Source organism: Halorubrum sp. SD41 (assembly GCF_058630335.1).
In genome coordinates this window covers 1-57,671 of the sequence record NZ_JBZVGZ010000013.1, presented here as the reverse complement: position 1 = coordinate 57,671, position 57,671 = coordinate 1, and the positions used below count along the sequence as shown (strand labels likewise).

Genomic DNA, 57,671 nt, shown 5'->3' with positions numbered 1-57,671 from the left:
TCTCAGCGATATCGTTGAGTTGCCGTATCGGGAACCCGTTCTCGATAGGAGCGGTCGTGCGCTCTTCTGTTGATTTACTGGGTAGCTCTTCAGACATCGAGTATATCTGGACAACAAAACAGAGCGGGTTATAGTTTCCCACATTTCTGAAAGGACTCCATCCGATATTCGGATATGTTACTACGTCGGTATCGCAGCTGATCCCTAGTATTTATTCACCTAACAAGCATCAACCAGAATATATGGCTCAGAGTTCCCTCTCACGGACGATTGCGGACACCATTACCCTCAGTCGTGAGCTTCGGGAGGAAGGCGAGATCGACGGCCAGGTCAAGCTCTATAACGTCGACGACGACGACGAGTTCGAGGCCGACGCTTCGACGTTTTTCGAGCGGACCCTGATGACACAAGGTCTTCATGAGGCGTTCGTCGACCTTCGCAACACGCTCCGCGGTGACGACAATCGCGGGACGCACATTCTCTACGGCTCGTACGGGAGCGGGAAATCACACCAGATGGTGGCGATGCATCACTGCTTCGCGTCGCCCGCGGAGGCTGGCCGGTTCGGCGACCAGCACGTCGACGGGTTCTCCGACGCCCTCCCGGCAGCTGATCGCACGGCGACAGTCACCGTCTCTCTCCAAGACCGGCAGCCCGATTACCTCTGGGAACCGTTCTTCGAGGCGCTTGGCGAGGATCCCGGCACGTTCGAGAGCGGAGGGTACCCCGACCGGCAGATGATTCTCGACGCTATCGGCGACAGCGCGGTCGCGTTTCTGCTCGACGAACTCGAAGACTGGTGGGTCACACTCTCGGACGATCGGAAGGCCGCGAACCGTGGATTCCTCCAAGCGTATCTCGAGGCGACCGAGGACCCCGATTCCGATGTCTTCGCGTTCGTCTCGGTACTCCGTGAAGGCTCAGAGGTCCACAATATCCTCGACCGGCAGACGGACAATGCTTCTGACCACAACATGAACAGCAAGGTCAGCAAGCAGGACGTCCTCCGTCATCGGCTCATCGACGACGTCGACGAGGCCGCGGTCGACGACATCGTTGACGGCTACGTCGAGGCGTATGCGGAAAATGATCACGTCCCAGACGACGATATCCCCCGAGATATGGGTGGGAAGATGCGGGACGCCTATCCGTTCCATCCGGTTCTGCTAAACGCGCTGGAGACCCGGTACTACGCCGACGAAGGAAACCAGAACACCCGGGGGATGATCTACCTCTTCTCGAAAATTCTCACTACCGCTGCCGACCCTGCCGCAGACCCGGACGACGATGACGCCGAACGGCTGATCGACCAGACCGACCTGGTTACCCATGGCGACATCGACGCAGTGCTCTTCGAGGACGAGCTGTCGCGGATCAACGTCGCTCGCCCGAACGTCTGCATTGACGACATCGAGAACCGGGTCGACACAGAGAGTATTCCATACGGCCGCCGCATTCTCAACACCGTCCTGTTGTACAGCCTAAAACCCGACGAGGGCGAGGGTGCCGATAAAGCCGAGATCGTGATGGGTACCTACCAGACCGGAGATCTGGTCTCCGATATCGTCCTCAACATCGAGCAGCTCTACGGCGTCGCGTGGTACTTTCACAAGCTCAACGGGAAGTACGCAGTTAGGGACCGTCAAAACGAGATCGCGCTCATCCAGAACGAGGCGAGCTCAGTCGACGAGACGGTCGCCCTGTCACAGATCGCTGAGACCGTGGAAACAGTTTTCGGCAAGAATGCGCACGCGGTCGGTTTCGAAGACGATGATCTGAAGAACGTACCGGACACGCGGGATCTGAAAGTTGTCGTCAACGCAGACGACTGGAACCCTGATACGGTTAAGACGGTGATTAAGAACGCTGAGGGTAGTCCCGGTCGAGAGTGGCGCAACACGCTCGTCTTCGTTCAGCCGAGCGGCGATACATCGATTAACTCTGGGACAGGGTACGTTGAGAAGGCACGCTACATTGAGGGGGCCACCCGAGTTCTCCGAGATGACTCGCTCGATGACGGGATCAAACAAGCTGTAGAGCGCGAGAGAGAAAACGAGGAACGCGAACTCAAAGATCGGGTTGAACTCGCGTACGGCGAGATCCTCGATGGTAACGACCTGCTGAACGATTTCGAGTTCGCAGCACAGATGGATCTTGACGTCTTTGTCGACGGCGACGCGCTGAACGGTGAGGACATTGTCGACTCTGTGGCAGCAGGAAAGTTCGATCTTCAGGCGGTCATCTGGGACATCGTCTCTGATCTTCTTGACCGCCGGGGCAAGGCAACCGTTGAAGAGATCTACGAGCAGTTCCTCCGACAGCCGACGTATCCAATCCCCGGGAGTCCGGGTACAGTTGTCGACGCAGTCGCCGAAGCACTCGATGATAAGCCGGTTATCACACACGGTTCGAACGGGTTCTCTCGGGATCTGACCGGAATCTCGCTCGACACAACTATTCTGCCTGAAGACGCAGTGGAGCGGTGGGATACTGACGACGTCCTTCAAGAACTCAAGCGACGGTTCGGCAGCGGAGCAGTATCAGTCGATATCGGTGACTTCGAACTGGATCTGCTCGAGGACACCGAGGTGTGGCTAGAAGGAGACGGTCACGACACGGTGATGACCGCGGTCGGTCGCCTTGCTCGTGACGACAGATACGTCATCTACAGCGGGACGGACGTCGTCACCAAGGCACAGTCAGACGCGGTTATCCGCGATATCTCCGGAGCCGAGGAAATTGACGGCACCGACGTTTCGGCCCGGATCGAAGAGGCACTCTCTACCAGCGGCCGTGCGAACACGCGTCGTATCCTCGAAGAGATCCGTCGCGATGAAGGCGTCTACCTGCCCGCCGACGAGACCGAGCGAGCGTTCCGAGAACCGGTTGCTGACCTCCTCGTCGACGAGTACGTAATCGACGAGGACCGCGAGTACCACGACTCGCTCGGCGACCGAGACCCGACAGACGTTACGCTCGTCCCGACCGTGTCCGATGACGTCGCCGAACAGATACACGAACACCTCGCCGGGCTAGACGGCGGGTCGGAGTTCACGGTTGGAAGTATCGCCGGGCGGTTCGACGGGAGCGTGACCGAGGACGCCGTCAAGACGTTCCTATTACAGAATCTCGGCCGGGATGCGGAGCCGGAGTACGTGATCGCGACCGACGAGTCCACCGACCCGACGCGGTGGTCACCGGGCTACGAGTTCCACACACCGAGCGGTGGGTGGTACTTCAAGTTCAACGGCGACGACGTCGCCGACCTCCGGCTCAAGTGGCGCGAGGAGGAACAGCCGGGGACGGTGGCGTACGGCGAAGTCGCGTTCACCTCGACCGATCGGACGGCGATTCCGGGGCCGCTGATGGGTACCGCGCAGGTCGAAAAAACGCGGACGAAGCTTACGCTGGCGAGCGGCGACGACGTGACCGACGTTCGGGACATGCTTGAGCAGATGCCCGAGAGTGCGACGAACTTCGCGGTCGAGATCAACTTCGAGTAGGACTTGATGACACCTCAAATACCAACTCCTCAAGATTAGCACTCTCACTTTCACGCTCAGCGTGATTTGAAAATAGCTCTATGATGTCTTCTTCAGGTATATCTGTGCCTTTAATAAGAAGCTCTGTGATTTTTGATTCAGACTCCATTTCAGTCAAGACTACTATTTGATGAATCAGTCGATCAACCTGGAGAGCCACAAATTCAGGGCTATTTTCATATCGATTTCTCTCGGCGGCCAGTTCTATACAGTCAATAGCTGTTTCCAACCGAAGTTCTCTCTCACTAACAAGAGATGATTCGATAAACATCCCTCTATAAAAATCATGGCATCTATATGCCGGTGTTACAGGGTATGTTGGTTTTTCTTTTGACAACTTTCCTTGCTCGGATAACGATCGACAAATTTGTCTTATTCGTAGCGGGGGAAGCCCGGTTCGCTTGCTTGCGATATGTTCAGTTATTATGAATACTGAGCTGGTTTTTTGTAGCAAAGTTCGCTCTTCGTCAGACAAACCATCCAAAAATTGTTGCTGTACGGTATTACGAACCTGTTTATATCCCGTCGGTAGTTCTTCTAGTACCTCTCGGAGCGAGAAATCCTCCGCTTCATTACAAATTGTCGCTATAAGCAGGGGAATCCCCTTAGTGCGTGTATGTAATTCGACAACATCACCTGACTCATAGCTCAGGCCAGACTGCTCTACGAGCTGTCGTGTAGCAGCGAAGCCACGATCATCCTCAAGCTCATCTCCGTTTGCGGTTGTCCTATCAGTAATGTAGGACGCTCCTGGGTTCGGTCGCGTTATGTGATCAAATGGTTCTAAGTCGAAACAAGAAATACCTCTGCCAGCAACCTCTACGTCGGCAGCAATATACCATGCTCCAGACTGATTGAGTTGGTTTGCTATATCTCTAAACGTAGTTTCCAGCTCCATGTCGCGGCTCTGTATCTGAGCATCATACTGATCAATGATTACCACGGCCGGCGATCCAGGTTCTCCTTCTTCCATCATCACATCAGCTACGACATTAACCAAGTCAGGGAACTCTACGTCTGATTCTGTAGAACTACGGATCGCATTCCTAACCCCTTGGATGCCAAGTTCCGTCGTCGGTTCTGGGACGGCTGTTTGTACTATACCCAGTAAGTCATCCACCGCATCGGGAGAAAGGAGATACTCGCGGAATTGTGAAATAGTTGATCGAGGGTAATTGTCAAACCAAGCCGCAAGAAGTCTCTGTAGGAATCTCTGCCTATCGGGTGGGTCCCCAAGCTGATAATATATCGCCGGGTATCCTTCCTGCCTACACCAATCTCTGAACTCTTTTACCAGCTCGGATTTTCCAATCCCGGTTTGACCGCAAATAACATTAACACGAGTATCTTCTGCTGACAAACTCTCTTGGAGCTTTTTCATCTCCGCTGTTCGATTCACAAACGGTACGTCAGGATACATTCAATAAGAATCATACACTCAACAAATATATAAGTACAGTATGATAGCTAAAGACATAAACTCACCCAGTAGAAGATAGATGACATCTAAGAATGACTGATAAAAACCTCCAACAGAAGCGGTCACAACTACCGATCGAGCGCAGCTTCCCCATCGAACGGGTGAACGAGATCGCAGCAAAAGAAGGGCGGGCGAAGATGCACTACCGGCCCATCTACACGATGCACAAATGGTGGGCGCGTCGACTGGGGTGTGTTTTCCGGTCGATCTGTCTCTACACACTGCTCGATGATCCCAAGAAAGTAGAGGTGCTCGAGCCCGGAGAATCAAACACAAGTCTCAGCGACTTTGGTGAGGGACTCGATGTTGCGACACTTCTCGAGAACGTCGACCTCGAGGACCCAGAGTCGCTCTGGGAGCTCTACCCGAAGGACGTTCGCGTCTCGGACAAGAAGATCCTCGACCCGTTCATGGGTGGCGGTACCTCGCTCGTCGAGGCGTCGCGGTTCGGAGTCGAATCCGTTGGCTACGATCTGAATCCGGTCGCCTGGTTCGTCACGAAGAAACAGCTTGAGGCAGGCCAAACCGACGTCGAGGACCTCGAGGCTGCGTTCGAACAAGTCGAGGCCGACGTCGCAGACGAAATTACGCGGTACTACCGCACCCCGTGTCCGAACGCACAGACTCACGACGACGAAACACTGGACGACGACGACCCGCTCGGGCTGGCCGTAGACGGGGACCTCGATTTCGACTATGAGGTACCCACCGACCTGCGTGACGAGCTGTCGGCCCACGACCACTACGCAGACGTAATGTACAATTTCTGGGTGAAGGAATTGGACTGCGTGGATTGCGGAAGGGACGTCCCGCTGTTCAAAGACTACCGCGTCGCCAAGGGACGCTATGAAAACGACGACCAGTACAACGTCCTCTGTCCGGCCTGCGAGTCGGTCGTCCTTGTTGATGACTGGCAGTCAGAGTCTACCTGTTCCGAGTGTCGCCACGAGTGGACGCCGAAGGAAGGAACGGTGTCCGGATCGCAGTACGCCTGTCCTGACTGTGGCGCACAGTATGGTATTACCGACGCTATCGACGAACAGGATGGATTCAACCTGCGACTCTACGCAGTAGAGTACTACTGTCCGACCTGTGATGACCGCGAATTAGAGCGGAGCGCAGTGAAGGGGTATAAAACTGCGGAAGCGTTCGATCAGGCGTTATCCGACACAGCAGAGCAGGAATGGGAAAAGCGTGAGGAGCTGCGAGCGTATGTTCCAAGTGAGGAGGTTCCGGAGGGCGCAATCACAGCAGCTTCCTCAATAAGTGGTAACGACGTGTTCCAGCACGGCTACACAGAGTGGCAGGAGTTTTTCAATAGCAGACAGCTCCTGAACCTTTCAAAGACGCTCCAGTCAATTGACGGGGTCGGTTCAAAAAATACTGAAGAGTACCTCCTGTTGATGCTCTCTGAGACACTCAATTATAATACAATGATGACATCATATAATCCAGGTAAAAATCTTATCGCAAATATCTTCAATACTAACTCGTTCGATCCGCCGCAACGTCCGGTTGAGAGTAACTTATGGGGGACAAAGTATGGAACGGGATCAATCACTTCGATGTGGAGGATGGTGAAGTCTGGGGTTGAGTATGCCTCTGCTCCGGCGGAACAATACTTTGAACAGGGCAAAAAAGTCAAGACCGAACCTTTCACCCAGCCCATCGGTGAGAACGCTACTGTCCACCAGGGCGATATGCGGACGATCGACGCCGAAGACGAGTATGATGCAGTAATCACCGACCCACCGTACTACGACAATATTATCTATTCTGAGGTGGCTGACTACTTCTACGTCTGGCAGAAAATCCTCCTCGAGGACGAATATGACAGCTTCCAATACAACCAGACACCACGAGCGGAGTCTATCGTCACGAATCCATTCTACGACAAGACAGAGAAAGACTTCGAAAGCGAACTTCACGAGGCATTCAGTGTCGTCCACAGAGCACTGAAAGACGACGGTGTCCTGACGTTCACATACCATCACAGCGACTCAGAGTCGTGGGGAGAACTCCTCGCGGCTCTTTGCGATGTCGGCTTCGAGGTAACTGCGACATATCCAATCTCTGCAGACATGCAGAAGTTCATCGGGGGCGATGCTGTCTCGTTCGACATCATTATCGTCGCCCGACCGGCAGAGGCTCGCGACCCGATTTCGTGGCGACAACTCCGCCAACGGATCTACAAGACTGCGAGACGGACTCGTCAGCGTCTGGAGGAGAGTCGCGACCTCGCCCGTGGCGATGTCGGCGTCGTTGAGATGGGACGGTGTTTCCACGAGTACTCCAAACACCACGGCAAAGTTCAGAGGAACGGCGAGGTGATGACTGCGAAGGAGGTCGTCGACGAGATTTACGGTATCATCCAGGACGCAAGTCAGGTCGGCGTGGTGGACGTGTTTGTGGACCTATTAGAGACAGACGACCCGGACCCCAGCGAGGTGAACAAGCTCTGTCGGAGCGCAAACACGACTCCCGACGAGTTAGAAGACGCACGGCTCTACGGACTCGACAGCGGCGAGTTCTGGCTCGGAACGTGGGACAACGAGCGCCGACAGGCGTACATCAAGACTCGTGTCGAGAACGACGAGGAACTCAGCGCACTCGATAAGGTCCAGTTCCTCCGGTACCGCTACGAACACGGGCAGACGGTGAGCGACTACGTCGAGCGCTGGGACGGTATCGACGACGTTCGCGAGTTGGCTGAGCGACTCGCGGACGCGACCGGCGACGACGTCTACCGCCGGGTGTTAGGTGACCGCGACGTAACGAGCTACTGACAATGGTGGAACCTGGACGCCTGGCCGGCGTGTACAACCTCGTCGTCGCCGACGCGTACGACCTGTTCGACCACCGAGTACCCGTCGAGACGTTCGCGTCGATGCTCGAGGACGGTGAAGTTCCTGAGGAGGTGTGCGTCGTCGGTCTCGCCGATGCATACGAGGCAGACGACGTCCGCGAACTCCGCCGTCTGATGGACGAGGCAGCTGACAGGCTCGAGGGCCGAAGCCCCCTCCCGACGATTCAGTTTGCGGTCGACGGGTCCTTCCAGCGTCTCAGTCGCGATTTCGAACTCCAGACCGAAGACGATCTGTATCGACTCAGTCGCGTTTTCGGTCCGCAGATCAAGCGACGGAACGTCGATTGGCTAACGGCGCCGTTCTAACCCTCAGAGCAGTTTGAATCCGTCTTCGACGGTGATCGTTTTCGGTTCGCCGTCTGCCCCCTGTTCGACGAAGTAGAGGTCGATTCGCTCTTCACCGCGTTCGCGACGGAAGACGGGGACGCACGTCGTCGTTTCGGGCGAGTGCTCTCGGCACCGCGAGTGAATCTGTTTGCGCGTCCAGCCGCCCTCCTGCTCCAGGTCCGACGTCGTCTGGTGAACGACCGACAGAGAGTCGACGGCGGCGTTGATTACCCGAAGCGAGAACTCCTTGAGTTCGACGAAGCTGAACGGACCGTCGGTGTCAGTCAGCCGATCAAGCGCCGACGCCTCGGGGTGGTCGAGACAGAGCGCACCTTCGTTGACCGCGCGGTACACCTCCAACTCCGGATAGCGCTCTGCTAGTGCGTCGTGAAGGTATGTCTGGATGGCACTATGGTATCCCTCAAGAGTGAACTCGTCGGTTTCGGGCGCGACGACCTGAAGCTTCGCCTCGGTTTGTGCGACCGTCCGCGACCGTGGCTCACCCAGCGGCGTCAGAAATCCCATGTGTGGCGTCTCGAGTAGGTACGCGTAGCTGAACAGTCGTGAGCGCGACCCACCGGTTTTGACCGGGTCTTTCCCCTCAGCGTAGTATTTCGAGTCGAGGACGGCCAGTGTCTCGTCACCTTCTTCGATGGCATGGTCCGGTTGATGGTAGACCTGTGGCTCGCTGTCGAACGGCTGGAGCGTCGGCGACCGAACAGCCGAAACGTTCTCGACTCTATCGCGGTAGTCATACGATTGGATAGCCGAGAGCTCCTGCTCCACCGCGATCTGCGTATACTGCTCGAACAGCGACTCCATATTCAACACGTAGTCGACCATCAGCTCGCGGTCACCTCCCATCGACGGCGTGCCGAGGGAGGAGGCGACGACCGCTTTCGCGATGTCGATAGCGTCCTCGTAGTAGTGACGTTGACTTGGTAGGTCGTACAGCGAGAAGCGCTGATACTGTGGGAGCCGACGCCAGTCACTGTCGACTCCGAGATCCTCTAGATGCTGTACCTCTTCGTGGACCCGCGAGAAGACGTGATAGTACGCTTGGTGGTCGTAATCGGTCTCGTGTTGACGAAACAGTCGGAGCAGGTGCGTCCCAGCGTAGTGTAGCAGCGAGTTCACCGCGTTGTCGTACTCAACCTCTTTCAGCAGGCAATGCGTCTCCAAACGCCCTTCGGCCTGATTGACTAGAGTCCGCTCAACATCAATGATACCGCGTGGGTCGTCGAGGTCGACTCGTCGCGTCTCGAGTTGGCGAACGAAGCCGTTCCGGTGAATCGCTTCTAACCCATTCAAGAAGTTGATTGCGAGGATGAGAAAGACGTCCTCCAAGTCCACGTCGTCGCGCTGGAACCGCGACAGCGGGACGCCGTGATACTCGACCGATCGCTTGCGTCCGTGAACGGCCAACAGCATATCGAAGATGTGGTCCCAATCGATCTTGGGTTCGATCTGGAGCTTCGATTGAGGGGTGAGACTAACGATCCCGACGTTGTCTCCGACATCGACTCGGATCGTCGGCTGATCGACCTGTACTTCGACGACGCGGTACTCTTTGTCGCTGTCGTCCAGTGACTCTTGCGTCTTTACGAAAACGCCGGACGATTCTTCCTCGAACGACGCGCGTCGGAGCTGCTCGTCGATTGTTGACGGGCAACCGTCGATACGGATAGACCCCCGCTCCGGGACGCTGAACGTCCGCGCACCGTACGTGTACGCGTCGTCGATCTGGCCTGTGCTCATTTGTAGATCCGTCTTAGCTCTCGTACGATCCCATCCGCCGCCGTTCCGCTTCGAGTTCGCGCCCGGCGAGATCTGCTGCCGGCCCGAGGTCAAAGTCCTCGAACCGGTCGTTTAGCGCGCGATAGTGCTCTTCGATCTGTTCGAGCTGGGGAAACGCCGCCGAGTTCAGGAGCCGTGGCACGATGAACGTCCGGAACGCTTGCCCGACCGCCTGCTCCACCTCGTCCATATACAACTCCTCGTCCTGTAGCGCCTCCCGGAGAAAGAGTGTCACGTCCCGGTAGTGCATCGGACCAAACCGCATTATCGGGCCACGAGCGGCCCGATCAGAGCCGTTATTGATACCATCGTAGTCCGCCTCGAAGAGCTCGAACAGGTCGTCGTGGTCGACGAGAGGGATACTGCCGAGGTTGTCGTCGATCCAGCCTTCAAACAACGTCCGTCGGTCCTCATCGGTGTACTCGTCGAGTTCGACCATCGCGAACCGCCGGGTGATGGCATTATCGAGTTCGTTGACGGTTCGATCGGACATATTCATCGTACAGATGATGCTCAGCCGCTCGTCGAGTTCGATAGTCTCGCCGTTGTCGGTCTCGATGAGCGTCTGGTTCCGGTTTTCGATTGCGGTGTAGAGCGGACCGAAGATCTGTGAGATATCCGCTCGGGTGATTTCGTCGAGGATCACACCGTATGGAATGTCGAACTCTCTCGCTCGCTGAACCCCTTGGGTCACAGCACCAAGCTCAGTCTGGTAGTTAATCGAACCCATTCCTGACCGGGAAAGATTCGGGCCGATCCCGCCGATAATGTCTTTTGCTGTCCATGATGGCGTTGCGGTGTGAAGTGAGTACCCAACGCAGTGCCGGAGCGCGAGCTGCTTAGCGAATGTCGTCTTCCCGGTCCCGGTTGGACCATAGAGTACCACCGGCTTACCCGTCTTGAGTGCCACTCGGGCGTTGCGCTCAACCTCATCGGGGACGAGGACAGTGTCTGGTGTGTCATCTCCCCGAGTAATGACTGTGCGCTTGAGCTCCGGCGTCGCATATGAGGAGGTTAGTACGGCCCGTCGGATCGGCCCGACCCCCTGGTTGCCCTCGTGATACACATCGAGCTGCTGCTCGTCAATCAAATACTCCAACAAGTCTGTGCTCGTCGCATTCTCTATAACCTCAACGACCTTCCCATTGACACTGCGGAGAACATTCAAGTTCTCCCTCGCATCGTCGATGGTGGAAATGTCAACCGAAGATCCGCTCATTAGACTTAGGAACTCGGGCACTGGTTAAAAACATACGTGGTGACACTCACGCAGATCACTGTTTCGACGAGATCACTGAGCAGTTCGGAGACGTGATCGTCGCGGACTTCGCTGGGCCGACGTCTTCGAGAAGTATGACAGCGAGAACACAGTGTTCTACTGCGACCCGCCGTACATCGGCTACGAGTACTACTAACTCGTGAACAAGATCGACCACGAGGCGCTCGTCGACGGGCTCGTAGAGTTGGAGGGTGACTGGATCTGCTCGTACGAGGACTTGCTGGCGACGTTCGAAGACTTGTGCGTGCTCGACCGCGAATATAAGCGGTTCATCAACAGCGGGAAGCGTGGGTCAGCGAAGGACGCGAAAGAGCGGTTGGTGGTGAACTTCGATCCGGTGGGAGTTTGAGGTGCTAATCGAGGTAAAACGGCGTCAATATCTGTCTGTGAAAGCAGATGGAATTTCAAATGTTTGCCGATTGATTTATTTTTCCGTATATCTGACTGACAGTATGGTTAGCCCCTCTCTAGGTATTCTGCTCGGACCAGTTACCCTGCTATGGGCAATCCTCGCTACGACTACTAGCATGGATCCGGGTACACAGACACTTTTTACAATGGCATTAACTGGCGGTTTCGGCACCGTGATGTACACCTTCGTGGTGCTGCTGTCGCTGGCCTCGCTAGATAACCATGTCTCGATTCAGTAAACACTTCATCGGGTCACTGTTCAGCCGACAGGTAATCTACGCATACGGTAGCGGCAGCGCACTCACAACAACATTGTGGCTCATTTGGTTCGCACTGAATAACTCATGGCCGGAGCCAAAGGTGTTTACCGCAGACATCGCGGGTCTGGAGGTTTTACTCGATATGTACATCCGAGTCATGCTTCCAATCTGGGTTCCACCCATCAACTGGGTTGAGATCGGAACCGTGGGGCTGAATTGTTTCTTTGGTCTCTGTTACCTAGCAATGTGGTCTGAAAAGTACGCCAGTGCGACTACAGGTCGCTCCCGAAGATTCTGAGACTTAGTATTTGATTTGGCCGGAGGCCAACCGGTTCAAGAATACTTATCAGAGCCAGGGTCAGGTCTCTTCAGTAAATATCTCTAGCTCGGCTGTATCGTATCCATACTTCTCCATTACCTGTCTGATCCGCCGAACACAGTCTTTTGCCGATAAATTAGTTTCGAGGTAAAGGTCGGTGTCCGGTATCTTTTGAGGTCGAACGAGATCAGATTGATCGCCTGTTTTGGCGAAGTATGTCCGTGTCCGCCCTTGGATTTCCATGATCCGCTCGTGGTCGTCGACATCGTGGAGTATCTGTGTAACTGCGGTCGTGAGCGTTTCCCCCCAAGTGCCGACGTCGTGCGTCTCGCCGAGTATCTTGATCACCGAGGGCGTTGTGCCGGTGTAATCGTCGACGTCGTCGGACTCACTCGACGTTGATTTCGCGGCGAGGTCGTCACGACTGACGTTCTGGAGGAGCATGTTGACCGTCTCGGCGAACTTCTGGTACGCGCCCTGAAGGAAGACGAACTTCTCGCTCTGTTTGTCGTAGGCGTACTTCTCGGCGACCGCGTGGACGCCGCGCTCGGCGGTGGAAAGGGTCTTGTCGGGGTTCGGCGTCCACATGTCGAGCAGTTCGATGTCGCGGTTGCCCCGGCTGTACTGGCGGAGAGTGTTGTCGATGTCGGTAGACTTGCCGATCTTGATGTCCATGATTTTGAGCCCGGAGTATTCGAGGTGAGAAATCCGAATCGCGTAGACCACTTCGCTCATAGACAGGTCTTGAGGGAGTGATCTCTTGAGCTTAAGCATTGCGAGAACCTAGCCCTTTTCGAATTATTCGCAAACCTCCGCTATTTATATACTGCCTCGAGTGGGCCAGAACCCGGTCGCATTAGCCCAATCAACGGATCTCAAAGAGGTCAAATTGTCAGCGGTCACTACCAGTTCGAGGAGCGATCGCGATGCGAGAACCCGAGGAAATCGTAGATACTCAGAGTGGATAACATCCTAACAAAGATTTAACCGATACCGCCGACTCCACGTGATGTGCCATTTCCCCGCGCAAAATCATCCCGTCAACTCTACGACGAAGTCAAATCGTACGACCGGGTGATTACTCCAGACGGACCGCTCGCGAGTGCCCTCAACCGCCAGCTTGATCGGTCACACCTCGGTCCCTTTGCTATTCCACCACGTCGCCTTGCGGTCGGTCGCCGGCAAGAATCTGAGGACCGACTTGCGTTCCTCGGCATGATCGCAAATGAAGATATTTCGTGGAAACGGTGCGCCTACGCAGTCGGGAATATCCTCCAGTGTTGGGAACACCAAGGATCCCACGAGGCTATCTTCGAGTACGACGCCTACATCGACGAGGCGACCGAACGAGCTGTTGAGCGAATCGGTGATCTTGAGACGGCCTCGATGAAGCTCACAACCGACACTATCGATTCAGATCTCGATGTGGTTGTCGTCGAGCCAGAGATGCTCACGCAGCTCGAACGAGCGTATCTGCCTACCGAGTACGATACGGTCAGTCTCTTTGCCGACACAGAGTTTGAGCTGCCGCCGTTTCGCATCCATGAGTCACCGACAGCGATCATCGAAACAGTGGTGAATACGGTCACCGAGACAAACGCCGAAAACATCGGGATCGTCCTCGATCAGGAAAGCGAGTACTCGCCGCTCATTGAGTCCGCACTCGAGGCAGCCGACATCCCATTCTTCGGCGGACCGAGCTTTACTGATCGCAGCGAACACCGCTTGTTCCTTCATCTCCTCCGGACTGCCCACCGAGGAACTGACACTCGAATCAGCGAAATTCGGTCGCTACTGACAGCTTTTGACTGTGATGTGGCCGACCGTGAGACAGACAAGCGCCTCCACGAACTCGATGATAAAAATCTGTCGTGGCTGAAAAACTTCTGTCACGAAATCCAAGAGTACACGTTTTTGGACGCGCTTTCGGCGTTCGAACACCGTACCGACGACACGCTTGATGCCTTTCGAACGGAGCTAGAAGAGCTTGGCATCGCCGACGAGCTCGTTACGGAAGCGCGTCTCGACGGGTTGTCGTTCTATCTTCAGACGTATGAGGTACCTGTTGACCGAGACAATGAAGGCGTCCTGCTCGCCGACGCGAAGTCGGCATCATACGTCGGCCGTGAGGTCGTCTTCTATCTAGGCCTTGATGATCGATGGACACACTCGGCACCACGTCGTCCGTGGGTTGATCAGGATGCTCAGTTCACGCGGAATCTCAAGAGCTTCCAGTTGCTGTTACAAAGCGGCAGCCAGCAACACTATCTCGTTCAGGATGCGACCGGCGGATCGCCGGTTACCCCGTGTCTGTACTTCGAAGAACTCCTCGAGCAAGAGTACGATCGGTTCTCAGAACTCCCGTCTACCACCCATCAACTCCGATCTGAACCACATGATGGGGCTGTATTCAACACCGAGTCAGTTGACGTGTCTCCTGAACCAGTCGAGACGATCAGTAAGTCGAGTCTCAACACCTACGTGAACTCACCCCGAGACTACTACTTCAGCCGGATCGTCGACGGCCCAGAGAAAGAGTATCTCACTGAGGGTAACCTACTCCATGACTTTGCGGAGTTCTATGTCACCCATCCTGCGGTCGTCGACGACGCGGCGCTAACAGAAGTCGTTGATCTCATGATTGATGAAGTCCGTCCGCTGATCCGCTCCGTTGATGAACAGACTCGCCGGACTGAGTACCGTCTAAGCCTCGAAACAATCGTCTCCTACCTCGACGACAACCCCCCGAAAGACGGAGCGTTCCTCACGCCCTCCAGCAGTACTGAGAACGCTATTGCCGACTACTTCGGGTACGATATCGAGTCGCCGGTAACTGAACGCCGGTTTGTTGATGAGGATCTTGGTATCAACGGAATGATCGACCTTGTCCAGTCGCAAACCGAGCTGCTGGATTACAAAAGCGGGAGTGAGAACGACGCCAATTCAATTGTCCAAGACGCCGCGATCGACAACCCATCCGACGAACCGGATTTCCAAGCATTGCTATATCTCACCTACTGGCGCTCACAAACGCCCGCTCAACAGCTCTCGTTTACGTTCTTCTACGTCACTGAACTCGTCGACGACGCTATCGCCGGTGACGTCGATATCGACGACGCGCTGACGACAGTGACATACTATCCCGGATCTCTCACAGATCACGTCCGAACAGAGGAGTTCTTCGAGTACCTTCGTGAGGAGGGGGCGAACAAGTGCCAGAAGATTCTCTCGAAGATCGACTATCAGACGTACGCTGCTCTCTTTGATGCCGCACCACTCGTTGAGACAACTGACAGCGACGAACTCATCGAGTCAGAGTTCGGCCGGACGATGATTGAACGACTCGAAGCAGAGATTGGAGAGTACAAGTACGTAAAGACGGGGAGCAAACAGGTCATGCGGGAAATCGCCCGCCAACAGAAAGGTGCGTTCTTTAAACCTGACCTGGATGCCTTTGAGTCGTTTGTTGAGGAGCGACTGACAGAGCTCAACCGACGTCGTACAGGTGACGAGCCGTTTCCCATTGAGGGACTTGCCGGCGAGCCGAATTACCGGCGGGTGGATAATCGTGATTTGCTCTTGGAGGGTGACCAATGAGCGACGTTACGCCAAACCCGGAGCAACGCGACCTCATTGAGTCAACCGACGGCCTGTACCTCGTCGACGCTGGTGCTGGCACCGGGAAGACCTTCACTGTCACCCGGCGGTATGCGAACATCGTGGATCAGGACGGGATCGATCCGTCTGATGTCCTGTTGGTAACGTTCACGAACAACGCAGCTGAGGAGATGCGAGAACGGATCGTGCGGAACAGCGAGTACGGAATGCGGGAGCTCTCGAACGCCCCGATCCAGACGTTCCACTCGTTGGCACACGATATCCTCGATGAGCACGGCCATGATGCTCCGACATATCTCGGCGTGGAGGAGACGATCACCGGCTCGACGCGGATCATCGAAGACGATATCATCGAACAGGCGCTGTTCCGAGAGTTCATCGGCCAGTTCATCGACTCGCACCCTGAGTATAACGAGTTCTTCACAGCGATCTCAGAAACGAAAGAACTGCTCGATCTCATCAAAGAGCTTTCTGCGAAGGGTGTCTTTCCCACCGAAACCGGCTGGTACCGCGACGGTGAGTCACACCTCGACGGTGACTTTGCGGCGTTTGAGACGCTGTTCGCCGATATAAATCAACCTCGAAACGGTGGCAGCAAGCAGTCGAAGCTCCGGTCGAAGCTCAGCAAATATGGGAAAGAGAAGACCTACCTCCCAGAGGCACCTGAGAGATGGGAGCTTCGCGGGAACGGCAAACAGATTCCAGCGGATGTCGCTGGACGCGTTTTCGAGGACGATCGAACAGCACTCAAGCAGTTCGTCCACGATGTGTATCACGCCTACCTTGGGTTTGCGCTTCGACGGAACTACCTGAACTTCGGGTTCCTTCAGCTGTTTGCGTTCGTCCTTCTGTGTGAAGACCACGATCTTCGAGAGCGACTGGGCTACGAGTATGTGATGGTCGACGAGTTCCAGGACTCCAGTGAGATCCAGTTCAAACTCATGCTTCTTCTGGCCGGCACAGAGAATATCTGTGTGGTCGGTGACTGGAAGCAAAGCATCTACAGCTTCCAATACGCCGACGTCGACAACATCCGAGAGTTCGACGAGCGACTCGACCGGTTCGCCGAAGAGCTGAATCGGGACGCAGATCGCGTCACATTCCCGACGACGACGGCTGCCAGCAAACAACTGACACGGAACTACCGGTCGACTCAATCTATCCTACGGTTCTCGACACAGGCGCTGACGGCTCGTGCGACGAACAGTGAGTTACTCGATGTTGAGGCAATCTCCGAGGCGGTCACACGGTTGAAGGCGGACACAGACCATGACGAGAGCCGTATCGAGGCGCTCACGAGTGAGGATGAACACGAGGCGATTCTCGCGAAAATCGACGACATCGTCGACAATGATGACTACGCCGTTGAGGGTGATGACGGCGAGTACCGCGCGCCGAAATACGGCGATATCGCCGTTTTGACCCGGACTCGCGATTTCGGCCAGGACCTACTCGACACGGCGAACGCGTACGACCTCCCGATGGCGTATGAAGGTGGCATTGAGGTGTTCCGAACGGACGCCGCAAAGCTACTGTTAGCGTGGCTTCGGATCCTCGAACGTAACGCCGATCGCGGCTGGGCGCTCGTCTTAGAGGAGGCCGGGTACACAATCGACGAGGTGAAAGCGATCATCGACCGCGACGCATACCCTGACGCGATGGTTGCCTTCCGCGAAGAGCTCCGAGAGATGGAGACATTCGGCGGTGTCGCCCGTCGCGTGTTCGATCGATACGACCGGAGTGGCCCAACTGCGGATGTCGTCCTTGACACGGTCCAGTCCGTCTATGGGACGACAACATTCACCCGTGGAGAACTGATTCAGTTCATCGAAGCGGCGATCGAAGATGGTAGTACCCACGAGGTAGACGCTGGTGCGGGGACGAATGCGGTGACTGTTCAGACCATCCACGCAACGAAAGGGCTCGAATATCCGATTGTCATCCTCGCGAATATGAACACGAACAAGTTCCCATCAACCAGTGGCAGCGGGAGCGATATCGCGTACACAGACCCAATCGGACTCCGACAGAGAAAGGTGTACTCTGAGGAGGCTCACGATGTCCCACACGTCTACGACAACTGGCAGACAGACGTTCTCAATAAGTGTCTCTCCCAGAACTACGATGAGGAACGCCGACTGCTCTACGTGGCTATTACGCGTGCTGAGAGCCACGTCATTCTAACCGGCGGTGAGAATACAAATGTGTTCCTCGACGAACTCCCCGTTAATATCGAAACAGTCGATCCAGATCTGTCGTCCTTCAGCGCAGTAGACAACGAGTCTTCACCGTTTACCGTTGACATTCCGGATCCTGATGGGCCAGCAAGCTACTCCCCGCATACGTTCATCGACGATGCCGTGTTCGAAGGAGACACCGGTGGTCGAGGGATGGAATTCGGATCGGAGGTCCACGAGTTCGCAGAGCGGTATGTGCTCGGTGAGGCTGTTGACACCGGGGACAACCCTGATAAGGAGAATGTGAAGGAATTCTTAGACTCACTTGACGGCGAGAAGAAAGCTGAGATCGACGCGTTCCTTTCACTGACTGTTGATGACAAGGAGGTGACGATCGGTGGGATCATCGACTTACTCCATATCACGCCTGACCAGATCGATATCATCGACTACAAAACTGACCTCACAACCCACGCCAAAGACGAGTACGAGAAACAGCTCAGTATTTACTACCACGTCGTTGCCGACCAATATCCAGATCGGTCGGTCACTGCTTCGATTTTCTACACCAATGATGGTAATCGGCGCAGGATCACCCATCTCAGCAAATCAGAACTCAGAGAGATGGTCCGAACACATCGAACGTGACCCCGGCTCCTCTTTATCGATGACAACTCATACCTGACTTTCCAGTAGCTAATTACCGGCAACGCCACTTCGTAGAAGGCGCGTAGCTTTACACCTCACTAGCGACGACTGTGACCATGGAATCGCCACGGAAACTCACTACTCTTCTCATCATCGCCGGGATGGTTGTCCTCGCCGGATGTGCTGGTGGGATATCTGGTGACCTAGCCCCAGCTGATCCGGAAGCGGCCAACGGGTCGTCAACCGTCACCACAAACGGGAGTGTTGAGATCCACTATATCAACGTCGGCCAATCGGTCAGTACGCTCATTACGAGTCCAACCGGTGAGACGATGCTCGTCGATACGGGCCACTACAACGACGACGGCGAACACGTACTCGCATATCTCCAACGTCACGATATTTCACGGATCGACCACCTCGTAACATCGCACAGTGACGCGGATCACATCGGTGGAAACGCCGCGATCATCGAGTACTACGAAACAGAAGCCGACGGGATCGGCGCGGTGTACGACCCCGGTATCGCGTCAAGCACCCAAACTTACGCCGAGTATCTCGACGCGATCGAAGCACACGACGTGACACTGTACGAAACGCGCGAAGGCGACACGATCGACTTTGGTGATGTCGACGTCAATGTTCTCGGCCCACCGGACCCGTACCTCGAAAACGAAGATCGCAACGAGAACAGCATTGTCCTCAAACTCACCCACGGCGAAACGAGCGTCCTGCTCTCAGGCGATGCCGAAGACGATCAGGAAGCATACCTCGTCGACGAATACGGGTCAGAGCTGGAGTCGACAATTCTGAAAGCCGGCCACCACGGCTCTGCGAGCTCGTCAAGTGGAGCGTTTCTTGATGCGGTCGATCCGCAAGCAGTCGTTATTTCCAGCGCGTATGATTCCCAATACGGACATCCCCACGAGGAGGTCCTCCAGCGACTTGCTGAGCGTTCACTCCCAGCGTACTGGACCGCCACGCACGGCAACATCGTCTTGACTAGCGACGGACAGACCGTTACTGTCCAAACCCAGCGAGACGCCCCGACTGATCCGAGTACGCTCCGTGAGGGCGATCCGATCGACGTTGGAGTGCCTGACGCTGTTAGTGACCGTGCCCGCATTGAGAGCGATGGGACAACCAGTATCGACACTGGTAGCAACGACACTCCCGATGACACGGACAGCGAGACAGATGAGACGACAGCTGAAGCCGGCCTGACAGTCGCTGAAATCCACGCGGACGCGGCTGGTGATGACCGAGACAACCTCAATGACGAATACGTTGTCTTCGAGAACACCGGTAACGAGACGCTGGATCTGTCTGGCTGGACAATCGAAGACGAAGCAGGCCAGAGGTATACAGTTCCCGAGGGGTTCGAGCTTGCCCCCGGCCAAACCGTGACACTTCATACAGGGAGTGGAACGAGTACAACTACTGAGTTGTACTGGGATTCTGGGTCGCCGATTTGGAACAACGACGGGGACACCGTGATCGTCAGTAATGCTAACGGGGAGCGTGTCCTAGAGGAGACATATTCATGACTGATCTAGTTGATCTGGACAACGGCGAATACACAGCCGTGGTGGACTCAATCGAAGATGGGTTCGCTACCGTGTTTTTCGAACGAGACGGCGAGGAGGTGGGGAATGCTATCTTGGAAGCTGATCGGCTCCCTGAGGACGGGAACCACGCCGATGCGATTCTCACAGTCACCGTCGTCGACGGCGATCTGGATACAGCGCAGTATGAACCCGAGCGAACCACAAAGCGATCAGAGGCAGCACAGAACCGATTTGATCAGCTCTCGAAACGGCCGCCGTCGGAAGACGATTCGTAGATCACTCAGGTGATGTCCCGAGGTGGTTGCCCGGTTTCTCAGTCAATCGCTGGTCAACTTCCTCCGCCATGAACACGATCACAGTGACGACCATGCCGGTCGTAAATCCCGTCCCGTGAGCGATTACACTAACGAAGCGCCCCGTCTCATCTAGTTGAACTTGGAACAGCTGCGAAAGGAGTACGACCACTACTACACAGCCAACTACGATAGGCAGGAGTCCATCACGCTGTGACCAGGCCCATGCCCGCCACGTCGGGATTTTTGGCCTGTTTCTGACAATCCAGATTCCGATCGCGAAGGCTGCAATCGTACAAAGGACGACAGCTACAGACGGAGACAGCACAGCAGACGTTATTGCGAGCGCGGAGAGCGCTCCGAGGACAATTGTTCCCGTCGTCGCGACGCCGGCGGTATAGCCATACCTCGCGGTCACTGTACGTGCGAGTGAGACGTACAGCAATCCACCGAACGCACTCACGACCCCGGAAAATCCACGTGCCGTCGTCGCGTCCGCAACGAGATTCCACTGAAGCCTCAACAGCCAGTAATCCACGAGCTTTGTCATCGGCGGTGCGAGCACAAGACACCCGACTACAGCGAACCAGAACGGACGTCGACGCTCCCACGTTGTAGTAAGTGCGTACGCCGATCCCATCACGATCGCGTACCACGTTACGCTAGACGCTAGATGTGAAACGCTATCGTGGAGGATCGCCGCAGTCCAGGCCGAGACAATAGTGGGCTCGCCGTACGTGAACAGGAACTGCGAGCGGAGTGGTTCGGGGAGGAAGAAATGAACAACGATGAGAACACCAGCAACCCCAGAGAGTAGGGCAATCTCCACTGTTTGGGTTGAGGTTAGAGCTCTCTGTCGTCGAGACATTCACGCTGGGTTGTCTTGGAGTGATTAAAAAGGTCCAGATCGGTCGCGAGCGTACGATTTTCGGAGGGGGTCTCAGCAATGGGCCACTATCGACGGGAGCTGGTCGAGATGCTGGAGATTATTGTTGAGGCAGAATCTTGTCTACGGGAAGACAATTCCCCGTTCATCCGACTGTTCCAAATGCTGTGAAATACCCTCTCCTCACGGAGCGAACGGTACAAGCCATGAGCAAGTAGGCTGGGGTAGTTCACACCTGGAGTTCGAATCTTCGGAAGTTAGGTGGCGATCAGGCACAATCTTAACCAACAAAGTTGAGGTCAAAATCGTATGTTGGTTAATCGTACTGATGGTCTTCATCCACCGGAAACCTGGTGCGTGCGGCCCGCCAAACCGCCAAAGGCTTAGGTTCAAGCCGGGTGATATCGATTTGGAGGGAACACTGTCACACGCTCCTTCCACCCCTTCGCATGAACGCTGACGAATCGTCCCTCGGTCGGTGCCCGGAATGTGGTGAGGACATCTCGGAAGCGTGGATTCTTGTTGAGTACGAGAAAGAAGACGGCACCGAGGGGGTGTGGGCCGAATGTCCGGTATGCGAAGACGTTGTAGCGCCGGAGTAGTCCACAGACAGCAGAATAAAGTGCTCGTCGTCGCGTATCCGGTGTAAGGTCTACAAATGGAGATTTCAGAGCAACTACATTGTTTGTTCTCAGGCAGTGTCGAAGAGCGCAACGGGTCGTATGTCATTGAGGTACCAGAACAAGAGCTTCGACTGGGCGATCTTGAGGCGGACGAAACGTACCGTGTCGCTGTGTTGCCGTCACCCACCACCAGCGAGCCCACCACTACTGACGCCGATCCACAACCCGAGCAACCGTCACAGACGCCCCCTGTCGAGGAAGGAGAACAACGCACTGTCGAAATCGAAGACATTGGTGACCAGGGCGACGGCATCACCCGTGTTGAGCGCGGTTTCGTCGTTATTGTTCCCGACACCAAACAGAGTGAGCGTGTCACTATCGAGATCACTGATGTCCGCGAGAATGTCGCCTTCGCGGAAGTTGTCGATCGCGTCAGTTACTACGAGTAATCTGAAGCGTTCATTCCCCTCATTCGGTCTTTTTATCGGCAAATTCTCTGAGGAGATCCCCTTCGTCCTCATCGAAATCATCCGGTGTGTACGCCGTCGGGGGTGACTCGTCGTCACCGAGCTCAAGAATCGAATAGAGAGCTTCAACGAGATCATACGCGGCTCCAGGCGAAAGGCCTGTGAGGCTCGCGATCTGCCGGATTGTGACATTTCCCTCACTGTGTGCTTTCACGAGATCGTATGCGAGTACGAACGTGACGATGCCGTAGTCTTCGAGAACCCGCTCGATCGCTGGATACTCGTTCTTGTGTGCGGTCACTTCGATAAGTTCGGGTGTGATCGAGACTTCCGTCTCGCAGACCGTCAGTGTCAGTTCGAACTCTTCAGCGGTGTATGCGGTGGTCCCGCCATCGTCGTCAACCTTGCTGATCAGGCCCGCCTGTTCCAGTTTATGGAGATAGTCGTACACCGTCTTCTTTGAGACGGTCGTTGTTTCAACGAGTTCAGGGCCCGTGGCAGTCGCAGACCGTCGAATCGATGTATAGAGACTCGCGAGGGACGGGTTCTCGAGTAATTCTGCGAACGTGGAAATCCCGGTAATCATCCTCGGTGTGTCCCCCGCGTTTCGCACGTGTTCTGTACCGTTGTTCATCTTGTATAGAGTTACGAAACTAGAAGCCATGAACGTTTGCCACGGCAATGGGATCGACTTAACGACGAGGGTGGACTCGCCAGACGGGTCGTCTGAAACGACGCAGGGGAGCATGATCACGCTAGTGTATAGCGCCGGTGTCGCCGGAGCGCATAGCGGTAGGAGCTATACGAAACGCCGACCGTCAACAGTAGATACGTACCGAAGAGCACGCCGAATACAGGCGTCAACACGACGTTTCCGGTGATCGCGAACCACGTCACGAACAGCCCGAGAACCGTTCCGCCACCCACGACGAACAGGTACACCATCATGACGAGCGTCGACGGGACGACCGTTTCCGTCCCCCAGAACTCGCGCTCCTCGTAGATCGGATACGCCGAGCCGATGCCGACCGCGAACATCGCCGCAGCGAGACACATCACAACTCCGACGGCGGCGGTCGCTGCCGCCTGGAGCAACGTTATCCCGAAACGGAGCGAGACGAGCGAACTGAGAACGGCGACCGGCACCCCAATCGCAACGCCGGCGAGGAGCCGTCCACGGACGAGAGCCGCGGATGATGTCTCGGTGAGAAGGAGGAGCGGTAGTTGCGGCCGCTCGTCACCGAGCGGGTTCAACCCGAAGGTAGCGCCTGAGAGGTATGTCGCGAGAACGACGCCGCCCCCAGCGATGAGGGGTCCGAGGGCATCGCCCGAAAACTCGAGAAACATCGTCCCGAACGGTGCGATAAAAAAGACGGCAATCAGGAGATGACTCAACTCCGCCGGATCACGGCGACCGCGCACGAGGACCCCCCACGAGATACGACCGGGTTTGGTCCATGCGAACGGTCGCGGGGCGGAGAATCCGCCGCTCGATCGCCGCACCTGCGTCGACGCGTCATTGTCGACCGGATCGGTAAACCAGAGCGTGGAAACCTGCCTGGTCGAGACGGCGAGGCCTATCGGCGTGAGCGCGATTAACGCCACGAGCACCCCCACCGCTTCCACAGAGGTTGGTCTGGAGATCGGCGTTCCGACGAACGCGAGCGCAACGTATTCGACGAGGGGATCGAACGCCACCGTCGAGAACATCCGCCGTGCTGAGAGGTCGGATTCGACGATGAACTGCCCGGCGAACTGCGACGCGATGACGAGTCCGACCATCGCGAGAATACCGACCACTTTCAAGAGACGGCGAAGGCTGGGAAGCTGTCGCAGGAGTCGCAACACGGCAATCCCCCCGGCGTATCCCCAGACGGCGGCACAGCAGACGAGCGGCAACGCGACCGCCCCGCCCGAAGCGACGAGCAACGGTGAGCCCATTCCGAGCGCGAACGTGACGACCACTGCTCCGACCGGGATCCCGAACCACAGGGAGAGCCGTCCCATCTCCGCCGTGATGAGCCCGATAACGACCGCTCGCGGGTGAACCGCCAGCAGGACGAAATCCTCACCGTCGATGTGTCCGAGCCGTTCGAGCGTCCGGAACACCGATATCGACAGGAGACCGAGGGGAACGAGCGTCGCAGCGGGCGCGAAGAACGGGACCGCCGTGACGGAACGCGCGGTTTGCCCGAGCACATACGCCGTCGGCAGCGCGAACAGGAGCGTGCCGCCGAAGAACAGCGCCGTGATCAGGAGTCCGAGGACTCGACGGGGGTTTCCGAGGTACCCCCGGAGGCTTCGTACGAATTCCGCCCGCCCGATTCGGAGCCCGTGGCGAACGTCCTGTCGGAGGCTCATTTTCTCTGAGAGGCCGCGCCCGATTCGGGTTCGCTCGTGACGGCGAGGAACGCGTCTTCGAGGGATCCGCTCTCGCCAGTCTCCGCACGGGCCTGTACTTCGGCGGGCGTCCCCTCGGCGACGAGTCTCCCGTCAAACAACACCCCGACCTCGTCAGCGACGGCTTCGACGACCGGGAGAATGTGTGTTGAGAGGAACACCGTGGTCCCTGCGTCGGCAAATGCGGTGATCGATTCCCGGATAGTGCGCGCTGCTCGGGGATCAAGTCCCGATGTCGGTTCGTCTAAATACAGGACGTCCGGTTCGTGTAGGACGCTCTGTATGAACGCGGTCTTCTGTTTCATTCCCTTCGAATAGCCGTCGATCCGCCTGTCCGCGTCACCGGCTAACCCGAATTGGTCGAGGTACTCGCCGATGCGCTCGCGGGCAACGGACCGCGAAATGTCGCGAAGATCAGCGACGTATTCGAGCTGCTCGCGGGCGCTGAACTCGTCGTACAGCGGCGGCGTCTCAGGGAGATAGCCGACCCGACCGGCGATCGCACGTCGGTCGCTCGCGTCGATGCCACAGACGCGTACCGATCCGCTGTCCGGATCGCTGAGACCGGTAAGGAGCCGCATCGTCGTCGTCTTCCCCGCGCCGTTCGGGCCGAGAAAGCCGTAAACGGTTCCGTGCGGGATATCGAGCGTGAGACTGTCGAGAGCGACTTCCGAGCCGTAGCTCTTCCGGAGATCGGTCGCTAGAATGGCGGATTCGTTCTGGGTGGAGGGCATACGTAATGGATGTCAATTCTCGGACCGATCGTCTATGCGTTTCGGAATTATCTTTCCGCGCGAATGAACCTCTGTTCGGCTATCTCGTCGTCGACGTCGACGGCACGGTACATCCCGTCAAGACCGGTCGCGACGACGACCGATGGGGACTCCCGGGAGTCGAGACGACCAGCGAGCCGACCAAGAAGTGACGTGTGCTGGTGAACTGTGAACCAGCAGGCTACTCACCTGGTCAAGAATCCGGTCGGCCGGGGCCAGTTCACGGAGGCGCGTCGTGTTAGCTCGGTTCGCGCCGACGACCCAGAACGCGGGGCCGTCACCGCCGAGGATGTGATCGAGGAGCAGCGCCTGGACCGGCGTTACCCCGAGGTCGTCGTCAACGTCGACGAGTGTGACACCGGGGGCGAGTTCTGGAAGATCGGCGGTCGGTCGTCGAGAGGTTCGCATGGTCACGTAGATGGAAAGTCGTATAAAAGGGGTGAGCCATAGACTGACGGTGAAAGTGGAAGTGGTTCGGGTCGGTGACTCTGTTTAGTCGTCAGGAGGCACGTTCTACCTCAAGACGGCCCTGATTCTCTCGGTTTGGCCCCGTGTAGTACGTCCCTTCGAGTGTTTCAGATTCAGGGTCATACTCAATCGTGGTCGTCCCCGCGTGCTGGTCAACCTCGTCATGGAAGTCATCACCCCCATTGTCGTAGTTGTAGGTTAGCGTGGGTGGCTCGTGGTCGAATAGGATGGTCGCACCCGTGCTCTTTGAAGTCGAGTTCGGGCCGTCAAACTCAACGAGAATCCGGTCCCACGACTGCCTGATTCGCAGAGTCGCCTCCATCTTCACGAGATCGTATCCGAGGTCGTTGACGGCAACCACGTCTTCGTCGTCGTACTCGTCCGTGTCTGTGTAGAGATGGCCGGTCCACTCGCCGCTAAGATCTGGTGGTGAACCGATTGCCTTCGAAATAGGCCAAACGTTCCACAGTCCCCTCGAAACGACGAGATACACGGCTGTCGACGCTAGTACGAACGAAATCGTCACGTTGGCGAAGATACCGTATCCCGTGAGTGAAGCAACTGATGAACCGAGATTGTCGGCTATTAGGACACCCGCTGCACCGAACGCAAAGAGGGTGATACGGCGGCGTCGTGGTTGATCGGTCGAGAATCCGTGGGTCCCGCGCATTAGAGGTCGTCGAACATCGTCCGCATCTTCTCGATGTACTTCTCAGCGTCGTCAGTGTTCCACTGCGTGTTCTCGTCCCCGAACAGATCCTCCATCTCTGACACCTGATCGAAGCCAGTGAGGTCCGTACTGTCCTGTTCAAACCACGAGAGCACGTCATCGAACCGGTCGGTGAGATCGGACGTTTTCAGCACGTGGTCGGGTACATTGTAGATCAGGCACTCGATGTAGTAGGAGGGCGTGTCGAGGGTGAACCAATGGTTATCGTTGTAGTGGCCCCGCGCGTTTTTGAACATCCGCACAGTCTCGCGGAAGTTGTCGTGTTTCGCGTTCCCGTTCTCGTAGTGTACTTTCGGGAAGTTGACCCACCACTCGTCACTCATGAGGGGCTTGAACATCATTCCCTCTGTGTATTCGGGGTCTCCATCCTCGGGATAGGTGTGATAGATGCGGTACTCCTGAGCGGCGACCACGTCTACGTCGATGGGAAGCGGATTATGAGGACCCGAGATTTCGATCGCCTTCCCGGAGTTATCGATGGGGTCCTTCAGCAGGTTTTCGCGATAGAATTGTCGCAGGGCCTGTACAACACTATCACGAAAGCCATCGTCGTAGCCGTAATCTGCCGGGGAGTTATCATCGTGGTACCGCTCCTGCTCCTCATCAGTGAGATCGCTGAGGTCCCGCCTCCACGGAGATCTGAGTTGTACGATCAGATCGAGATCGCTCGACCCTCTCGTGTTGGTGTAGTTCTTGTACGACCCTTGGGTGTAGATTGTGAACGCGTTGATGTTGGTGTGTTGAACGAGAGCTGACCGATCACGATTCAGGTCTCGTTCGATCCTCTCTCGGGCAGTCTTCGAGTTCTGGTTTGCGGCTGTCTCTCGCTTGGCCCATGTATCGGGAATCTTGGACTTCCGAACTGCCATTATTCGCCCGCCTCCGCTGCGTTTCGGGATGTGGTGTGTTCAATGGACATCCGAATGAAACAACTGATTCCGGAGACATAAGCGTAGCCAGACCGGTGTGTAAGTAAAAATAAACCTTGGAATCCGCCAGAAGGCGGGCTGGTCCCACGGGAACAAAAGGGGGGTTGAGCGGCCGTTTGAAACGCGGCGGGCTGACGATCAGCAATTTCACGAGACAGAGAGAAAAACGTCCAATACAGCAGTTTTCTAACACCAACTATTGGGGGAAATTATGTCTGATAGAATCTCGCCACTGCCAGTCGGTAGTTCAGAGAAGAAAACCCGTAAAACAGGGACTACACAGCAGTGTCGCCACTCACGAGGGGGCAACCCCGGAACGAAAACGTCAGTCAGGGGGATCTAACCCGACGTAATCCTTCGCAATCGTCAGGAACAGATCTGCCGTCACGAGTGGTTCATATCGGAACTCGGACTCAGCCCGTAGCTCCAACTTCACCAGTAGATCGGTGAGTCGCCACACATTGTACAGCGTACACGCGTACAGGAAGTTGAAGAACCGGTACTCGTGGTCCATCGACGTGGTACGGACACGGAAGCTCTTGATCTGCTTGAATCCGTTCTCAATCCCCCACCGATGCTTGTACTTCCTGATCACCCGCGCCACCATGTGTACCTTCTCCATCTCGGACATCTCGTCACTGTCCTCACCAGCACCACCCGGGAGTTCGAGATCAGGGTGATTCGTCTCAAACAACATATACAGCTCCTTGTCTTCCTCACTTCCCGGCAGTTCTTGTTCGTCTTCCTCTTCACGAACCTCATCAATCACGTCACCGAACATCTGCCCCACATCTTCCGTATCCGCATCAGTCGCTTCTGCGAAATCACGAAGTAACTCCTGACGAAGCACATCTTCTTCATCTGACTCCGTATCCGCTTCATCGCTCCCGTCATCCTCTATGCCGTCATTCGTCCGCTCAGCATTCATTGCTGGCACATACACACGCTTCCGTTCAACCTCATAATCGTCTTCTTCGTCAGTTGTCTCGTCAGCTGTGAAGTCACCAAGAGTTGTTCCCACGTCAGCGTCATCGGTACTGGCCTCATCACTCTCGATATGGACGAGCTTCCCTTGACGGCGAAGACGCGTACACGTCGCCCGCTCACTCGTCCGCATAATGCCCGGATTCAAATACCACACACCGTGATCCTCACAAACCTCTTTCACCGGATCGTGGGCAAACTCCCGATCCATCATCAGCAACTCGACATCCACCATGTCTGTCGCAGTCTCCAAGAGCTGGTCAACGATAGCGACACGTGAGAGCCCGCGATGTACGGGAATCGCATCCAATACGAGTGGAATATCTAATCCGACAATTTGGATGCTCGCCCACTGAAAGTAGAACTCCGCAGATTCGTCTTCATCATCGTTCTTGTACCCGAGCAACCACGTGTTCGTCACGTTCCCGTCCTCGTCAGACTTGATTTTCCGCTTCGTTCGGTACGGATTCGACTTCGTGATGTCAATGCTCACGAGGACGCCGTCAACGAGTTCTGAGTCACGGCGAGCCCGCTCGATCAACTCTCGTGTCGTGTCACGATGCATTTTCCGAGCGGCATCCGGCCCGATTTTCTGTAAATGGTGGCGATGAGTACTACCCGTCTGAACCCGGTCACGCGTTGTCTCTGCCGCGAAATTCCACGTACCGTTCTCCGCGTACATCTCTTCACGTGAACCGATGAACGCGTGAGCTTCGAGGAACGCGTTGTCGTGAACCTCTGTGTTCTTGCCACGCGGGAGCTCATAGTTCTCCGTCACCATCGGCTTGGCTTGCTGCCAGATTTCCCGTGTTTTCGCAATCGTCCGGTCTCGAACTGTTGAATCATCCTGTTCGATGCCGTCAGGTGTGTCAACGCTCGGATCAGGATGGAAGACCTCGTCCGGCGCGGGCACGTCGTGTTCGCGTGCGACATCAACCAGCACTTGCCCGATAGTCCGCACAACCTGTTTGTGTTCGTCTGAGAGACGATCTTCATTCCATACTCGCCAGAGCGTGGTTTTCGATGCGAGCCCATCCTCGAACCCGAGTTCAGCAACCAGTTCTGGGTTATCGGCAAGATAGTCGTGAAGGGCAGTCTCGCCGCCCCATCCTTTGACGATACGGAGTAGATGTGCTTTCAGTAGCGGTGCTGGTGGCTGTTTGAAATGCCAGTCAGCCACGTCATACCCGAATTTCGACGGGGTGAGTTCGACGTAACATATCGCTTCTTCTACGTCGTTGTGTTCTGGGTGCGCGAACCATTCTTCGATGAACGCGGCGGCATCCCACGCGAGCGGCCATGGATCTCCGTTGACCGTGTCGTGGGCTTCCGAGTATGGCCACTCCCGGTGAGACTCGCGTAAGGAGTCAAGGACCGTTTGTTTCGTGTTGGGAATGGCCGTCATAGATTGGTAGGTAGTTTTACTTCGAATCGAAGTGTAAGGTTCGGGGTGTTGTTTCCGGAAACCTGTCTTATCCTACGCTACGGGTGGTTAAACGCGATGTGCGTACAGGATAATTCGATTTCCGAATAGTTCCAAATCAAACCGTATTTTGGAACGAAGCGGAATTCAGAGGAGAAGGCTCTGTTGAAACCCTATTCTTCAGACATATCATCGTCTAAAACAGCCGGTCGCTGAAGAGTGCTTATTTTGGTTACTTGCTTCGATTGGTGAATAAGATAACCCCACTTCCGAGAAGAAACACGCCCAGTAGAAAGTGGAACCAACCATTGGGGAAGACCTCTGATACGTCAAGAAATGCATCTAGAAAGAGCAATACAGTAACCGCAGCGAGAATAATCATCCCTAAGTAGTTCACAAAAGGGTGGTCCACATTCATGTGTTAGAATAGTAAGTTGTAGAGGATAACTCTGTCTGCTGTACTTACCGAACCTACCTACCACATTGAGGCGGATTCTCACCAGCGCATTTCGACTGAAACAGCCGAGAAGTAGGTGTGCTGTACTGAACGATTCGTGAGTCCCCTGTACTGGCCGGAACTGGGGCAGAACGTGTTCTCCGAAGAGGATTTCAACAGAGCCGGGTAGAAGAAAGTTTGACTACGAATGCCAACAGGGTATAGCGTGTGAGACATGGCAGACACGCTTAGGGAGTTCTTTGAGCTGCGTGGCGGGATCGGCCTTCTTGTCGTCTTGAAAGGTGGATCAAAACGATTCAAACATCTGAACGAGCGATTACAGATTAGTTCATCAACGTTGTCGAAGCGGATTGGGGAAGCGAAAGACCTCGGGCTGATTACCCCAGAAATCGATGACCGGGAAACATCGGTGAAAAATCAGTATCGGGTTACAGAGCGTGGGCAGTATGTAGTAGCGAAAATGGAGCGATTGGACATCATCCACGCGTATCGAACAATGCTTGATATGCAGGCACAAGTTGAGGGTGGGAAGCACGAGCTGGTGGAGTGGATTGAGGGTGAGAAGACGAAAGAGGAGTTAGCGAGACGCAGTGACAGCGATCCGTACGTTGATCCGTTCGGTGAAGATGTGACGGGCTTCTCTGGTGAAGACCCTGATCGTGACTACGATGATGAGTTCTTTACTAAGGAGTAACTCCCTCAGAACTTTATTCCGAGATTTACTTATTGAATTCTCTGATCACTACGACTGCTTGTTGACTACTAAAATTTCTGATAGCTCAACGGAATGTTCTGACGACTGTGCGAGAGACAACGCGCAAGTGTCGCACAATTACTGGTTTTTGCGTGGGCCGGGGCCATCAAGGAGTGATTTTGTTCCCTAATAGATAGGCTGGCATCATCACGAGCAGAGACATCACAACCCCGATGATAGATGTAAATCCGAGGAAGGATGCAGTCATTGGTAAATCAATTATACCGGAGAGAGACATGAGCGCTGCATAGACTGGGAGCCCGATGGTCATAGTCAAAACGATGGTTACCATCTTCCGCTTGTCTTGCTTAGTTAAATCCTGAGTGAGAGACGATGGAAGGGCCATATAACCCAGTATGTCCTTACGCTGTATAGTTCTTATTCGATTGTTGAACTCATACCGTGAGAGTTTGTGGATCTCCTTGACCCCATCCGATGGGTGCGCCCACTGTACTGACTACAGAGAGGTCAAAATATATCGCGTATTAAGGATTTCAACAGAACTATTCACGGTTTAATAATCGATAATTGATCCCAGGTTCCCACTAGAATACTGTCTCCGAGATAGGCAGCCATGGACGGATCCGAACCAATCTTGGCCTGAGACAATATCTCACCAGTATCAACTTCGTGCTCTGTCACCTGACCATCCGTCGCAAAGAAATACACAGAACCGTCACATACAATCGGCGGTACGACCGACCGTGGGAACGGTGCATCCCATTGAACCTCACCGGTCTGGGTTTCGATGGCACCTACGGAGCCGCTGTTTTCACTCGTGGTGAAGACCCGCTCTGCGTCCGCTGCCATCGGGGTCAAGATGCCGTTCTCGTCTGAGTCTATCGCAACGGTTTGCTGAACATCGGCTGTCTCAGACAGCACGGAGACGGTCCCGTTGCGGTGGCCAACGACGATTCGATCCCCGGACACGACCGGCGGGACTGCAGTTCGAGGGAGAGCGTCGCTACTGAAGCTCCGCTCGCCCGACTCGACATCAATTGCCACCAGTTTGCTGCCGGTGCTGTCGCTTACTGTCACGTACAGCTGCCCCGCGAGTACTGCGAGGCCGGTTGGGGTCTGTTGGTCGAACTCATGAACCCAGTTCAGTTCGTTAGTTTCGATATTCAAGCAGTGGACTGCAGGGCCAGTCGCGTCCTCAACGAAGATGTACTGGTCGGACAACAGCGGAGTCGCATTTGCTGGCGACACGTCGTACTCCCACCGGACGTGTCCTGTCTCGGCGTTGAGATTGTAGAGCCGTTCTAGCGTGGGGACATAGAGTGAGTCGTTTCCGGTAACAAGGCCTGTTGTGTTTTCTCCCGAAATTCCTTCCGGCCACGATGTCTCCTCTTCGAACATTTCTCGGGTCCACGATGTGCTCTCACTGAGCGCGTGAACACTCGAACTCGTCGAAATGTAGAGCCGCTCGCTCTTTTCGACAATCCCAGTTACGTCGTGAGGATTCCCGTCAAACTGAGTAACGAGTTCGTTTAGATCGAACGTCTGCGATCGGCCGGATCCTCTGTTTGTGTTCGCGTTATTCGAGCCTGTTCGGTACCAGTCATCGCTCTCGACCGGTCTGACGGGCTCCGTAAGGTCCGGCACCTCGTTTAGGGCAGATAGACATCCGGAAAGAACACTAACAGCGCCGACTGACGCCAGATAATCCCGCCTACTGACCATATATGAGAGTTTATACCCGTGGATAAATACTTTCTTGGCTCTGTTGAAATCCTATTCTTTAGGTATTTTCTCGTCCGAAACAGCTGGTCGCTGAAGAGTGCTTACTGAGCGATCCGCGAGTCCGCTGTACGGACCGATCAAGAGAGTGGCTGAACATCCTTCGAGTTAACAACCATTATGGACTAATGAAATGAGCGGAAGCTAGTGAACTCGTCGGCGGGATATTCATATAGCGACATACAATATACTAATGTATCTATGCCGCTAAGAATGGCTCTCGCACCCGATACCACCGGATAAGCTCTCACAAAACCACATAACGCCCGAAATTACTTACTTTGTCTTAGCTGAGTAAGACAGAGTAAGTTCTTAGTGACCCCCACCCGTTACCCCAACCAAGGCAGATTCAGAATTATGGCCGACTCTTTCTCACACAGTTGCTCCAGCCGGATCGCGGAGTCTACAGCGGTGGTCCGACGGCACAACCCCCACACTCCGGAGGCCCAATGACGGGCCGCCGCTCCGTCGAGACACCGATCGACGACACGTTCACGAAGTACCTCACTGACAAAGGGAAAGGTGATGCCGGCGAGGAGGGCGCGTACCGAACGGACGCTGAGCGCGAGCTACAGCGATTTCGACGCTGGTGTCTCGGGAAGACATCCGACCCAGCGAACGCCTCGCCGCCGGAGTCGTGGGATGGCGTCGTCGACGTCGACACGGTCCGATTCGAGGACCTCGAAACAACGGTCTTCTCGGACTACGCAAGATATCTCTCGACCGCCGGGTACGCCGCCGGGACCGTCCTCACCTACTACGCGCACGTCGCGTCGTGGTGCGGCTGGGCGCACGCCCAGGGCTATCTCCCACGGCACTACGCCCGCGAATCGGATGCCGAAGACCCGCTCCCCGAGAACGACGGCCGACGCCCAGGCGACCAGCAGGCGTGGGAGCCGATCCACCGCGATCTGATCACGCAGTTCGTCGACCGGCGAGTCTCTGAAGCGTTCGACGAGCTCGGTGCGATCGAAGTTCCCCACACTGATCGCGGTGACCCTGAGAGTAAGCTGTGGCAGGTCAAACAGCAGGCACGGTTCGAGGCGTACCAACGGTGCCGTGAGCAGGCGCTCGTATACGTCGTCGCCTACACCGGTCTGCGTGGCTCGGAGTTCCTTTCCGCGCCGAAGGAGGACCGCGAGGGTCGCAACGGAATTCTCTGGCGTGACCTGTCGTTCGCGGACAGCAGCGTCACCGTGTTCCGGAAGAGTCGCGAGTGGAAGGAGGCGTCACTCCCCGAGCCCGTCATCGGTCCCCTACGCCGGTACGCCGAGGTGCTGGACGTGCCGGACTCGTGGCCGGTGTTTACGACGCTCCACCGGCCGTCGCTCGCCTCACACGTCACCAAGGGGCTCGCCAACGCCGGTCTCGACGATGATGAGATCGAACGCGTCCGGGCAGGTACTCCCGACCTGATCGTCGCCGCCGAGCACCACCTCGACGCGCCGAAGCCGCTCACCACGGACGGCGCACGTTCGATCATGGAGCGGCTCTGGAACAACGATGCGATCACGAAGCGTCGCGACGAACTGGATCTCTCACTCGATGGCGATTACCTCGAACTACACGGCGGCCGGCGGGGCGTTGGTGAGGTCCTCGTTCGACAGTTCGGCTACGCCGCAGCTGCTCGGTATCTCGACAACAGCGAGGAACAAGTCCGAGAGGCCTACCAGCACATCGAGGCGGCTGAGCGCGCCGACATGGCGACAGAGGCGTTCTCACAGACAGACCAGCGAGTCAGTGACCAGTAGAGCTCTGTCGAGGTCAACGACGAATGTTGTCCGTATCCTCTGCGGCCAGTGCGTCAGAAAGCGATCATCCAGAGAACTGGTACCGGTTTTGGACGGACATGACGAAGTCGAAGGCCTTGACGAGGTGAACTGCGTCCTCGTAGCCATGCTGTGAGAGGGCGCGCTCAATCCCGCGGAACGCGGGCAAGTCAGGGAGTTAGTGCCTGACAGCGGGATGCGTATCGTCGTCTCGGTCGGTATCGATCGGGTCGTAGTCGTAGTCCATCCCCACGGGAGTGAAGCCAGGGACGTAGCTGAACCGTTTGCCAGGCTCTCCGTAGAACATCGCGGGGAGAGTGCCCCGATCATCACGAGCGTTATACTGTGGAGGCCATTCGTTGAGTTCAGCCGTCGGCTTGTACACTTGAGGCGCAGGAAGCGCACCCCGTTCAAGATCCCGCAGATCGAGAATTCGAACTTCGAACTGACGGGCGAGCTCCTCAGTCCGAGGTGTAATCTCTGTTGTGTGGCAGAGGACCGGCATTGCCCGGCAGGCAAACGCTATCGTACACAGCCGGAAGATCGTCGATGGCGTGATCGTGTCGCTTGTCCAGTCTTTACACTGAGCAACAATCCAATCAGTCGGCTTCTGTTGTTTTGGCTTCCGGTTGGCGACGACGTCGACCTCAAGACCGAACAAGTGCTGGCGCGTCTCTGCTCGATACCCCCACCGCATCAACGCGCTCTGGAGCTGATACTCAAGCCATCGCCCATCGCCAACCCCACGCCCAGCCACGTCTGCATAGACAGATCGGTGACTGGGGAGTTTCTCAGGTGGCGTGGAGTTGTCCGTCGACCCCTCAGAAAGTGTTTCCTGAAGAATGACGATGTGGTCTCGAATCGTTTCGAGTGTTTGCTCGATCGAATACTCTTGTGAGGAGTGGTCGTACCCCTGAATGGAGAGATCCTCAAGCAGCCGATCGAGACGTAGTTCGATGTGATACAGTGCCTGAGCAGGGTTGTCCCACGTCACCACCTCATGATCGCCTTGGGATGGGGGATGCTCTGTATCCGCAAGCTGTCGACGGATCGCTTTGAGCGCGTAAAGCGCGAGGAACAACCGCCGCCGTGTGGTGACAGCTTGGACGGTCGTAAGTGTCTCCTCTTCTGAGAAAGCGTCCCGGAGCGTCTCGATCGCGTCGATGAGCTGGGTGAGTCCACGATCGAAGCCCGGTGGAAGCGAGAGTGGTTCGTCCGTCATTTGGAGAGTGGACTAGGGGTGAAGTGCTGGCGAGTCAGCGCTGTCTCTGAGAGCGGTAGGAGCGTTGGTTGTCCGTGAGTTCGAAGGTGGTGGTAGAACTCGTCTGTCGTCGCAGGATACCACTGTGGGCTATCACGCTCGCGGTAGCGGAGCTCGCCGTCGACGGCGACGACCACCCCCTGTTCGGTTGTGGCCGTCTTCGCGAATACGAGCGCTGGCGGATCCGGACGCGCCCAGCTGTCACGGATCCACTCGAGCATCGTTTCGAGCGGTGTCGGGTCGACCGGGTCAGGGTACCGTGCGGCTGCTGGCGCGCGGATCGCGACATCCTCAACGAGATCGCTACCACAGGAGCGCCACTCCGCGCCAGTCCACTCGAGCTCACGGCGTGTCCAGGACTCACCAGTGCTGTCGGGTTCGAATCGGAGGCGGCGCGGTGGCGCACCCGGTGGGCTCCACTGAAGCAGACACGCTCCGTCGTCGGCGAGTGTAACGTCATCGCGACGGCGGCGAGACGCGAACAGTGCGGCGTCGATCTGTGCCCGTGCCCGCCGTAGGGTGGCGAGTGGATCGCCGCCTGGCATCGAAACGACGTCGTCACCGTCGTTGACTGCCTCGAACAGTCGGTGGAAGTTGGAGTCGATTTCTCTGAGCGTCTCTAATTCACGCTGGGAGTCAACCATTAGTTGTCCTCCGAGTCCGGCTTGTAACACGCGGTCTGAAGCCGGCGGATGTATTCGGCAAGCGGTTCGGTGGCGTCCGTCGGGGCGACATCCTTTGAGCGATCATCAAACGCGACTGCGCCGCATTCATCGAGCGTCTCGAGATGCGATTGAGTCAGTGAGATGTAGACCGAAGTGCGTTCGTTGCTTCCGATTTTACTGGGGTCGATCGCATTCTCAATGGCGGCGATTTCAACGGCCAGATCACCAGCAGAAATCTCACTTTGCGACTGTGAGAGTGAGAGCAAGACGCGGCGACGTCGGCTATTCGCGATTGCGTTGAACGCACTCTCTGGATCCATCGGGATTGCGAACGAGGTCGGATTGTCGGTAGCCTCGGTCATTCAGATCGCCCCACAGATGAATTTCGACCGGTATTTCGGTAGTCGGGGCTCACGGAACTATTACGCGAGTACTGTACGATGCTGGGAGTCAGTAGGCCAGTGTAGAATGGGACTCTGTGAGGTACAGAGTTATCACTCGTGGCCCTGATTAGGTTTCTTGCTGTCATTGGGTGGCAGCACGACTCCTCCGGCGTCCTTGCGCCGGAGGGCTCCATCAGGAATCGTGCGTGTAATATCGAGAATCAGTTGTGACTTTTATATGAGCGTCACAAACCTGAATACGCGAATTTTGATGTTTTAACGCTTCTAACATCATTATCCTGATGATGTCTTAATATCTTCTTAAGTCACGCACTACCTACAGCCGGTAGATAAAAACGAATTACCTAGGCAGTGGCATGGTATAGGCGTTAACCGTAGAAAGTAGGGCAAATATCCAAGTAATGTTCAACACGAGGATCAGACCAATGGGTGTAGTTATCCATCGTATCCTCTTGATCTCCACGTAAGAGTTTGGTAGTCGTAGCGTGCTGACCACGTAAGGTCGCTTCAAGCCGCTCGTCAATCACTGAAGTCGCCCAGTGGCGGAAGTAGTGGACATTAATATTATCGTCATCATTCGTGCCATACCAGTATCCCAAATCTTCGGAATGGGCGCGGATCTTTTTCAATACTGTCGTTGCAGATATCCTTTCACCCCAATTATCATTCAGACTAACAAAGAATGGAGCATCACCGGACATCGGACCAGGATGGACAACAAGCCAACGGAGGAAAAGATTCCGCAACTCGTTGTCGATTGGAATCGTCCGGTGGACATTGGTCTTGTTGGAAGCAGCCGGCGTACGGTTTCGTTCGTTCCAATAATCTCCCTTTCGAGGTTTAGGAGAAATATGTAGGAAAGGACGGTTTTTCCGACGGAGAGTCTTGTGTATTCCCCAGTTACAACTTGGGTGATCTAAATATACATCTTGTAGATCAAGATTATGGACCACCCCCCTTCTGGCAGTAGATTTAGCTAAGAAGGCAGTAATCGCTTCCCAAAGTGGATGACGCCACGATCGAATATATTCACTCATCTCACTAACACTGATTAGTGCCGGGTTACGAGATCTCATATCACCTATAATTTTATTTCCACCTTCTTCGATAGCTAATTGTATTGGATTTCCAGTCTTAATGAACCATGAATGGCTACGGCTCAAACAAAAATCATAGAATTGACAAACCGTGCCAACATGCTGAGCTTCCGTTCCACCAGAAAGGTTCGGGTTGGCAGCAAGGGCTTGGAAATATTGGTGAGCCCCATCAATAGACAGGTCCTGCGGATAGATTCCACCTGTAGTCCAATCCAGATCTTGTTCATGCTGAAGATCATCTCCCCATTTTTCTCGTTTCGTTGAAATTGTTTTCTCGTCGTCTTTTTTGTATATAACCCATGGAATTTGATCTTTCAGCCAGTTTTTAAAAAATTTAGTATAGTATCGGATATTATCTTGTGTAGCGTTTGCATGGTGACCGTGGCGTTTTTCAATGAACCAATCTATTGGTGGCTGTTCAGGGTTGTTCCCGCGACCAGTTTCGCCGAAGTCAGAGTCACTCATTGATCCGAAATTCGAAGCCAGTTTTTTCGATCGGATTATCATTATCAGCAGCGAGTTCCAAGAGACGGTCCGATATACGGTTCTTAAGTCCGTTCTCGAGAATTTCGTCCTGCTCAGCAAATTCGCTAGTTAGTGCATCAAATAAGAGCTCATCAAGATCTACCACGTCTGATTGTTTGCTATCTTTGCTGTTGAGTTTGTGTGGATCAAGATTAACGAGTTTTGATTCACCAGCTGAAATCATCGCACGAAAGTACTCGGAGCCGCTTGAGTACCCTTCAGCATTCATCCCCCGTTGCTTCATCTGTTTTGGTATCAAAATGTACGTGCTAACCTTGTTTTTATCCGACATTTAGATCACAAGCCTGTTTTGAAACCAGACTTGGATTAAACGTATACCCCGAGGCACATAGTTGTGGCTCTCATAAACGAACTGAATAGGTCAAAGTATGATGAGAAGAGCATAATCTCATACTGTATATGTTCAATTGATGTTCTAAACCTACGTAATCGCAAGACGTAAACGGTACTATTGGCATAACAGATTTGTTCAGTTGTCTTCGAGGACGTGAGAATGTGATGAAGATGGGTGATTGAATCGGGGATAAATCGCACAAGTAGAATTGTATTCGACTGAGTCGTAATGATATACTATATTACAAATTTATATGCCAATAGAGTGAAAGCTATCAGCTGGCCGATAGATATATATCAGATTGCTCGGTGGTTGCTTGTATGACAGAGGAAACGCTCTATATGAATGAGCGCGGAACAGCTACAATCCACACTGAGGTTCGAGAGGTTCTCGGCCTAAAGGATAAAAATGGAATCGTCAATCTGAGGGAGATCCAAGTCGTGAAAGTCGAAAGCGAGGACATCAACATTGACGATTTGCCACAGACGACTTGTCACACCATATCGCGTATCGATAAGAATGGAAGAATCAGAATCGACGAAGTAGTGCGAGAAGTTCTGGGAATCAGCGACGAGAAAGCGCTGCTCAGAATCGGCGAGGTTGAAGTTGAGCTGGTGTATGATGATTCAGAGACCGGAATACGAAGCAGCATATTTGGACTCGATCTCGGCGTCATTTACGCGAGTATGATGACGTCGTGGACTAAAACGAAAGATGGTCTACTCCGAGCGAACCAAGATATCGAGTATCCACCAAGTCTGCCCACTACGATCAAGATCGTTGGGAGTGGGCTACTGATAGCGGTAGTAGCTGTTATGCTGTTAAGTCAGAATGGTGCTCTCGAGGCACTCGATAATGGAAATAGAATTGAATGGATCGGGCTAATAAATGCTCTTGCGCTTGGAGCATTCATATTTATCCACTCGCTACCCAACGAAGAGGAGACGGTTCAGAGCTTACTCAAAAACCCTCCCCAGTAGAACATTTCTCGCTTTTAAACTCAAGAGGATCGAGCACACATCATAGCCCAATCCCAGCAGTTTCGGAGATAATACGAAACTGAGCGATTTATCAGGGATAGCTATTCGTCATGGACCCGTTGGTCGTTCTGTGAGAACGCCTCGATCGCCATGTCAGCTCGCTCGGCCGCCTCGATGTGCTGGTAGGCCTCCCGGACCCGTTCCTCGCTGTTGTCGAGGTCTCGTGCGCCGTCGGGAGTGAGCAGTTCGGCAGTTCGAGGTTGTGATCGGCGGCGACAATCCCCTACAACAATAGAACCTACTGCGCACATACTACTTGAAAGAAACTAGAAATGAAGTTAGAACTCAACTGATCGGAAGACGCTATCCGTCGAGACCGAGCTCTGCCTCGATAGTCGTCTCGTTGATAGCCGCCCGAACCAACGCCGGATAGAACCTCTCATTCTTCGGAAGCTGCTCGCCATGCTCGCGCTGCCATTCAACGTTGACCTCTGAGTACCGGATGTCGAGATCGTCGACGACATCGTCAGGGAGATAGATCGTCCGCCCGTTCCAATCTTCGCGCAGCACGAAACCCTCATCGCCAGGTCCGAGCGTGTCAGTCGTTTCTGGCGTTTCGATCGTTTCAGCCGTTTCAGTCGTTGTCGTCGCCTCAGTCGTTTCAGTCATTTCAGACGATGGCGTGGAGGTCTCCTCAGTCGTATCGATCGTTTCAGTCGTTTCAATCGTTTCTGTTGTGTCAGTCGTTCCGTCCGTTTCAGTCGTGTCGGTTGTGTCAGTCGCCTCAGTCGTCGCACCGAAACGGTCAGCGATACCACCCATCTTCTCGCCGGTCTTGCCCAGCTCCTCGCTGGCGTCGTCGTTGTCGTCACTCATTTGCTTCCCTCACAAGTTCTGCCTCAACGAGTGCCGCGACGTCGGCGAGTACTTCGGCCATGTCGCTGTCGAGTTCATCAGCCGCAAAGATGGAGCGCTCCTGGGCGGCGATCGCACGCTGAAGATCGACTCGCTTGTAAACGTCGAACACCGGAATCTCAAGTCCGTCTTCAAACTCAGAATGCAACTGCTCGAGCATGGCGTCGGCCTGTTTGTTGTGCTCAACTCGGTTCGCGATGATTCCGAGAATTCGTACCGTACCGAAGTACTCCCGAACGCTGTCGATCTGCTTCTGGAGTCGATCAAGACCCTGGACAGAGAGTGCCTCTGCGTAGGCAGGAATCAACACTCCATCGCTGGCAACCAACGCGTTGTCCGTGAGCACGTTGATGCTCGGCATGTTGTCTACGAGAACGACATCATACCCTGTTGCAACCTCGTCGAGAACCATCTTCAGCCGTTCTCGAGCGCGGGGTTCGCCATTGAGTTCGCCGCCAGTGCGGTCGACCATCCGCTCGTTCGCGGGAAGTAGATCAAACTCCTCACCAGTGATGATGATGTCGTCGACGCCGTCTGCGCGGCTAGGATCGAGTAGCAGCTCGTGGAGCGACACCTCCCGGTCAAGGTCGCTGTACGCCTCGTCGTAGCCGAGGATCGACGTGAGTGCTCCCTCAGGGGCAAGGTCAACCACGAGGACATCAAGCCCGCGGTCGGCGAGTGCACCGGCGACGTGGATTGTGAGCGTCGTTTTTCCAACCCCCCCTTTCTGGTTGAGCATTGCCACGATCGCCGGGGGCGTTTCGATCGTTTCAGCCGTTTCAGCCGTTTCAGTCATGTAGTGAAACGAGAGAAACGCGATCGTTATAATACTATGTCAGACAGGGGGTTGCCTGAGTAGAGTAGGCTCCACAAACACTCTTTACTGTTTCACTGTAAACTGTAATTAGAAACAATTGTGTCGCGTATCTCAAACCGCGCCAACGGCGACATCGTCCAGGACTTCCTCTCGATCGCAGATCTCCTCGAGGAGACACAGCTCGCCCAGCTGTACGCATATCTCGCTCGGGGAGGCGAGGCCACAGTTCAGGACGTGATAGACGACCTCGAACTCGCCCAAGGGACGGCCTACAGCTACATGAACCGGCTCGTCGACGCCGGTGTCGTCGAGGTCACCGATGACGGGCAGCCCCGGCAATACGCCGCCCGCGAGATCAATCTGACCGTGACAACGGCGGCCGGCGACGGTGAGTATACGATCACGCCAGCCCTGATCGACGCGGTCGGACGCTGCGGGACGAACGCCGACATCGATACCTACATCGACCGTCACGGCGTCGCCGGCCTCGCGACGGCGCTCACCTATGCGGTCGCCCGCGAACGCGGTGAGCTGACGCATCGGCTGATGGCCGATGATCTCGATATCTCCCCGCTAGCCGCGGAGATGATCCTCCAGGCGCTCCGGCCTGTCGTCCACGAGCACTACGACATCGAGGCGGCGGAAGCGTCGCTCGAGGAGCTGGACATCGACGACGTCTCCGCTGACGACGCGTGAGCCAGCTCTACATCGTTGATACCGGCCTGTTCGTCGCAATGGGGCAGTCGTCGAACAGTCGCTACCAGGCAGTGCGGCGATTTACCCGCCGAAACGATGTTACCTTCGTTCTGCCCGAACGGGTGAAAGAGGAACTGGCGTCGGCGACCAGTGAAACCGCAGAGTGTCTCACCTACCACGATCTCCGGCGGACCTGAGTCGGGCAACTGGCGAATGCCGAGGTCGACGAGACGGTGGCGCTACGCTGGGCCGGGTGAAACGATCTCGAAACCCCCCCTGAACCACTACCGAGGTGAGGCGACAGAGAAAGCGTAGACGAGTGAGCGTGGGAAGGTAGAGTGGCTGTAGACGCTACTTTTCCTCATCTTCCGCATCGCCCTTTCCCCCATCTGCGGTCATATTTTCAGCCTTGTCTTTCGAGTCCATCCAGTCTTTGATGGTCTGCTGAACTCCATCTTCGGTGTCGAGGATGTCCACGACTCTAGTCTCTCTCAACTTAGATTCAACACCCATCAGATTCGACAGGCGTGATTTTGAGAAGGTATAGCTCCCGCCACCGTTCTCAGCACAGGCACCAATCTTTGAGAGAAAGCGAAGTGAATCTCTCACCTTCTTCAGGGGAATCTGACGGTGTCGATATCTCTCGATAATGTCGCCAGGTGAGAGAGTGATCCGAGAGTCTCGACTCAGGTTCGGTAGTACGGCATCGTGAGCGATTGAATACGCGAGAATTTCACGATTGACATTTTCCGTTAGATAGAACTTTGTTTCGGGGAGGGCAGGAAGTTCAATACCTTCCGAGAAGACCTTACTTATGTCTAAACTGTCGAAAGAGTCTCTCACAGTCGTCATCTCTCCCCCCTTCTTTTGGGAGATCACAGTTCCATATTCAGCGACGTTTTCCAACTGTTCCTTACAACCCACAGACTCCATACACTCCTCCATCACGTCTTCGTAGTAGACGACGATTGGCTCGATATTCGTCAGGCTATTCGGATCCAGACCCATATTCCCGACCTCCGCGTCTGAGAGAAATTCGCTTGCTGACTCGATGCTAAGTGATGAACACTTCTCCATCTGCGCGGTAGCACGTGAGTTGACGTTACGCCCAGACTTGATTTCGACGAGTAGTAGATTCGTGCCGTCGTAAAACACCATATCCGGCTCGCATTCCACACCTTGTCTATTATCCTCTATTTCGAGGAAATATCCAACCTGTCGATAGTCTAGATCTCGCAGTCCTCGCGATGAGTTCGTCCCGTTAAATGCACTGAAGAAAACATTGTACGAGTCGACCTCCCGCTGTTGTTTCTTCCACTGTTCAGTCATCTTAGGCAGTCAGAGCCGCAGTATGCTTGTTGAGCGAGTAGGTGGTGTCGAACTCCTCGAAGACCAGTTCGCAGAAGTCTCGGAATGCAGAGGCTTGAGCCCCTTCTTTTGCGTGGAGACGAATCTCGCCCTCTTCGACCGTCACCTCAAATGGGCTATCCGTATCCTTATCGAAGACGTAGAACTTCCCGTGTTCCCAGACCGAGTATTCGTACCGACGCTTCCGGTCAAGGATCTCCTCTTCCAGCGTGTCGGTCACGATTTCTCGATCTGACCCGTCTTCGGAGTCTACTAGAGCAAGAGTCGTGAAGCCCTCAAACTTGAAACCGCTCTTGACCCTCGTTCGCTTCGGCTCATTCTCGATACTGTAGTTCCGGCGGTCGTGCTCTTGGATGTCCTCGGACAGCTCCTCTAGAGTCTGCCTGCCTCGTTCCTCAGATCCGGGCCGCACATAGTCGAACGAGAAATGACCCTCTTGGGCTACGGAGCTACCAACTGCAGCCGAGGGACTATTTCGCTGGTCGAACTCCAGTCGCGTCGGCTTCGCGTCGAAGTGCTGATCTACCTTCTGTAAGTCCTTTTCATCCCCGCCGTGGAACCGCATGCTGAGGTGCTTCTCGCTACCGAAGTTGTAGTTCTTCGCGGTGAAACCGGAGATTGACGTTCCGTATAGGTCGTCAACGACTTCCTCAAGGTCACTGGGGGTGAGAAACACCCGCTCCAGATGTGGTAGGTACTGGATCAGCTTCTCGACGGTTTTCTTCGTCCACTTGCGCCGCTCGGCAGTGAGGATCCGAAGGTAATCGTCGTCCGCGATGAAGACGAATTGGTCCGTTCGCCCCTTCTTTGGGGTATCAATCTCGACGTAGGACGCCTGCCCTTCCTCCAGTACCTCCTCATGGATGTTGTGGCCTCCGAAGAAGCGTTGGACGTACTGGTGGAGATCCTTCTCCTCAACTCGGTCTTGGATGGCGTCAGTCAGACCGCCGATCTCCAAACCTTTGTTGTTCGCGAGGAAGACCTTCACCTCGGTCTTCCGTGTACCACCCTCTTGCTCCTCCTCCTGTTTCTCCTCGGAGCGGGTGATGTGGTCTATGAAGACAGAGACGGCATCCCTGTCCCCTCTTGTGAAGTCGTTGGGATCGAATTGCATTGATTCGTTCCTGAGTTCCGGCTGCGCGTGTTATTCGATCAGTCGATGATTGTTCGACTGACCCTCTCTATGTGTCCCATTAGTTCTACTACCTTAGATATGCCGGCCTTATGGTGGAAGTGAATTGGTCAGATAGACCTCGTTGGGAAATAGATGTGAGGGACAGTCAATTCAGATGACGCCGCCGATAATGAGGAGGCCGATGAGGGCCAGCAGAGTCGCGACCAGGCTACCCCCGGCCAGCCACTGGTTCTCCATCGCTTTCTCGTGGAGCGGCATGTCGGCGTACTCCTCGCGGAACGTCTCGAGGTTCTGATCGTCGTAGAAGTACTTCATCTTCAGCGCGAACCGCTCGGTGACTGCACACCCCGTACATACCGGTTCGCCTTCCAGCCGCTCCGTTTTGATGTGGCTGGAGCAGGCGATTGCCCCGCAGTTCGGACAGTAGGTGTACGTCTCGTCATCGCCGCTCGTGTCACAGTGGACGCACCGATGGATGCCATCCTCAACAGTCACTCGTGACGGACCTGCCGCGTAGTACTCATAGGGGTAGGTGTACGCTTGGATGTCGGTGGTCTGCCGAACTTCGGGGAGGTACACTGGTTCGATCGACTGGACGGAGATATCCGAGAGATTCGGTTCACATGTTTTGTTGTAGGTGACGTTGTTGTCCCCAGTGTAGGTCACCGTGGTCGTATGGTGCTGCTGGAGCCGGTCGACGGCCCACTCCTTGTACTCCGTTTGGGTCTGCCCGAACCGGTTCTCCTCAACGTCGTCGAACACCTCTCTGAACTGTTCCGAGTCAAGGTCGACCGTCGCGTGGAGGTTATCGGTGACCAGCGTCACGACGTCTTCGTCGACGACCTGCGGCTGCCCGCGTTCGGCATGGGCGACGAATCGCGTCCGATCGTTGATCCGGTGGATGACGCCCACCGACGTCTCGAAGACGGCGTTCGTGTCCGCGGTGACCGCAACCACCGGGCGGAACGCCACTGCCGAATGCGGTTCGGGAAGGTCGGTAGCCTCAATGTTGTTGATGTCGCGGAACGCTTCCTGGACGGGTGCGTCGACATCGGCGGCCGGATCGTATGGGCGGAGTGTTTCGTCACAGAGGATTTCGATGCGACCGTTGTAGAGGTCAAGGCCAATCTCGTCGGCAATCTCCCGGAGATCCTCGCCGTCGAGCAGCTCGATTGGATGCGGGTCGTCGCTTTGTTGGAGACGGTCGGCGTACTCCTGGGCGGGACTCGTGAACCGACCCGTCGTAACGACCATGCCCCGCTTCGGGCCATCGAAGTCGAACGTCGCGATCGCCGAGTGGAGCTTCTGGACGACCGGCCGCCCGACCGTCCCCGTGTGTTTACACTCAACGACGATCGCGCGTCGTGTGCCGTCAACGACCTCCTCCATCATGATGTCCCGTCCCTCGTCGGCTGTCTTCTCAGCCTGGCGGACGTTCTCGTAGCCAAGATTGCGGAAGACGTCCTCTATGACGTCCTCGAACTCGAATCCCGTGAGTTCGTCTAGAACAGCCATTCGAGAGATACGGGTACTATTTTTCGATGCTCCAATTCGTTTGTGTCGACTGCTGTGATGGACTCAGTCACGACTCGGTATTCTGACGAGGTACTGCCGCGTCATGGTCGCTCTCGAATCCGATGTCATCCGAGATGTCCGGAAAAATCACGTCGAAGTAGGGATCGTATTCCTGCCCAACCCCGAGCACGGGCTTCAGCGCGAGGACAATACTGGTCGCTTCCCCAGTTGGGATACCAAGTGGATCAGCGGCCATTCGCTGCGTGATCTGACCAGCATAATGGAGTCCAGCCTGTCGGACAGCAGCAGCGAGTTTGCCAACACCGTGTCGCTCAACGAAGTATGAGACATCTTCGTCGACTTCTTGGAGTGCAACAGCATGGAGGATCGTCGGCGTCACAACAATATCGTTAGTGGTGATGCGAACCGGATCTGCGGTCACTTCCATCGGTCGATCTCCCGCCAGAGAGACAATTCCGAGGGCCTCAAGCGTTTCTACGTGATCGTAGACCGTGGTCTTTGGGATATCCAGTGCCGCCTTGATCGCTGGGCGGGTGACCGGCCCGTAATAGCAGGTGTACACATAGATACGCGCCAGTTCTGGATGATCCAATAACCGCCCGACGGTTGCGAGCTGATTGATCCCCGTTTCGAGATCATGTGGGGGTGTCTCCGTGACGGGGTGGGGAGTCATACTCGTTAGTACGAAATGTTTGAACTTTAAATTAGCTCCAGTGAACGAGTTCGCCCAGAGAGCCTCTGGGTCACCCATCACCGTGAAGAATCATACTACGGACGGTGTCAAATTCATCTGTTTGATAGACTGCGATACCATCGTGAATAATTTCTTGGAGCTCCTCAGCGTACGTCGGGATTCCTTGGAGAGCCTCGACATCAATATCGAACGCATATCGATCCCCGCCAAACGTCTCTTCCTCAAGTGACTGCCTGATGTGGTTCGCCTGTCGTTGTTTGCTCGCCCGGTCTTCACGAACCAACACCCAGATATCAATATCGCTGCGACGGTCAGCCTCACCGCGAGCAACGCTTCCATACAGAACGACAGCGAGGACATCACCAAGTTTAGTACGGAGTTGGTCAGTCGCATCCTGTACCGGCGCGTGAAACTCCGACTGGGGAATTCCGAGGAATGGATCGTCTGGGATGGTGAGCCGGTCACGGTTGATCTGGACAAGTCGGCGGGGTCCGTCGTGTTCTTCAACAACGAGATCGTTCCTAGAAAGTGTATCAACCGTTTTGGTTATCGTCGGTCGTGTGTAGCCAATTCCGTCAGCAAGGTCTGTCATCGAAAACGACTCATCGTGATGTCGAGTTAAAAAGAGAAGAATATCAGCTGTCGCATCGCCACTGAGTAAACGGTCGTCTTGGAGTGGTAGATCGATGGATATCTGGATACCATCAACGGAGGTACTGTTCGTATCTGTTTTCATTGTAAAGTATTCCTTGGCGTTACTACTTTAACCTGATTAACAAATGAGTTCTCAGTAATTTTGAGATGTGGGGTTCGAGATGAGAAATCTCTCTGAATTCATTTGGAATCAAAATTGGTCACTGGTCAATTTCGTAGTCAGCTGCCAACTTCTGGAACTCGTCCCACTCGGGGAGACGATCGTCCTGGATCTCGCCGTGGGTCTCGAGGTAGCGGAGCAAGGCGTTGATTTCGTCTTCGAGGTCGTACTTCGCAGATCGCGTTCGGAGGTCGTTCTCGTCAACGTCGACGTGGCTGAGCAAGAGGAGACAGTACGAACGGTAGCGGCTACCGTTGTCGATCAAGAGTGTGTGACAACACAGTTCCGCCGGCGAGACTGCGTCGAGTTCCTTGGAGTAGACGTAGTAGCGGTGGCCGGTAAGCAGGAACTGGAGATCAAACGCCGCGAACCGAGGGAGGCCAGTTTCGTGGAATCCGTCTGCGTCGATCTCCGTCTCGGTTTGAGCGAGAAATTCGTCGTAGTCTTCCCAGAGAATCGTGCCCTTCGAGGCGACGGCTTTGAGGCGTTGGCGATGGAGGTGATGGGTGAGTTCACGGGCGAACTTGTGGAGGCGGTCGAAGTCGGCGTTGAACTCGTAGTGGCCGTCGACGTTCCCGACGAGACCACGGTCGCGAAATCGCTTGAGAACCCGGTTGACCGTGTTGCGGTAGTTGTCGCTCCGGTCGGCAATCTCGGAGACGGTTCGCGGCTGATCGAGGTAGTACAGCACCTCGAATGCCTTGCCGGTCAGTAGCTCGGGGAACTCGATGTGGGAGTGCTGGCGGACGAGGTCCTGGTAGAGCTCGACGGCGCGAGCATCCGACGGGATAACTCGTTTTCGGCGGCCGTCGCGTTCCGTGTAGACGAGCCCTTTCTCAACGAGGTCGCCGACGGCACGAGAGAGGTAGCTCTCGCTGTGGTCGAGCTTCGTCGCGATCTCGGAGATCGTGTCGCCGCGGTCGACCGTGGCGAGGACCTCAAGTTCGATGCGCCGGAGCACGGTGTAACATAGTACGAAACTTGTATAAAAAGAAGTTTCAGGTAGTGTTTCAGCCAGCAATCGAGAGAACTGATTCCATCGTCTTAACCAACAAAACTATGGACTCGTGGGCCGTGTTGGTTAAGAAAGCTAAGAAGGATGAGGCAAGGCTAAAACAGGTCTGAGACAATATTCTATGTAAGAAACGTAGGTATGGATATCATAGAACAATCGCAAAATATACGCCAGGGTCTCTCGACTCGAGAAAGTCGACTCCTTGCACAACTCGCTGGCGCGGGGCACCAGATCATCTCCGTCGATGACATCGAGACGACGCTGGAGGTTCCCCCAAACACCGCCCGCGAGATCGCCTCCCGGCTCACCGAGAAGGGCTGGCTCGACCGACTGTTTCCCGGACGATACCTCATCATCCCACTCGCAGCCGGTGAAGAGGGCCTGTACACAACCCACGAGTACCTCATCGCCGCCCACGTCGCCGAGCCGATGTACATCGGCTACTACAGCGCCCTCAGCCACCACGGGCTGACCGAACAGGTCCCACGGACGGTGTACGTCGTTACGCCGACCCGAGCGAAAAGCCGGGAGATCCACGGTGTTTCGTACCGCGTCACGACAGTCACCGAGCGGAAATTTTTCGGCTTTGAGCCGACATCGATCGAGGGTACGACCGTTCAGGTCAGCGACTTGGAGAAAACGCTGGTCGACTGTGCGGATCACCCCGAGTTCTGTGGTGGCCTTCGGGAACTCGCAACCGCGATGCGTACTGCCGACGAACGGGGTTGCGACTGGTTCACTGTCGGCGAGTACCTCGAGCGCCTCGACAACGGCGCTGCGACCAAGCGGATCGTCTACCTCGCCGACCAACTCGGCATTAATCTCCCGGCGCGTGAGGAACTCGTCGCGTCGTTCACGAGTGGCTACTCGCTGCTGGACCCGACGCGGCCCGACACCGGATCGAACGACAGTACGTATCGCCTCCGGATCAACGTCGAGACAGCCATGCTGGAGCCCACGGAGTCCTGACCTAGGTACGAAGTCGGCGTACCTTCTCTGCAGCGTCGAGAACGGTGCTGTTCAACGACGAACTACGGGTTTGTGCCACCATCGACGGCGTCGAGATCGGGCTCGTCGAATTCGAGGGCTTCCGCGATGGCATCCGGAAGCTCCGGGCGAGGGGCCGATTCGTGGCGCTCGATTTTCTCGGTCTTGCGCGTGTTTTCGTAGAGGGCACGTGCGACCGGAAGCCCACGGAGATACTTGTAGTCGTGGAGGACCTCGACCCCCCGCTCTGTGAATCCGTAGAACTGGGCGGGGAGATCACGTTTCCCCTCGCTTGGTTCGTACGTGTAGCGTGCGAGGAGCCCGGCGTCGATCAACGTCTCCAACTGGTCTTTGATGGCCGCCTGGCTCTTCCCGGTCATATACTCGAGTTCGGCGAGCGACATTAGATGGGCGGGATGGCCCAGCAGCTCCTGGATGATGAGATGGCGCGTATCCTGGGACAGCAGCTTGAACAGCCGCTGCTGTTCCGCGAACGGCCCTGCATCGGCCGCACCCGTGTCGGTTTCGCTCATACGTGCTGGTACGAGGTAGGACGCTATAACAGTTAGGGTCATCCAAGTTGGTTAATCCTGAAAAAACCAAAGTGATTCAGAAGGGATAAGGTGGTGTGGTTTGAATCGTCAGCTAATGACCGACCCAAGCCCGCCGCCGGACGCTGGGGAGATTATGACCGTTGTTCACGAGGCCGTCGGGGGCATCGAACTTGAGCCTGCAGAGAAACGGGAAATCTGGCGGTTCACCCAGCGTGAATTGCCGTATCTCTGGAGTCAGCGGACATCGTATTTTATCTTGGGGAGCTATCGCGACCCCTATATCCGCCGGCTTCGCGCCGTCCAGAACGAACTCACGAAGCAGCTCGGTGCCTATCCGTTCATCATGGGTGATCTCCTCGAACTTCCGACTGACCGCCTCAATACGTTCGATATCATGTTTTCGTTGCTCGCGACGTACAGCGACTACATCGTTGGGGTCTTCGAGAAGGAGAGTGGTGGGGAGGCGCCTGAATTGGGCGAGATCGATGACCCGCCGTATTTCGACAAGTCGTACGTGTTCCCACGTGATTACGCGTGGGTGACTGACGAGAACCTTGACTCGCCACAGCACGTCATTCAGGCCGCCCTTGAGATAGCGTTCACAGACGATTTGTCGGCGGATGAAGTCCAAGCAAACGTCAAGTCGCTCGTTGATCGCGCCCAAGAGAGCGGTCTCGACATCGACGAACAGGAGGTGTGGGATGTGATCGACGACCGGGCAGATGAGGGCGAAAAGCCAGCAACGTACAGCTGGGTTCATCTCAACAAGTTCCGCAAATTCGAACTCCACGAACGGTGCTTCCCGTGGACGACAGAGGACGAACTCCGAACTGTGGTTGACGAACTCCCGTCCCCGACACCACGTCCGGAGTGGGAAGAGCGTGAGGGCCAGTGAATTGTCCTGTCCTACTCGCTTGGCGGTACACTCATCAAAGTGAGTCGGCTCGGTAGTTTACTCCCGGGTAAACTACTTTACTACGCCTGGTCGAATACATCGTCATGGAGGCTGGTTCGGGTGTCGGCGACGACACGACACCACGGGAAGTCATCCACTTCATTACACAGCAGACACGATTTTCGCTTATCAGCGATATTCTCGCTCACCCCCAACAGCTCCCATCAATGTATGAACTCGAGGAGCTCAACCCCAGCGTGAGTGATGCCACCGTCTACAAGCACATCCAGAAGCTTATCGACGCCGGCATCGTCACGGAGGTCGCCTTGGACGACGACCAGCGCCGGCAGGGGTATCCCTGGAAGTTCTACGGCCTCACCGAAGACGGCCGCGAGTTCTTGGAGACGCACAATCTGCTCGCCGCGGAGGAGACACTTCAGCAGATCTACGACACCATCGCCGATAAGCCCGAGAAGATGGTCAAGTACGAGAACGCGCCCCGTCCAGATTAGGAGTGGTTGTCAGAGAATAGGGAGCGATAGTCTGCCGTTATTCCCGGAGGTTAGCCTGACTGACCGACTTCACGGACGTAGCCGCTCCGCTCAAGATCAAATTCATCGGCTACGAGTCGAGGCTCATCGAGGGCACCGCCGTGAACGTCGCAGATGTGGAAAAGACGACCGTTGACTGTACCGACCATCCCGAACTCTGTGGTGGCATCCGAGAACTCGTACAGGCGATAGTCGTCGCGGAGGATCGAGACTATTCGTGGGCGACGGTCGTTGAGTGCCTCCAGCGACCCGACAACGGCGCTGCGACCAAGCGGATCGTCTACCTCGCCGACCAGCTCGGCATCGACCTCCTGGCGCGTGAGACGCTCCTCAAGTCATTCACGAGCGAGTATCCGCTTCTCGACCCAACGCGAAGCGAACAGGGACGCTACGACAGTGAGTATCATCTCCGAATCAACGTCGACTGGGAGAGACTCGATTCGATGGAATCCTGATGCCAGGTCGGTCCGAAAGGTAGCGTGAATTAAGATGCTCCTCCAAGTACAGCGAATCAGGGAGATGGGTCACGTCTATTATCACCATCCGGGCGACAATCAGTTCTCTCTTGATTTTGTCCACGAGGCTCCATCAGAGATCGTTGCCAGGATTGTCGAGTACGACGATGACGTGGCGGTGAAGGTTCGCAAGTACGATCTTGACAGCGAGTTCTTCGGTATCTATACCTTCCGCGTCGGTGGTGGGGGCGTCGGCGATCTCGAATTCGATCTTGGCGAAGCACTCTCTGAGATGGGTGCTGATAACGGTACTATCGTTGCCCGGCTCCTCGAGATCTATCAAGCGCTCATAGCCCAGAACGAGGAAGAAGAAGGAGTTCCCGTTGAAGCGTACAAGAGCATCGACATCGATGCACTCCCAGACGCGCTCAACCGGACATCGTGGGAGGGCAGCGCGACTGATGTTGCAGGCCGTCTCGCCTCAAATCTCATTCTCAAACACGCGCTTCCGAATGCGAACCATCGGACTGCTGTTGCCCTGGTTCAGTTCTACCTCTGTCGGATTGCTCCCGATTTCTCGATGCCAGAAACCTCCGTGGAAATCGACTCAGAGACATACGACTGGCGGGAGTGGGTAAACGAGTATATTAACGAGTCAAAGCGTCTCTTGACGGTTCGTCGGAAGAATGTGCTCCTCAAACATCTCTCTGACTTCGGAGCGACAACGCTTGAGCGGAAACACGAGGTCCAGATCGACCTGACGGCATACGAGCTGGATATGTATCCTGCAGAAGCGAAAACAGTCTACGCAACAGCGCACGAGGAGCTCTGGATCGAATTCGTCGAAGAGGCAGTTGAGCGCACCGACAACCCCGAGCTGATGGAAACACCTGGACTATCTAAGGCGGAGTTCGCAGAGAAAATCCGGACTCTCGAGTAAGCGGCGTACGTTAGTCCTGGAGCGTCGCGACTGTTCGGCCGGTTTCTTCGGCCTCTTCGCTCCGCGACATCCCGTATGTTGCCAGAGCCTCCTCAACCGCGTCGTCCAGACTCATTGGTCAGGCAAATCTTGGCTCTGCCGACGGATAAAGTCTCGCACGATTTGCGTTTATCATTGCATCGGCCAACTCGCCAACCGTGCAGGACCGATCCCGCAAACAGTCGAGAACCCGTAGCTCCGCCCCCTCTCACAAATTCCAATCTCTCCGATGTGTTCATAACCATATCGGTGAGAGTGGAATACAGACTCTTGGCGCTCGGATCGAGTCGCCAAATAGCGAGACAGTTGTGTAACCGTATTTTGGAGAGGCAATTCGATCCGCGAGTCCGAACTACTCGGGAGGCGACGTGAACAGGCGCCGATACTCATCAAGCCACTCGATCTCGTGGTACGTCACGTCATTCTGAATGTCATATTCGAGCGGGAGTGGATCCGAACGGTGGGCTGTGAACGTGAGGTTGATTTCGACACAGGGGCCGTGCTCGGAGACGCATTCGAAGCCATCGTCAACGGGGTATACAACGCTAAACCAGCGAATCTGAAAGCCAAAGTGGTCACACACATCTCTGACGACTGCAGCATCGCAATAGGGCGTGTGGACCCACAGTTCCCCGCCAGCGTACGCCTGATCCTTGACGCATCAGACTGCATCGAGGGAGCGGAGAAACTCCGCAGCGCGATTGTAGTGCGCTTCAGTCAGGCGATCCCACCAGTGGTACTCCTCGACGTCGTCAACGAGGAGCTGGAGGCACTCTCCACACACATCATACGCCCGCTCACCAAGGGAGACTTCGTGGAGTTTGTCGTACTGGGTGGTGTCACATGCATCGCACGGCGGGGAAGCACCACTGCACTGGCATCCGGAGGATGATCGCTGTTCGGTGGGGTTGGAACACCTGCTGTTTACACTCCCTGGCTTCTGAGATTCGTTTGAGTCGGTATTCTCGGTCATTGGTATCTAACCGAGAACCGTCAGTCACGCCGTGTGACTGGGCTCCCGGCTAGCACCGGACCGACGGTCGGCCACTCATATACGCCACAGAGAGCAGGTTGGTGTGAATAGTTTCTGTGGGTCCAACCGAGAACACCGGTCAGCGTCCGGCTATCGACGACAGCCGATGCTAGAGTAATGAACGTCGTGCGCAACCGCTTGTTGAAGTGTGACTGCCGTGTCTGTGGGTAACACACCCTGGCTAATTTTAATACAATTGCCACGATATTTCAGGCTGACGCCCGATACACCCCTCAAACTGGGAGCGTTCAACACGATGATCATCACTCGCCTCACCCCGCGGCGTGCTCGTTCTCGCTTAGCCGCGGGTCCCGTGTTTGGCGAGTGCCTACAAGATCAGCGTGCGAAGAGACCGGGCGCAAACCGCCGGATCCGCGTCGACTTCGAATACGAGGGTTCGACGCAATCCGGCGACGCCCGGACACTCTCACCCGCATAACTCGGCCTCCATACGGACTACCCGTCAGGGGTCGGGGAACACGGGATTGCCGCCTGCCTGTTCCCAGTACTCGCTCAGGACACAGCCTGATGCGAGTTCGTGGTGCCAGGCTCGCGGCTGATTGGTTTCTGTTCGTTCCGATACAGGAGCGAGCGGACTCCGTCCGCGCTGAGCGTACGGAAGTCGGTAGCCAACAGCCCCGCAGCGAGAGCTGCGGCTACGTCGAGCCCCGGAGTCTCCGCTGGCGAGGGACGCCGGACTTTGAATCCGGAGGTCGCCGGTTCGATTCCGGCCGGGGCGACATGCCGACGTGGTGTAATCCGGCGAGCATACGGTCCTGTCACGGCCGTGATCCGGGTTCAAACCCCGGCGTCGGCGTGGATGCGTGGCGTGGCCACGTGGGGATACCCATCGAGGTAGGCAGCCCGTTGGTGCGATCAGCTGGATCGTTCCGACGATGCTGGGCCCAGCAGGGTCTGCAACCTACATGAGCCGGTGTGGTATTCCCGGGAACACCCGAAGTACGCCCCCGCGATGAGACGCGCAACCACGACTACTCGTCGCGGTTGCGCAGTTGGAAAGTCGTACAGATAGATAATCAGTTGCCGATCGCTCGGCAGTCCAGTGAGCCGATGGTCCAGCGGACGACGATCTGTGCCTTGGGCGCACAGGACCGAGGTTCGAATCCGCGTCGGCTCACTGTGCCGCGACTGGGTATTGGGGAACCCAGCGGCTGCTATGCCGTGGCCGTCTGCTGTCTGTCTCCCGGTTCGAATCCGGGTCGCGGCGTCATGACAACGAATGTCTGCCCTGCCTGCGAGGAGGAAGCGTTCCGTCACGTCCCACTCGGTGAAACAACGTCCATCGACACGATTGGAAGCGTGAAAATCTGCGTCACCGAGGACGGCGCATACTTCCACGGAACGAGGTGACTGCCATCCATCCACTGGCCGATGACCCGTTCCAGACGAGGCCAACCCGCTCCAGTGGAGTAGCGGCCAAACTCACGGCCCTCTCACGGCCGAGCCCCCGGTTCGAATCCGGGCTGGAGCATTCTCCAACAGTCCAAGACCTCTCACTTCCAGCCGACTAGACTGAGGGACGGACAGCTGTGGAGAACTGAGAGATGCCCATGAGTGAGTTCCGAATTGTGTGCTGCGGGATAGGATAATGGCAGTCCACGGGGCTCATATCCCCGAAGTCCAGGTTCGACTCCTGGTCCCGCAATGGAGGACAACAATGGGACTATTCGATACAGTCGAACTCTGCGACGACGTCCACCTGCCAGAGTACCCCGAAGGGATTACTCCTGCCGAGGACGTCGACTGGCAGACGAAAGGCATCGATCGACCGACCATGACCACATTTCGGATTACGGCGGACGGTCGGCTCCTCGAAGAGGAGTGGCACACCGAAGCGGTCCCGCCGGAAGACCGGCCATACGCGAGCCGTGACGACGTCGACGAGGACGATTTTCGCTACATGGCCGGCTGTCGGAACCGAGTCCACGACGGCTGGATCGAACGAGACGACTACCACGGCCGTTTCAAGCTCAAACACTCCTTCGAGGATCTCGATACACTCGTCACGTATCAAGTGACGTTCACGCACGGGCAACTCGAGGGCTTCGAACGCCTGCGATAATCCGTGGGTGTCCGCCGCACCTCAGCGCTTGATTTCTTCCCTACCGCGCTCCCGGAGTCTCCGTTGGCGAGAGACGCCAGTTTTTCAAACTGGAGGTCGGGGGTTCGATTCCCCTCGGGAGCACTCGGGGGGCTGGCCCTGACAGCGTTTTTCCGTGTCTGACATAGCGGGCAGCCACGGATCCGTGACGCTGTCACGGTCGGCTTTCCCCAAGCGTGTGGTCGTCGAGGTGGTGCGTTTCTTCGCCCGCAAAGCACACCAACGGGAGTCATAGCCCGTCGCACCACCGGTTGCCCGACCGCACGTGGCGACCGTCGAGTCGGAGCGTTGCTTCGCCAGGTACTCGCAGGTTCAAATCCTGTCGGTGGCGCAGTCCATCGAGAACATCCCGGACAAAGAGCGTACGAGAGGACGCTCGACACCGGTTCCGCTCCGACAGTTTTCCGGTCGCCGTGTCGCCAGTGGCCGTCGATCTGGAGCGCTACGTCGATGGCACATTACGGGTTCGAATCCCGTCGTTCGCTCCAGAAATTGTCCGGCCACTCGTGTTCCCGTAGCTCAGTCAGGACAGAGCACCGGCCTTCGAAGCCGGGTGTCGCACGTTCGAATCGTGCCGGGAACGTCCAGCCGAGCGATGCGAGGCTGGGTCGGGACGTTTTACTCCCGAGACTCGTTGCTCACAGAGCGTGTGGGCAGCTGCGATCGGAGTCGCCTGTTGCGGCTCCGGGTGATAGAATGGAATTCAACACGCCAAAGCAAACGGTCGCGGAGGCAACGCGGACCACCAACTACGAAGGTGGGGAAGCGTTCGAGCCTGCCGACCCCCGACTCGCACTGTACAAGCGCACGATCAACCAGCTGCTGGAGGG

Annotated in this window: 51 protein-coding genes, 8 tRNA genes and 2 pseudogenes (1 of these 61 running past the window's edge); 31 read left to right on the top strand and 30 right to left on the bottom strand. The window is 55.8% G+C overall.

Annotation, left to right across the window (positions count from 1 at the left end; translation table 11 throughout):
* Positions 1-97 carry the beginning of a DUF1156 domain-containing protein gene (locus AC4NMM_RS07755; protein WP_026046144.1) on the bottom strand. Its footprint begins 2,597 nt before the window's first position, so the window shows 97 of its 2,694 coding nt (coding positions 1-97); its start codon is at positions 95-97; its stop codon lies off the left edge, out of view.
* Between the two features lie 145 nt (positions 98-242).
* Here AC4NMM_RS07755 and AC4NMM_RS07750 point away from each other — a divergent pair, with 145 nt between their 5' ends.
* The gene (locus tag AC4NMM_RS07750; protein WP_017342169.1) at positions 243-3,503 is read left to right on the top strand and encodes a DUF499 family protein; all 3,261 of its coding nucleotides are present in this window, start codon (positions 243-245) and stop codon (positions 3,501-3,503) included.
* Here the strand turns inward: AC4NMM_RS07750 and AC4NMM_RS07745 are convergent.
* Positions 3,490-4,962: an ATP-binding protein gene (locus AC4NMM_RS07745; protein ID WP_155118178.1), complete on the bottom strand. Its 1,473-nt coding sequence runs from the start codon at positions 4,960-4,962 to the stop codon at positions 3,490-3,492. The genes AC4NMM_RS07750 and AC4NMM_RS07745 overlap by 14 nt on opposite strands.
* Before the next feature lie 92 nt (positions 4,963-5,054).
* Between AC4NMM_RS07745 and AC4NMM_RS07740 the strand changes: the two genes are divergently transcribed.
* Positions 5,055-7,808, top strand: coding sequence for a DUF1156 domain-containing protein (locus AC4NMM_RS07740; RefSeq protein ID WP_017342168.1), 2,754 nt, complete (start codon positions 5,055-5,057; stop codon positions 7,806-7,808).
* A 29-nt stretch (positions 7,809-7,837) separates the two neighbouring features.
* A complete protein-coding gene (locus AC4NMM_RS07735; RefSeq protein WP_017342167.1) occupies positions 7,838-8,194 on the top strand; it encodes a DUF8076 family protein in 357 nt (118 codons plus the stop codon).
* A gap of 3 nt (positions 8,195-8,197) precedes the next feature.
* Here the strand turns inward: AC4NMM_RS07735 and AC4NMM_RS07730 are convergent, their stop codons facing one another.
* Together AC4NMM_RS07730 and AC4NMM_RS07725 are read right to left on the bottom strand one after the other, a co-directional pair.
* Complete coding sequence (locus AC4NMM_RS07730) at positions 8,198-9,973, bottom strand: 5-methylcytosine restriction system specificity protein McrC (protein ID WP_017342166.1); 1,776 nt, start codon at positions 9,971-9,973, stop codon at positions 8,198-8,200.
* Positions 9,974-9,986: 13 nt separating this feature from the next.
* Positions 9,987-11,231, bottom strand: coding sequence for an AAA family ATPase (locus tag AC4NMM_RS07725; protein ID WP_017342165.1), 1,245 nt, complete (start codon positions 11,229-11,231; stop codon positions 9,987-9,989).
* Positions 11,232-11,430: 199 nt separating this feature from the next.
* Between AC4NMM_RS07725 and AC4NMM_RS07720 the strand changes: the two genes are divergently transcribed.
* Positions 11,431-11,640 (top strand): hypothetical protein, encoded by a 210-nt coding sequence (locus tag AC4NMM_RS07720; RefSeq protein WP_017342164.1) that lies wholly within the window; start codon positions 11,431-11,433, stop codon positions 11,638-11,640.
* 680 nt (positions 11,641-12,320) lie between these two features.
* Here the strand turns inward: AC4NMM_RS07720 and AC4NMM_RS07715 are convergent.
* A complete protein-coding gene (locus AC4NMM_RS07715; RefSeq protein ID WP_491923997.1) occupies positions 12,321-13,016 on the bottom strand; it encodes a hypothetical protein in 696 nt (231 codons plus the stop codon).
* A 276-nt stretch (positions 13,017-13,292) separates the two neighbouring features.
* On the opposite strand from AC4NMM_RS07715, the gene AC4NMM_RS07710 reads away from it, so the two are divergent.
* The 4 genes from AC4NMM_RS07710 to AC4NMM_RS07695 all read left to right on the top strand — a co-directional run bounded on the left by AC4NMM_RS07710 (position 13,293) and on the right by AC4NMM_RS07695 (position 20,567).
* Positions 13,293-15,878, top strand: coding sequence for a PD-(D/E)XK nuclease family protein (locus AC4NMM_RS07710; protein WP_491923996.1), 2,586 nt, complete (start codon positions 13,293-13,295; stop codon positions 15,876-15,878).
* Positions 15,875-18,724, top strand: a complete 2,850-nt coding sequence (locus tag AC4NMM_RS07705; RefSeq protein ID WP_491923995.1) for a UvrD-helicase domain-containing protein — start codon at positions 15,875-15,877, stop codon at positions 18,722-18,724. Before AC4NMM_RS07710 ends, AC4NMM_RS07705 begins: the two co-directional genes overlap by 4 nt.
* 116 nt (positions 18,725-18,840) lie before the next feature.
* Positions 18,841-20,271, top strand: coding sequence for a lamin tail domain-containing protein (locus AC4NMM_RS07700; RefSeq protein ID WP_491923994.1), 1,431 nt, complete (start codon positions 18,841-18,843; stop codon positions 20,269-20,271).
* Positions 20,268-20,567: a DUF3006 family protein gene (locus tag AC4NMM_RS07695; RefSeq protein ID WP_122106960.1), complete on the top strand. Its 300-nt coding sequence runs from the start codon at positions 20,268-20,270 to the stop codon at positions 20,565-20,567. The genes AC4NMM_RS07700 and AC4NMM_RS07695 overlap by 4 nt, the downstream gene beginning before the upstream one ends.
* Before the next feature lies 1 nt (position 20,568).
* Here AC4NMM_RS07695 and AC4NMM_RS07690 read toward each other — a convergent pair whose 3' ends face one another.
* Complete coding sequence (locus tag AC4NMM_RS07690) at positions 20,569-21,453, bottom strand: hypothetical protein (protein ID WP_491923993.1); 885 nt, start codon at positions 21,451-21,453, stop codon at positions 20,569-20,571.
* 467 nt (positions 21,454-21,920) lie between these two features.
* On the opposite strand from AC4NMM_RS07690, the gene AC4NMM_RS07685 reads away from it, so the two are divergent.
* Positions 21,921-22,073: a DUF7837 family putative zinc-binding protein gene (locus AC4NMM_RS07685; RefSeq protein ID WP_233139234.1), complete on the top strand. Its 153-nt coding sequence runs from the start codon at positions 21,921-21,923 to the stop codon at positions 22,071-22,073.
* A gap of 56 nt (positions 22,074-22,129) precedes the next feature.
* Positions 22,130-22,543, top strand: coding sequence for a TRAM domain-containing protein (locus AC4NMM_RS07680; protein WP_491923992.1), 414 nt, complete (start codon positions 22,130-22,132; stop codon positions 22,541-22,543).
* Between the two features lie 19 nt (positions 22,544-22,562).
* Here the strand turns inward: AC4NMM_RS07680 and AC4NMM_RS07675 are convergent, their stop codons facing one another.
* The 3 genes from AC4NMM_RS07675 to AC4NMM_RS07665 all read right to left on the bottom strand — a co-directional run bounded on the left by AC4NMM_RS07675 (position 22,563) and on the right by AC4NMM_RS07665 (position 25,695).
* A complete protein-coding gene (locus AC4NMM_RS07675) occupies positions 22,563-23,195 on the bottom strand; it encodes a transcriptional regulator (protein WP_491923991.1) in 633 nt (210 codons plus the stop codon).
* 116 nt (positions 23,196-23,311) lie between these two features.
* Positions 23,312-24,922, bottom strand: coding sequence for a hypothetical protein (locus AC4NMM_RS07670; protein ID WP_491923990.1), 1,611 nt, complete (start codon positions 24,920-24,922; stop codon positions 23,312-23,314).
* The gene (locus AC4NMM_RS07665) at positions 24,919-25,695 is read right to left on the bottom strand and encodes an ABC transporter ATP-binding protein (protein WP_491923989.1); all 777 of its coding nucleotides are present in this window, start codon (positions 25,693-25,695) and stop codon (positions 24,919-24,921) included. The genes AC4NMM_RS07670 and AC4NMM_RS07665 overlap by 4 nt, the downstream gene beginning before the upstream one ends.
* A gap of 207 nt (positions 25,696-25,902) precedes the next feature.
* Between AC4NMM_RS07665 and AC4NMM_RS07660 the strand changes: the two genes are divergently transcribed.
* Positions 25,903-26,184 (top strand): hypothetical protein, encoded by a 282-nt coding sequence (locus AC4NMM_RS07660; protein ID WP_491923988.1) that lies wholly within the window; start codon positions 25,903-25,905, stop codon positions 26,182-26,184.
* A 49-nt stretch (positions 26,185-26,233) separates the two neighbouring features.
* Here AC4NMM_RS07660 and AC4NMM_RS07655 read toward each other — a convergent pair whose 3' ends face one another.
* From AC4NMM_RS07655 to AC4NMM_RS07645, 3 genes are all read right to left on the bottom strand, one after another.
* Positions 26,234-26,872, bottom strand: coding sequence for a Cap15 family cyclic dinucleotide receptor domain-containing protein (locus AC4NMM_RS07655; RefSeq protein ID WP_491923987.1), 639 nt, complete (start codon positions 26,870-26,872; stop codon positions 26,234-26,236).
* On the bottom strand, positions 26,872-27,801 hold the full coding sequence (locus AC4NMM_RS07650) for a nucleotidyltransferase-like protein (RefSeq protein ID WP_491923986.1): 930 nt from the start codon (positions 27,799-27,801) through the stop codon (positions 26,872-26,874). Before AC4NMM_RS07650 ends, AC4NMM_RS07655 begins: the two co-directional genes overlap by 1 nt.
* A 385-nt stretch (positions 27,802-28,186) precedes the next feature.
* A complete protein-coding gene (locus tag AC4NMM_RS07645) occupies positions 28,187-30,250 on the bottom strand; it encodes a transposase (protein WP_491923985.1) in 2,064 nt (687 codons plus the stop codon).
* 689 nt (positions 30,251-30,939) lie between these two features.
* Here AC4NMM_RS07645 and AC4NMM_RS07640 point away from each other — a divergent pair.
* On the top strand, positions 30,940-31,419 hold the full coding sequence (locus AC4NMM_RS07640) for a winged helix-turn-helix transcriptional regulator (RefSeq protein WP_491923984.1): 480 nt from the start codon (positions 30,940-30,942) through the stop codon (positions 31,417-31,419).
* 166 nt (positions 31,420-31,585) lie between these two features.
* Here the strand turns inward: AC4NMM_RS07640 and AC4NMM_RS07635 are convergent, their stop codons facing one another.
* Positions 31,586-31,825 carry a hypothetical protein gene (locus AC4NMM_RS07635; protein WP_491923983.1) on the bottom strand — a complete coding sequence of 80 codons (240 nt, stop codon included), beginning with the start codon at positions 31,823-31,825 and terminating at the stop codon, positions 31,586-31,588.
* 161 nt (positions 31,826-31,986) lie between these two features.
* Positions 31,987-33,162 carry an outer membrane protein assembly factor BamB family protein gene (locus AC4NMM_RS07630; RefSeq protein ID WP_491923982.1) on the bottom strand — a complete coding sequence of 392 codons (1,176 nt, stop codon included), beginning with the start codon at positions 33,160-33,162 and terminating at the stop codon, positions 31,987-31,989.
* A gap of 506 nt (positions 33,163-33,668) precedes the next feature.
* On the opposite strand from AC4NMM_RS07630, the gene AC4NMM_RS07625 reads away from it, so the two are divergent.
* Positions 33,669-34,970 (top strand): site-specific integrase, encoded by a 1,302-nt coding sequence (locus AC4NMM_RS07625; RefSeq protein ID WP_491923981.1) that lies wholly within the window; start codon positions 33,669-33,671, stop codon positions 34,968-34,970.
* A gap of 64 nt (positions 34,971-35,034) precedes the next feature.
* On the opposite strand, the gene AC4NMM_RS07620 is transcribed toward AC4NMM_RS07625, so the two are convergent.
* The 6 genes from AC4NMM_RS07620 to AC4NMM_RS07595 all read right to left on the bottom strand — a co-directional run bounded on the left by AC4NMM_RS07620 (position 35,035) and on the right by AC4NMM_RS07595 (position 39,184).
* Positions 35,035-35,157 (bottom strand): hypothetical protein, encoded by a 123-nt coding sequence (locus tag AC4NMM_RS07620; RefSeq protein WP_491923980.1) that lies wholly within the window; start codon positions 35,155-35,157, stop codon positions 35,035-35,037.
* A 9-nt stretch (positions 35,158-35,166) separates the two neighbouring features.
* A complete protein-coding gene (locus AC4NMM_RS07615) occupies positions 35,167-36,210 on the bottom strand; it encodes a hypothetical protein (protein ID WP_491923979.1) in 1,044 nt (347 codons plus the stop codon).
* A complete protein-coding gene (locus AC4NMM_RS07610; protein WP_491923978.1) occupies positions 36,207-36,893 on the bottom strand; it encodes a hypothetical protein in 687 nt (228 codons plus the stop codon). Before AC4NMM_RS07610 ends, AC4NMM_RS07615 begins: the two co-directional genes overlap by 4 nt.
* On the bottom strand, positions 36,893-37,276 hold the full coding sequence (locus AC4NMM_RS07605) for a DUF7344 domain-containing protein (protein ID WP_491923977.1): 384 nt from the start codon (positions 37,274-37,276) through the stop codon (positions 36,893-36,895). Before AC4NMM_RS07605 ends, AC4NMM_RS07610 begins: the two co-directional genes overlap by 1 nt.
* A gap of 410 nt (positions 37,277-37,686) precedes the next feature.
* Complete coding sequence (locus AC4NMM_RS07600; protein WP_491923976.1) at positions 37,687-38,880, bottom strand: site-specific integrase; 1,194 nt, start codon at positions 38,878-38,880, stop codon at positions 37,687-37,689.
* Positions 38,873-39,184, bottom strand: a complete 312-nt coding sequence (locus AC4NMM_RS07595; protein ID WP_491923975.1) for a hypothetical protein — start codon at positions 39,182-39,184, stop codon at positions 38,873-38,875. The genes AC4NMM_RS07600 and AC4NMM_RS07595 overlap by 8 nt, the downstream gene beginning before the upstream one ends.
* A gap of 431 nt (positions 39,185-39,615) precedes the next feature.
* Between AC4NMM_RS07595 and AC4NMM_RS07590 the strand changes: the two genes are divergently transcribed.
* Positions 39,616-40,275, top strand: coding sequence for a hypothetical protein (locus AC4NMM_RS07590; RefSeq protein ID WP_491923974.1), 660 nt, complete (start codon positions 39,616-39,618; stop codon positions 40,273-40,275).
* A gap of 101 nt (positions 40,276-40,376) precedes the next feature.
* Here AC4NMM_RS07590 and AC4NMM_RS07585 read toward each other — a convergent pair whose 3' ends face one another.
* Genes AC4NMM_RS07585 through AC4NMM_RS07575 form a run of 3 tightly spaced genes read right to left on the bottom strand, consistent with a single transcriptional unit; the run spans position 40,377 to position 41,986 of the window.
* Positions 40,377-40,586 carry a hypothetical protein gene (locus AC4NMM_RS07585; protein WP_491923973.1) on the bottom strand — a complete coding sequence of 70 codons (210 nt, stop codon included), beginning with the start codon at positions 40,584-40,586 and terminating at the stop codon, positions 40,377-40,379.
* A gap of 52 nt (positions 40,587-40,638) precedes the next feature.
* Positions 40,639-41,151: a DUF8160 family protein gene (locus AC4NMM_RS07580; RefSeq protein ID WP_491923972.1), complete on the bottom strand. Its 513-nt coding sequence runs from the start codon at positions 41,149-41,151 to the stop codon at positions 40,639-40,641.
* The gene (locus tag AC4NMM_RS07575) at positions 41,144-41,986 is read right to left on the bottom strand and encodes a ParA family protein (protein WP_491923971.1); all 843 of its coding nucleotides are present in this window, start codon (positions 41,984-41,986) and stop codon (positions 41,144-41,146) included. The genes AC4NMM_RS07580 and AC4NMM_RS07575 overlap by 8 nt, the downstream gene beginning before the upstream one ends.
* 120 nt (positions 41,987-42,106) lie before the next feature.
* Here AC4NMM_RS07575 and AC4NMM_RS07570 point away from each other — a divergent pair, with 120 nt between their 5' ends.
* Positions 42,107-42,703 (top strand): DUF7437 domain-containing protein, encoded by a 597-nt coding sequence (locus AC4NMM_RS07570; RefSeq protein ID WP_491923970.1) that lies wholly within the window; start codon positions 42,107-42,109, stop codon positions 42,701-42,703.
* Positions 42,700-42,858, top strand: a pseudogene (locus tag AC4NMM_RS07565) (PIN domain-containing protein); the annotation flags it as partial. The gene AC4NMM_RS07570 and the pseudogene AC4NMM_RS07565, both read left to right, overlap by 4 nt.
* 196 nt (positions 42,859-43,054) lie before the next feature.
* On the opposite strand, the gene AC4NMM_RS07560 reads toward AC4NMM_RS07565, so the two are convergent.
* The 6 genes from AC4NMM_RS07560 to AC4NMM_RS07535 all read right to left on the bottom strand — a co-directional run bounded on the left by AC4NMM_RS07560 (position 43,055) and on the right by AC4NMM_RS07535 (position 49,211).
* Positions 43,055-44,032, bottom strand: coding sequence for a hypothetical protein (locus tag AC4NMM_RS07560; RefSeq protein WP_491923969.1), 978 nt, complete (start codon positions 44,030-44,032; stop codon positions 43,055-43,057).
* Between the two features lies 1 nt (position 44,033).
* Positions 44,034-45,185, bottom strand: coding sequence for a hypothetical protein (locus AC4NMM_RS07555; protein WP_491923968.1), 1,152 nt, complete (start codon positions 45,183-45,185; stop codon positions 44,034-44,036).
* 171 nt (positions 45,186-45,356) lie between these two features.
* The gene (locus AC4NMM_RS07550; protein WP_491923967.1) at positions 45,357-46,721 is read right to left on the bottom strand and encodes a restriction endonuclease; all 1,365 of its coding nucleotides are present in this window, start codon (positions 46,719-46,721) and stop codon (positions 45,357-45,359) included.
* A gap of 67 nt (positions 46,722-46,788) precedes the next feature.
* The gene (locus tag AC4NMM_RS07545; RefSeq protein WP_491923966.1) at positions 46,789-47,493 is read right to left on the bottom strand and encodes a winged helix-turn-helix domain-containing protein; all 705 of its coding nucleotides are present in this window, start codon (positions 47,491-47,493) and stop codon (positions 46,789-46,791) included.
* Entirely contained in the window at positions 47,486-48,172 is a 687-nt protein-coding gene (locus AC4NMM_RS07540; RefSeq protein ID WP_491923965.1) for a nucleotidyltransferase domain-containing protein, read from the bottom strand. The genes AC4NMM_RS07545 and AC4NMM_RS07540 overlap by 8 nt, the downstream gene beginning before the upstream one ends.
* 118 nt (positions 48,173-48,290) lie before the next feature.
* Complete coding sequence (locus tag AC4NMM_RS07535; protein ID WP_491923964.1) at positions 48,291-49,211, bottom strand: helix-turn-helix transcriptional regulator; 921 nt, start codon at positions 49,209-49,211, stop codon at positions 48,291-48,293.
* 192 nt (positions 49,212-49,403) lie between these two features.
* Here AC4NMM_RS07535 and AC4NMM_RS07530 point away from each other — a divergent pair, with 192 nt between their 5' ends.
* Positions 49,404-50,234 carry a type IV toxin-antitoxin system AbiEi family antitoxin domain-containing protein gene (locus AC4NMM_RS07530; RefSeq protein WP_491923963.1) on the top strand — a complete coding sequence of 277 codons (831 nt, stop codon included), beginning with the start codon at positions 49,404-49,406 and terminating at the stop codon, positions 50,232-50,234.
* A gap of 62 nt (positions 50,235-50,296) precedes the next feature.
* Here AC4NMM_RS07530 and AC4NMM_RS07525 read toward each other — a convergent pair whose 3' ends face one another.
* Entirely contained in the window at positions 50,297-50,785 is a 489-nt protein-coding gene (locus AC4NMM_RS07525; protein ID WP_491923962.1) for an ArsR family transcriptional regulator, read from the bottom strand.
* 115 nt (positions 50,786-50,900) lie between these two features.
* On the opposite strand from AC4NMM_RS07525, the gene AC4NMM_RS07520 reads away from it, so the two are divergent.
* The 14 genes and pseudogenes from AC4NMM_RS07520 to AC4NMM_RS07455 all read left to right on the top strand — a co-directional run bounded on the left by AC4NMM_RS07520 (position 50,901) and on the right by AC4NMM_RS07455 (position 57,424).
* A complete protein-coding gene (locus AC4NMM_RS07520) occupies positions 50,901-51,701 on the top strand; it encodes a DUF8170 family protein (protein ID WP_491923961.1) in 801 nt (266 codons plus the stop codon).
* A 104-nt stretch (positions 51,702-51,805) separates the two neighbouring features.
* Positions 51,806-52,213 (top strand): MarR family transcriptional regulator, encoded by a 408-nt coding sequence (locus AC4NMM_RS07515; RefSeq protein WP_089767424.1) that lies wholly within the window; start codon positions 51,806-51,808, stop codon positions 52,211-52,213.
* A 77-nt stretch (positions 52,214-52,290) separates the two neighbouring features.
* A pseudogene (locus tag AC4NMM_RS07510) lies at positions 52,291-52,707 on the top strand (type IV toxin-antitoxin system AbiEi family antitoxin domain-containing protein); the annotation flags it as partial.
* Positions 52,708-52,741: 34 nt separating this feature from the next.
* Positions 52,742-53,647, top strand: coding sequence for a DUF8172 family protein (locus AC4NMM_RS07505; protein ID WP_491923960.1), 906 nt, complete (start codon positions 52,742-52,744; stop codon positions 53,645-53,647).
* A gap of 445 nt (positions 53,648-54,092) precedes the next feature.
* Positions 54,093-54,578, top strand: a complete 486-nt coding sequence (locus tag AC4NMM_RS07500) for a hypothetical protein (RefSeq protein WP_491923959.1) — start codon at positions 54,093-54,095, stop codon at positions 54,576-54,578.
* A gap of 805 nt (positions 54,579-55,383) precedes the next feature.
* Positions 55,384-55,459 (top strand) — tRNA-Gln (locus AC4NMM_RS07495).
* 3 nt (positions 55,460-55,462) lie between these two features.
* A tRNA-Asp gene (locus tag AC4NMM_RS07490) sits at positions 55,463-55,536 on the top strand.
* A gap of 248 nt (positions 55,537-55,784) precedes the next feature.
* Positions 55,785-55,857 (top strand) — tRNA-Pro (locus tag AC4NMM_RS07485).
* Between the two features lie 4 nt (positions 55,858-55,861).
* Positions 55,862-55,947: transfer RNA gene (locus AC4NMM_RS07480), tRNA-OTHER, on the top strand.
* 191 nt (positions 55,948-56,138) lie between these two features.
* Positions 56,139-56,211 (top strand) — tRNA-Glu (locus AC4NMM_RS07475).
* A 103-nt stretch (positions 56,212-56,314) separates the two neighbouring features.
* A tRNA-Met gene (locus tag AC4NMM_RS07470) sits at positions 56,315-56,385 on the top strand.
* A 12-nt stretch (positions 56,386-56,397) separates the two neighbouring features.
* Positions 56,398-56,802 carry a hypothetical protein gene (locus AC4NMM_RS07465; protein WP_491923958.1) on the top strand — a complete coding sequence of 135 codons (405 nt, stop codon included), beginning with the start codon at positions 56,398-56,400 and terminating at the stop codon, positions 56,800-56,802.
* Positions 56,803-56,849: 47 nt separating this feature from the next.
* Positions 56,850-56,925, top strand: a tRNA-Glu gene (locus AC4NMM_RS07460).
* Positions 56,926-57,349: 424 nt separating this feature from the next.
* Positions 57,350-57,424, top strand: a tRNA-Arg gene (locus AC4NMM_RS07455).
* Positions 57,425-57,671 lie beyond the last annotated feature (247 nt).

Coding starts and splice junctions, on each gene's coding strand:
- AC4NMM_RS07610 (WP_491923978.1), bottom strand. CDS start 36,893: ATGGTTGACTCCCAGCGTGAATTAGAGACGCTCAGAGAAATCGACTCC.
- AC4NMM_RS07560 (WP_491923969.1), bottom strand. CDS start 44,032: ATGACTGAACAGTGGAAGAAACAACAGCGGGAGGTCGACTCGTACAAT.
- AC4NMM_RS07745 (WP_155118178.1), bottom strand. CDS start 4,962: ATGTATCCTGACGTACCGTTTGTGAATCGAACAGCGGAGATGAAAAAG.
- AC4NMM_RS07580 (WP_491923972.1), bottom strand. CDS start 41,151: ATGAGTGACGACAACGACGACGCCAGCGAGGAGCTGGGCAAGACCGGC.
- AC4NMM_RS07505 (WP_491923960.1), top strand. CDS start 52,742: ATGCTCCTCCAAGTACAGCGAATCAGGGAGATGGGTCACGTCTATTAT.
- AC4NMM_RS07635 (WP_491923983.1), bottom strand. CDS start 31,825: ATGGCCCTTCCATCGTCTCTCACTCAGGATTTAACTAAGCAAGACAAG.
- AC4NMM_RS07750 (WP_017342169.1), top strand. CDS start 243: ATGGCTCAGAGTTCCCTCTCACGGACGATTGCGGACACCATTACCCTC.
- AC4NMM_RS07465 (WP_491923958.1), top strand. CDS start 56,398: ATGGGACTATTCGATACAGTCGAACTCTGCGACGACGTCCACCTGCCA.
- AC4NMM_RS07575 (WP_491923971.1), bottom strand. CDS start 41,986: ATGACTGAAACGGCTGAAACGGCTGAAACGATCGAAACGCCCCCGGCG.
- AC4NMM_RS07595 (WP_491923975.1), bottom strand. CDS start 39,184: ATGAAGCAACGGGGGATGAATGCTGAAGGGTACTCAAGCGGCTCCGAG.
- AC4NMM_RS07630 (WP_491923982.1), bottom strand. CDS start 33,162: ATGGTCAGTAGGCGGGATTATCTGGCGTCAGTCGGCGCTGTTAGTGTT.
- AC4NMM_RS07520 (WP_491923961.1), top strand. CDS start 50,901: ATGACCGACCCAAGCCCGCCGCCGGACGCTGGGGAGATTATGACCGTT.
- AC4NMM_RS07680 (WP_491923992.1), top strand. CDS start 22,130: ATGGAGATTTCAGAGCAACTACATTGTTTGTTCTCAGGCAGTGTCGAA.
- AC4NMM_RS07740 (WP_017342168.1), top strand. CDS start 5,055: ATGACTGATAAAAACCTCCAACAGAAGCGGTCACAACTACCGATCGAG.
- AC4NMM_RS07645 (WP_491923985.1), bottom strand. CDS start 30,250: ATGACGGCCATTCCCAACACGAAACAAACGGTCCTTGACTCCTTACGC.
- AC4NMM_RS07715 (WP_491923997.1), bottom strand. CDS start 13,016: ATGAGCGAAGTGGTCTACGCGATTCGGATTTCTCACCTCGAATACTCC.
- AC4NMM_RS07670 (WP_491923990.1), bottom strand. CDS start 24,922: ATGAGCCTCCGACAGGACGTTCGCCACGGGCTCCGAATCGGGCGGGCG.
- AC4NMM_RS07555 (WP_491923968.1), bottom strand. CDS start 45,185: ATGCAATTCGATCCCAACGACTTCACAAGAGGGGACAGGGATGCCGTC.
- AC4NMM_RS07655 (WP_491923987.1), bottom strand. CDS start 26,872: ATGCGCGGGACCCACGGATTCTCGACCGATCAACCACGACGCCGCCGT.
- AC4NMM_RS07705 (WP_491923995.1), top strand. CDS start 15,875: ATGAGCGACGTTACGCCAAACCCGGAGCAACGCGACCTCATTGAGTCA.
- AC4NMM_RS07730 (WP_017342166.1), bottom strand. CDS start 9,973: ATGAGCACAGGCCAGATCGACGACGCGTACACGTACGGTGCGCGGACG.
- AC4NMM_RS07550 (WP_491923967.1), bottom strand. CDS start 46,721: ATGGCTGTTCTAGACGAACTCACGGGATTCGAGTTCGAGGACGTCATA.
- AC4NMM_RS07665 (WP_491923989.1), bottom strand. CDS start 25,695: ATGCCCTCCACCCAGAACGAATCCGCCATTCTAGCGACCGATCTCCGG.
- AC4NMM_RS07540 (WP_491923965.1), bottom strand. CDS start 48,172: ATGAAAACAGATACGAACAGTACCTCCGTTGATGGTATCCAGATATCC.
- AC4NMM_RS07640 (WP_491923984.1), top strand. CDS start 30,940: ATGGCAGACACGCTTAGGGAGTTCTTTGAGCTGCGTGGCGGGATCGGC.
- AC4NMM_RS07690 (WP_491923993.1), bottom strand. CDS start 21,453: ATGTCTCGACGACAGAGAGCTCTAACCTCAACCCAAACAGTGGAGATT.
- AC4NMM_RS07585 (WP_491923973.1), bottom strand. CDS start 40,586: ATGTGCGCAGTAGGTTCTATTGTTGTAGGGGATTGTCGCCGCCGATCA.
- AC4NMM_RS07700 (WP_491923994.1), top strand. CDS start 18,841: ATGGAATCGCCACGGAAACTCACTACTCTTCTCATCATCGCCGGGATG.
- AC4NMM_RS07675 (WP_491923991.1), bottom strand. CDS start 23,195: ATGAACAACGGTACAGAACACGTGCGAAACGCGGGGGACACACCGAGG.
- AC4NMM_RS07515 (WP_089767424.1), top strand. CDS start 51,806: ATGGAGGCTGGTTCGGGTGTCGGCGACGACACGACACCACGGGAAGTC.
- AC4NMM_RS07525 (WP_491923962.1), bottom strand. CDS start 50,785: ATGAGCGAAACCGACACGGGTGCGGCCGATGCAGGGCCGTTCGCGGAA.
- AC4NMM_RS07695 (WP_122106960.1), top strand. CDS start 20,268: ATGACTGATCTAGTTGATCTGGACAACGGCGAATACACAGCCGTGGTG.
- AC4NMM_RS07590 (WP_491923974.1), top strand. CDS start 39,616: ATGACAGAGGAAACGCTCTATATGAATGAGCGCGGAACAGCTACAATC.
- AC4NMM_RS07605 (WP_491923977.1), bottom strand. CDS start 37,276: ATGACCGAGGCTACCGACAATCCGACCTCGTTCGCAATCCCGATGGAT.
- AC4NMM_RS07530 (WP_491923963.1), top strand. CDS start 49,404: ATGGATATCATAGAACAATCGCAAAATATACGCCAGGGTCTCTCGACT.
- AC4NMM_RS07685 (WP_233139234.1), top strand. CDS start 21,921: ATGAACGCTGACGAATCGTCCCTCGGTCGGTGCCCGGAATGTGGTGAG.
- AC4NMM_RS07725 (WP_017342165.1), bottom strand. CDS start 11,231: ATGAGCGGATCTTCGGTTGACATTTCCACCATCGACGATGCGAGGGAG.
- AC4NMM_RS07615 (WP_491923979.1), bottom strand. CDS start 36,210: ATGACGGACGAACCACTCTCGCTTCCACCGGGCTTCGATCGTGGACTC.
- AC4NMM_RS07600 (WP_491923976.1), bottom strand. CDS start 38,880: ATGAGTGACTCTGACTTCGGCGAAACTGGTCGCGGGAACAACCCTGAA.
- AC4NMM_RS07625 (WP_491923981.1), top strand. CDS start 33,669: ATGACGGGCCGCCGCTCCGTCGAGACACCGATCGACGACACGTTCACG.
- AC4NMM_RS07650 (WP_491923986.1), bottom strand. CDS start 27,801: ATGGCAGTTCGGAAGTCCAAGATTCCCGATACATGGGCCAAGCGAGAG.
- AC4NMM_RS07545 (WP_491923966.1), bottom strand. CDS start 47,493: ATGGGTGACCCAGAGGCTCTCTGGGCGAACTCGTTCACTGGAGCTAAT.